The organism is Streptomyces agglomeratus (assembly GCF_001746415.1).
Lineage (GTDB): Bacteria > Actinomycetota > Actinomycetes > Streptomycetales > Streptomycetaceae > Streptomyces > Streptomyces agglomeratus.
The window spans coordinates 3,683,746-3,741,416 of sequence record NZ_MEHJ01000001.1 but is presented as its reverse complement, the minus strand read 5'-3'; the positions used below and the strand labels follow the sequence as shown (position 1 = coordinate 3,741,416).

The window sequence follows — 57,671 nt, the reverse complement described above, 5'->3', positions numbered from 1 at the left end:
CGGAAGGTGCTGGAGCGTCCGGGACGGGAAGGGCCGGAGCGTCCGGGCAGGGAGGGCCGAGCAGGGGTCGGCCACTGTGTGGGGGGTCGTGGTGGTGGCTGTGCTGTGTGTGGTGTTCGCCGGGGTGCTGGCTGCCGGGCAGGCGATCCTGGCCCGGCACCGGGCGGGTAGCGCGGCCGACCTGGCGGCGCTCGCGGCGGCGGGGCACTGGAGCCGGGGAGAGGCCGCCGCGTGCGACGAGGCGGCCGGGGTGGCCGCGGCTCAGGAGGTGCGCCTCGTGAGATGTTCCGTGCGCGGTGAGACCTCCGACGTCACCGCGGAGGCCCGCACAGGGCCGTACAGCGTGGCTGTGAGGGCCCGTGCGGGCCCCGCCGGTCCCGTGGGCGCAAGGCTCACTCCGGGGGCCTCTCAGCGGCATCGGGGGGCTCCGGTGTATCCGGCGCACCCGGCGTCTCCCCGGTATCCGCGACATCCGGGGCGGACTGGGCTCCCCTGAGGAGGACGGTCAGGAGGCGGACGGCGGCCCGCTTGTCCAGGGGGTCGTTGCCGTTGCCGCACTTGGGCGACTGGATGCAGGACGGGCAGCCCGTCTCGCACTCGCAGGAGGCGATCGCCTCACGGGTGGCCGTCAGCCACGCGCGGGCGGTGTGGAAGGCCCGCTCGGCGAAGCCCGCGCCGCCCGGGTGGCCGTCGTACACGAAGACCGTCGGCAGCAGGGTGTCCGGGTGGAGCGGCACCGAGACACCGCCGATGTCCCAGCGGTCGCAGGTGGCGAAGAGCGGGAGCATTCCGATCGACGCGTGCTCGGCGGCGTGCAGGGCGCCGCCCAGCTGCTCCGGGTCGACGCGCGCGGCGTCGAGCTGGTCCTCGGTGACCGTCCACCACACGGCGCGGGTGCGGAGCGTACGGGGAGGGAGGTCGAGTTTGGTCTCACCGAGCACTTCGCCGGTGATCAGCTTTCTGCGGAGGAAGGAGACGACCTGGTTGGTGACTTCGACGGAGCCGAAGCAGAGGCGGCCTTCGCCCCAGGGGATCTCGGTGTCCGTCTCCAGGACGGAGACGGCGGTGGTGTCCCGGGCGGTGGTGGAGTACGGCGGGTTCGCCTCCTCGACCAGGGCGACGGCGCCGTGCGGGTCCTCCAGGTCCAGATGCCGCACCAGGTACGTACGGCCCTGGTGGAGGTGGACCGCGCCGTCGTGGACGGACGCATGGGCGGCGGACGCGTCGACCGTGCCCAGCAGCCGGCCGGTCTCCGCCTCGACGATCTGGACGGGGCGGCCGCCCTCACCCCGGATGTCGGTGAGGTCGGCGGCCCGCTCACGGCGGGTCCAGTACCAGGACCTGCCCCGGCGGCGGAGCAGGTTGGCGGACTCCAGTTGAGGCATCAGCCCGGCGGCGGCCGGGCCGAAGAGCTCCATGTCGGCATCGGTGAGCGGGACCTCCGCGGCGGCGGCGCACAGATGGGGGGCGAGGACGTACGGATTGGCGGGGTCGAGGACGGTCGACTCCACCGGTTGGCGGAACAGGGCGGCGGGATGGTGGACGAGGTACGTGTCCAGCGGGTCGTCGCGGGCCACGAGCACCGCCAGGGCGCCCTCCCCGGACCGGCCGGCCCGGCCCGCCTGCTGCCAAAGGGAGGCGCGGGTGCCGGGGTACCCGGCGATGACGACCGCGTCCAGGCCCGACACGTCGACGCCGAGTTCCAGTGCCGTGGTCGCGGCGAGACCGAGGAGCTCGCCGGAGTGCAGGGCGCGTTCCAGGGCGCGGCGTTCCTCGGGCAGGTAGCCGCCCCGATAGGCGGCGACCCGGGCCGGAAGCGACCGGTCGACGGCGGCCAGGCGTTCCTGGGCGATGAGGGCGATCAGCTCGGCGCCGCGCCGGGAGCGTACGAAGGCGACCGAGCGGACCCCCTGCACGGTCAGGTCGGTGAGGAGGTCGGCGGTCTCGGCGGTCGCCGTCCGCCGAACGGGTGCGCCCTTTTCGCCGCGGAGTTCGGTGAGCGGCGGTTCCCAGAGGGCGAACACCAGTTCGCCGCGCGGTGACGCGTCGTCCGCCACCTCCCGCACGGGGAGGCCGGTCAGGCGGCCCGCGGACACGGCGGGTTCCGCGGAGGTGGCCGAGGCGAGCAGGAAGACGGGATTCGCGCCGTAGCGGGCGCACAGGCGGCGAAGCCGCCGGATCACCTGGGCGACGTGCGATCCGAAGACGCCGCGGTAGGTGTGGCACTCGTCGATGACGACGTAGCGCAGGGCGCGCAGGAAGGAGGCCCAGCGGGGGTGGGACGGGAGGACTCCCAGGTGAAGCATGTCCGGATTGGTGAGCACGTAGTTGGCGTACTGACGTACCCATTCGCGCTCTTCCACCGGCGTGTCGCCGTCGTACACCGCCGGCCTGACGGCGTTGCCCAGCGGCGCGGCGAGCGCCTTCACCGCGCGGCGCTGATCGGCCGCGAGCGCCTTGGTGGGGGCCAGGTACAGGGCCGTCGCGCCGCGTCCGTTCGGCGCCTCGGAGCCGTCGAGGAGGGTGCTGAGCACGGGGGCCAGATAGGCGAGCGACTTTCCGGACGCGGTACCGGTGGCGATGACCACGGAATCGCCGTCCAGGGCGTACTCCGCGGCCTGCGCCTGGTGGGTCCAGGGGTGCTCGATCCCGGCGGCCTGGATCGCCGCGATCACTTCGGCGCGGATGCGGTCGGGCCACACTGCATGAGAACCCGCACGTGGGGGCAAGTGCTCCGTATGAGTGATGCGCGAGGACCGGCTCTCGCCTGCGGTGAGCCGGTCGAGGACCGTACGCGGAGAGGGGCGCGGGCCCGCGTTCTCCGTAGGTCTGCTGGGACGGTGATTCTTGGCCATCGGCACCGAGTGTGTCACTGGCGTAGCGGACAATGGTTCCAAGGCATCGTGCATGCCTGCAGGTAAGTGATTGAATGCCATCGCGGCTGGCGTTCCGTCCTCTGGCTCCGCCGGGGAGACCTCAGGGGGGCGGCCGCTCGATAGCAAGGTGCTGGAGGATCCGTGGACCTGTCCCTGTCGACTCGCAACGTGTCTGGACCTGGTGGCGACCGTACGGTCGTCGAGGTCGGTGGCGAGATTGATGTGTATACCGCGCCAAAGCTGCGCGAGCAGTTGGTCGAGTTGGTGAACGACGGCAGTTACCACCTGGTCGTCGACATGGAGGGCGTGGATTTCCTCGACTCCACCGGACTCGGCGTGCTCGTGGGAGGGCTCAAGCGTGTCCGGGCCCATGAGGGCTCGCTGCGACTGGTCTGCAACCAGGAGCGCATTCTCAAGATCTTCCGAATCACCGGGCTGACCAAGGTGTTCCCCATTCACACCTCGGTCGACGAAGCCGTCAACGCCACCGACTGACGGCTTCCGGGAGACCGGAAGAAGGACAGGGGCGCCGGTCCGCAGGGTCGGGGCCTCTGAAAAGCACGCCCGTACGTCCGAGGGGGACCGCAGATGGCCACCGTTGAACTCCGCTTCAGCGCCCAGCCCGAGCACGTCAGGACGGCCCGCCTGGTGGCGGCCGCTGTGGCGCGCCGGGCCGGGGTGGACGAGGCGGTGCTGGACGAAGTCCGCCTCGCGGTCGGCGAAGCGTGCACCCGTGCGGTGGGACTCCACCGCAGCAACGGCATCTCGGCTCCGGTCCGGGTCGCACTGACCGAGGAGGAGAAGTCGTTCTCCATCGAGGTCGGGGACGAGGTGCCCGGTTCGGGTGGCGGTGCGGCCGGGTCGGTCCCCGGGGTGCGCAGCACCACGGAGCCCGGGTCGGAGTCCGAGTCCGTCGACTCCGACGCCGATTCCGACGGTGAGGACGAGATGGGTCTGGCGGTCATCAGTGGACTCGTCGACGACGTCGAAGTCGTCACAGGCGTGTCCGGTGGCACCATCCGTATGAGCTGGCCGACGACGCCGGCGACCGTTGTTCCCTGATCCACTCCTGATCCACCGCCGGTCCCCACGGACCGGATGTTTTACGTGAGGCCCTGCTGAGCAGGGCCTTTCGTATTTCTCGGATCATTCTCCGGATCATTCTCGGGATCTTTGGTGGAGATCATTCGGAAAGCATGAATGCGTCTGCCCCATTACCGATTCTGAGGGGTTTACGGAACTGGATCATTTGCTGAGTGGCAAGCGAAGGTCAATTCGGTTTGCGGCGCTCTGTTTTGATCAGGTTCCGCTCCCTACAATCCGTCCACATCTTGAGCGCTGAGCGTCAAGGAGGACGAATGGCGGGGCACTTCACAACGGATCAGCTGGATCACCCCTCTACTCTCGCGGCCGCGGTACTGACCGACGAGAACCGGATCATCGTGATCGTCGTCGCCGTAGTGGCACTGGCGGCCCTGGTCGTCGCCCAGCTGCTGGTACGTCAGGTACTGGCGGCCGGCGAAGGCACCGACAAGATGAAAGAGATCGCGGCGGCGGTGCAGGAAGGAGCGAATGCCTACCTTGCCCGGCAGTTGCGCACACTCGGCGTTTTCGCTGTCGTGGTGTTCTTTCTGCTCTTCCTGCTTCCGGCCGACAACTGGTCGCAGCGCGCCGGGCGTTCCGTGTTCTTCCTGGTCGGCGCGCTCTTCTCGGCGGCGACCGGTTACATCGGGATGAGGCTGGCCGTACGCAGTAATGTGCGAGTGGCGGCAGCCGCGCGTGAAGCCACTCCGGCGGAAGGCGAGCCGGAAAAGGATCTTACGGCTGTCTCGCACAAAGCGATGAAGATCGCTTTTCGTACGGGCGGTGTGGTCGGCATGTTCACGGTGGGCCTCGGCCTGCTCGGCGCCGCCTGCGTGGTCCTCGTCTACGCGGCCGACGCGCCCAAGGTCCTGGAGGGCTTCGGTCTCGGCGCCGCGCTCATCGCCATGTTCATGCGCGTCGGCGGTGGCATCTTCACCAAGGCCGCCGATGTGGGTGCCGACCTGGTCGGCAAGGTCGAGCAGGGCATCCCCGAGGACGACCCGCGCAACGCCGCGACCATCGCCGACAACGTGGGCGACAACGTCGGCGACTGCGCGGGCATGGCGGCCGACCTCTTCGAGTCGTACGCCGTGACGCTCGTCGCGGCGCTCATCCTCGGCAAGGCCGCCTTCGGCGACGCCGGACTGGCCTTCCCGCTGATCGTTCCGGCGATCGGCGTGGTCACCGCGATGATCGGCATCTTCGCGGTCGCCCCGCGGCGCGCCGACCGCAGCGGAATGACCGCCATCAACCGGGGCTTCTTCATCTCGGCGGCGGTCTCCCTCGTCCTCGTGGCGGTGGCGGTCTTCGTCTACCTGCCGTCCTCGTACGCCGACCTGGACGGTGTGACCGACTCCGTCGTCATGGCACACGACGGCGACCCGAGGGTGCTGGCGCTCGTCGCCGTCGCCATCGGCATCGTGCTCGCGGCCCTGATCCAGCAGCTCACCGGCTACTTCACCGAGACGAACCGGCGCCCTGTCAGGGACATCGGCAAGTCCTCGCTGACGGGCCCCGCCACCGTCGTACTCGCCGGTATCGCCATCGGCCTGGAGTCCGCCGTCTACACCGCGCTGCTCATCGGACTGGGCGTGTACGGCGCGTTCCTGCTCGGCGGTACGTCGGTCATGCTCGCGCTCTTCGCGGTCGCCCTCGCCGGCACCGGCCTGCTCACCACCGTCGGCGTGATCGTCGCCATGGACACCTTCGGCCCCGTCTCCGACAACGCCCAGGGCATCGCCGAGATGTCGGGCGACGTCGAGGGCGCCGGCGCGCAGGTCCTCACCGACCTCGACGCCGTCGGCAACACCACCAAGGCCATCACCAAGGGCATCGCCATCGCCACCGCGGTCCTCGCGGCGGCGGCCCTCTTCGGCTCGTACAAGGACGCCATCGCGACGGCCCGCGACGACGTCGGGGCCAAGGTGAGCGAGCTGGGCCTCCAGATGGACATCTCGCAGCCGAACAACCTGGTCGGCCTGATGCTGGGCGCCGCCGTCGTCTTCCTCTTCTCGGGGCTGGCGATCAACGCGGTGTCCAGGTCGGCGGGCGCGGTGGTCTTCGAGGTGCGGCGGCAGTTCCGCGAGCACCCCGGGATCATGGACTACACGGAGAAGCCGGAGTACGGCCGTGTGGTCGACATCTGCACCAAGGACGCGCTGCGTGAGCTGACCACACCGGGTCTCCTCGCCGTCCTGACCCCGATCGCGGTCGGTTTCTCGCTCGGCGTCGGCGCGCTCGGCGCGTTCCTCGCGGGCGCCATCGGCACCGGCACGCTGATGGCCGTCTTCCTCGCCAACTCCGGTGGGGCGTGGGACAACGCCAAGAAACTCGTCGAGGACGGCCATCACGGCGGCAAGGGAAGTGACGCCCACGCCGCGACCGTCATCGGTGACACGGTGGGCGACCCGTTCAAGGACACCGCCGGTCCCGCCATCAACCCGCTGCTGAAGGTGATGAACCTGGTGGCGCTGCTCATCGCCCCGGCGGTGGTGCAGTTCAGTTACGGCGACGACGCCAACGCCGGGGCGCGGGCCGTGGTGGCGACGCTCGCCATCCTGGTGATCGTCGGCGCTGTGTACGTCTCCAAGCGGCGCGGAATCGCCGTGGGTGACGAAGACAACTCCGGAGGCGCCTCCGGAGCGATTCCCCGGCCGGCGGATCCGCCGGTGTCGTCGAAGGTCGTCTCGTAGGAGAACTCGTCACACCTGCTCAGACGGCGGGCGGGCGGCGCGTTCTGACGCGGCGTCCGCCCGCCGCACCCGTTTCCGGGCCGGGAGCGGGCTGTCCCGGGAGGTGTTTCGTGAGGCGTCTCTCCCTTGGTGCAAATGGCTTCAATAGCCTATGAACCGGACGTACGGCATGAGGATGTCGCCCACTTGGCGTGTATGTTCCGGGGCCGAGAGCCTTGGAAGGGACCAATCCGGTGAACAAGAAGTTTGCGGCCGCGCTGTCCGGCGGCGCTGTACTGGTTATGGCGCTGTCCGGGTGCAGCGACGACGAGAGCGACAACGAGGTCGACGACTGGGCGAAGACGGTCTGCGACCAGGTGCAGCCCCAGTTGAAGAAGATCTCGGACGCCAACGCCTCCATCCAGAAGCAGACCGCGGACAACAGCAAGCCCGCCGACGTCCAGCGGACCGACTCCCAGGCCTTCCAGCAGATCTCGGACGCCTACAAGGCGATGGGCACCGCCGTGGACAAGGCGGGCGCACCGCCGGTCGAGGACGGCGAGACGACCCAGAAGGAAGCCGTCAAGGAGCTGAACGACTCCTCGGCGGCCTACGCCGACCTGCGCAAGCAGGTCGACGGGCTCGACACCAGCGACCAGGCGAAGTTCGCGGACGGCCTCAAGGGCGTCGCGGACGAGCTGAGCAAGATCAGCAAGAGCGGTGACCAGGCGCTCCAGAAGCTCCAGTCCGGCGAGGTGGGCAAGGCGATGGCCAAGCAGCCCGGCTGCCAGAAGCCTGGTGCGAGCAACACCGCCTCGCCCGACGCGAAGGCGTAGGCAGAGCGCTCGTACGGCCCTGCCGCGCGGCCCGGTATCCCCCGGAGGGGCCGGGCCGCGCGGTTTTTGTCAGTGCGAGCGGTGACAATGGCCGGGTGAGTACGACCAGCCTTCCCGCGCCCGAAAGCTCCGCCCGCCTGCGCGACGCGCTCCTCGCCGCCGACTTCACCGCCGACGGGCTGCTGGAGTTGCTCGGCGCGCCCGCGTACGCCGCGCTCGCCCGCAGCGAGACCGTGCCCGCGCTGCGGGCCACGCGCGGCGACAGCCCGCTCGAAACACTCGTACGGCTCTTCCTGCTCCAGGAGACCGTCCCGTCCTCGGCCGCCGGGGCCGCCCTGCCCCTGGAGCAGTGCCTGGCCGACGGCTGGCTGGTGCGCGACACGGTGGCCGGCGAGGACAGCGCGGGCGGCGGCGTACGGGCGACCGTGGACGTGCGGCCGTACGGCGGCGAGGAGGGCCAGGACTGGTTCATCGTCTCCGACCTCGGCCGCGCGGTCGGCGGGGCCGGTGGCGCGGGCACCCGGGACGAGGGCGTCGTCCTCGGGGTCGGCGGCGCGTCCACCACGCTCGCCGGGATCACGGTTCGTACGCCGGTCTCCAGAGCCCTCGACCTCGGCACCGGCTCCGGCATCCAGGCGCTGCACGCGGCGCAGCACGCCGTGCACGTCACCGCCACCGACCTCAACCCGCGCGCCCTGCACTTCACCCGGCTGACGCTGGGTCTGTCCGGGGCGCCCGAGGCCGATCTGCGCGAGGGCTCGCTCTACGAGCCGGTGGGTGACGAGACGTTCGACCTGATCGTGTCCAACCCGCCCTTCGTCATCTCGCCGGGTGCGCGGCTGACGTACCGCGACGGCGGGATGGGCGGGGACGATCTGTGCCGCACGCTCGTTCAGGGAGCGGGGGAGCGGCTGAACGACGGGGGGTACGCGCAGTTCCTCGCCAACTGGCAGCACGTGGAGGGCGAGGAGTGGCAGGAGCGGCTGCGCTCCTGGGTGCCGCGCGGATGCGACGCGTGGATCGTGCAGCGCGAGGTGCAGGACGTCACGCAGTACGCCGAACTGTGGCTGCGCGACAGCGGCGACCACCGCACCGACCCCGCGGAGTACGCCGCGCGCTACGACGCCTGGCTGGACGAGTTCGAGGCGCACAAGACCAAGGGCGTCGGCTTCGGGTGGATCACGCTGCGCAAGTCCGGCGCCGAGAACCCCTCGATCACCGTCGAGGAGTGGCCGCACCCGGTCGAACAGCCTCTCGGTCCGGTCGTACGGGCCCACTTCGAGCGCCAGGACTATCTGCGCACACACGACGACGCGGCGCTCCTCGCCGGCCACTTCAAGCTGGCCGACGAGGTCGTGCAGGAGCAGATCGGGCTGCCGGGCGCGGAGGACCCGGAGTACGTGGTGCTCCGGCAGAACCGAGGGATGCGGCGAGCGACGAAGGTCGACACGGTCGGCGCCGGCTTCGCCGGGGTGTCCGACGGGTCTCTCAGTGCGGGACGCATCCTCGACGCCATCGCGCAGCTGCTCGGCGAGGACCCGGTGCTGTTGCGCGACCGTACGCCCGAGGCGATCCGGCTGCTGGTCGAGCAGGCGTTCCTGGAGCCGCTGGACTGAGCGGCCGGACGGAGCCGCCGGACCGACCACAGGGGAGCGAGCCGCAGGACGGAGCCGCTGGACCGACCGCATGGGAGCGCCGCCGGGCCCAGCCGCACAGCGAGCGAACCGCTGGACCTAGCCGCCGGGTCGAGCCGCACAGGGCCGACCCGCCGGTGCGCGGGCGGCTCGCCCGGGGCGCCCCTGGCCCCCACGCGCCGTTCACCGGCCGTTCGCGCCCAGGTCGCCGCACGGTGATCCGGGGCTGCCAGCCTCACCGTCCGGGGAGCCAGGTCGGCCGACCGCGGCGATGTGAGGGGTGCGGGGATGGAGAGCGGGCCGGGAATCTTCGCCGGGGCGGCGTTCACGATATTCGGGGCCGGGCTGCTGTGGTGGACAGGGGCGCGTGCTTTGCACCGCGCGCCGGTGGCGTACGGAACGAGCCCCGTGATCTCCTTCGCGCTGGCCACGGCATTCGGAGCTGCCTTCGTCGTTCTCGGAGTGTGGTGTTTCGGCCGGATCTGATCGGAAGAGATCCACACGGCATCTCCACGAGGTCTTCAGAGGGGTCCCGCAGAGGCGGTCGGGCGGTCCGGGCGGCAGGAATGCCGGGAGTCGGGTTACCGTTCGAGTGGCCGTTGCGGGCTTTTGCCGTTTGACACGGGGACGGGTTGTACCGTCACACTCCGCAGCGTCACGTACGGACCACTGAGTGTCGACCGGAGAGAAGAGCCAAGTTGTCCCCGACCAGCGAGACCGCACACGGCGGCCGCCGACTCGTCATCGTCGAGTCGCCCGCCAAGGCGAAGACGATCAAGGGCTACCTCGGCCCTGGTTATGTCGTCGAGGCGAGCGTCGGGCACATCCGCGACCTCCCGAACGGCGCCGCCGAGGTGCCCGACAAGTACACGGGCGAGGTGCGCCGCCTCGGCGTCGACGTACAGAACGACTTCCAGCCGATCTACGTCGTCAATGCCGACAAGAAGTCCCAGGTCAGGAAGTTGAAGGACCTCCTCGCGGAGTCCGACGAACTCTTCCTCGCCACCGATGAGGACCGCGAGGGCGAAGCCATCGCGTGGCACCTCCTGGAAGTCCTGAAGCCCAAGGTCCCGGTCCACCGGATGGTCTTCCACGAGATCACCAAGGACGCGATCCGCGAGGCCGTGTCCAACCCGCGCGACCTCAACAAGCCCATGGTCGACGCGCAGGAGACCCGCCGCATCCTCGACCGTCTCTACGGCTACGAGGTCTCGCCGGTCCTGTGGAAGAAGGTCATGCCCCGGCTGTCCGCCGGCCGTGTCCAGTCCGTCGCCACACGTCTCGTCGTCGCCCGGGAACGCGAGCGCATCGCTTTTCGTTCTGCTGAGTACTGGGACCTGACCGGTACGTTCTCCACGGGACGCACCGGTGACGCCTCCGACCCGTCCTCTCTGGTCGCCCGCCTGACGACGGTCGACGGCAGGCGTATCGCCCAGGGCCGCGACTTCAGCTCCGTGGGACAACTCAAGAGTGATGTCCTTCACCTCGACGAGGCCAACGCCCGCGCCCTGGCCGACGCCCTCGCCGACTCGCCGTTCGCCGTCCGCTCGGTCGAGTCGAAGCCGTACCGCCGCTCGCCGTACGCCCCGTTCCGTACGACGACCCTCCAGCAGGAGGCATCGCGCAAGCTGGGCTTCGGCGCGAAGTCCACGATGCAGGTCGCCCAGAAGCTGTACGAGAACGGCTTCATCACCTACATGCGTACGGACTCCACGACGCTGTCCGACACCGCGGTCCAGGCGGCCCGCGCCCAGGTGACGCAGCTGTACGGCGCCGACTACCTGCCGGACAAGCCCCGCACGTACGCCGGCAAGGTCAAGAACGCCCAGGAGGCGCACGAGGCGATCCGCCCCTCCGGCGACCGTTTCCGCACCCCCGCCGAGACGGGCCTGAGCGGCGACCAGTTCCGGCTGTACGAGCTGATCTGGAAGCGCACCGTCGCTTCCCAGATGAAGGACGCCGTCGGAAACAGCGTGACGGTGAAGATCGGCGGCCGGGCGAGCGACGGCCGCGACGCCGAGTTCTCCGCCTCCGGCAAGACGATCACCTTCCACGGCTTCATGAAGGCGTACGTCGAAGGCGCCGACGACCCGAACGCCGAGCTCGACGACCGCGAGCGCCGGCTGCCGCAGGTCGCCCAGGGCGACGCGCTCACCTCCGAGGAGATCTCGGTCGACGGGCACGCGACGAAGCCGCCGGCCCGCTACACCGAGGCGTCGCTGGTCAAGGAGCTCGAAGAGCGCGAGATCGGCCGACCGTCGACGTACGCGTCGATCATCGGCACGATCCTCGACCGCGGGTACGTCTTCAAGAAGGGCACGGCGCTCGTGCCGTCCTTCCTGAGCTTCGCCGTGGTCAACCTGCTGGAGAAGCACTTCGGCCGGCTCGTCGACTACGACTTCACCGCCAAGATGGAGGACGACCTCGACCGCATCGCGCGCGGCGAGGCGCAGGCCGTGCCGTGGCTGCGGCGCTTCTACTTCGGTGAGGGCGACGCCGACGCCGGTGTCGCACCGGGCGGCGCGGCGGACGCGGGCAACGGCGACGGCGACCACCTCGGCGGTCTCAAGGAGCTCGTCACCGACCTCGGTGCGATCGACGCCCGTGAGATCTCGTCGTTCCCGGTCGGCGACGGCATCGTGCTGCGGGTGGGCCGCTACGGCCCGTACATCGAGCGCGGCGAGAAGGACAGCGAGAACCATCAGCGCGCCGACGTGCCGGACGACATGGCGCCGGACGAGCTGACCGTCGAGTACGCCGAGGAGCTGCTGGCCAAGCCGAGCGGCGACTTCGAGCTGGGCGCCGACCCGGAGACGGGCCGCCAGATCGTGGCGAAGGACGGCCGGTACGGCCCGTACGTCACGGAGATCCTTCCCGAGGGCACTCCGAAGACCGGCAAGAACGCGGTCAAGCCGCGCACGGCCTCGCTCTTCAAGTCCATGTCACTGGACACGGTGACGCTGGCGGACGCGCTGAAGCTGATGTCGCTGCCGCGCGTCGTGGGTACGGACGCCGAGGGCGTCGAGATCACCGCGCAGAACGGCCGGTACGGCCCGTACCTCAAGAAGGGCACGGACTCGCGCTCGCTGGAGACCGAGGACCAACTCTTCTCGATCACGCTCGAAGAGGCGCTGGCGATCTACGCCCAGCCCAAGCAGCGGGGCCGGGCGGCCGCCAAGCCGCCGCTCAAGGAGCTGGGTACCGACCCGGTCAGCGAGCGTCCGGTGGTCGTGAAGGACGGGCGCTTCGGCCCGTACGTCACGGACGGCGAGACGAACGCGACGCTGCGGACCGACGACAGCGTGGAGGACATCACCCCGGAGCGGGGTTATGAGCTCCTCGCGGAGAAGCGCGCCAAGGGCCCGGCGAAGAAGAAGACCGCCAAGAAGGCTCCGGCCAAGAAGGCCCCGGCGAAGAAGACGGCCGCCAAGAAGACGACGACGGCCAAGACCGCCGCGGCGAAGAAGACGGCTGCCAAGAAGACGGCCACGGCGAAGACGACCACCGCCGCGGCCCCGAAGAAGACCGCCGCGAAGAAGGCTCCGGCCAAGAAGGCGACGGCCTCCAACGCGTCGGCGTCGGCTTCCGAGGAGTAGGCACAGCGAGCGGTCACGGCTAGTGGTGACCGCTAGTGGTCACGGCTCGTGGTCACCACGAGTGGTCACAGAAGGTTCACAGCCCCGGCGCCCTTTCGGTGCCGGGGCTGTTCCCGTGTGAGGGGTCGGAGGGCCTGTGAGCAGACGTTTGTTCGGGCGGGGCCTCCAGGGACCGGCGGGGTCCGGATAGGCTGGGCGGATGACGCGAGCCGAGCAGCCAACGGTCGTGAGCCCCACCTCCGACGCACTAGCCGCAGACTCACGCGAGCGAGCCGTACGAGCCCTGCTGCGCATTCCCCCGCTCAAGCGGTTGTGGAGCGCACAGCTCGTCGGCAATACCGGCGACGCCCTCGCCCTTCTCGTGTTGCTGTTGCTGTCGCTTCAGGTGGCGATCTCGGAAGGGTCGTTCGGCGGTGGTTATCGCGGTGCGGCCTTCGCGGTCGCCGCCGTCCTCGGGGCTCGGATCCTTGCCACCTTCATCTTCGGAGCCCTGCTCCTGGGACCGGTTTCCACACTGACCGGGCCATCGGGGCCCCTCGACCGCCGCTGGACAATGATCGGCGCCGACGGGCTGAGGCTGGCCCTCCTCGTCGTCGCACCGCTGTGGATCGACTGGATTCCGGACAAGGCCCAGGCCGTACTCCTGATCACCGTCTTCGTCGCGGGTGTCGCCGAGCGCTTCTGGACGGTCGCCAAGGAGGGCGCCGCCCCCGCGCTGCTGCCCGCGCCGCCCCCGGAGGGCGCCACCGTCCGGCCGCTGCCCGACCACCTGGACGCGCTGCGCCGGCTTTCGCTGCGTACGAGCTTCGTCGCCCTGCCCGCGGCTGCCGCCGTGCTGCTGGGAGCGACACTGGTCGGCAATCTGCTCGGCTCCGGCATCGACTGGTTCTCGCAGCATCAGGCGGCCCTCGGGTCGTACGTAGCCGCCGGTCTCTTCGCCGCCTCCGTGTCCACCCTGTACTTCCTGGAGCTGCCCGGCAGCCAGACGCCCCGCGCGCGCTCCCCGCTGGAGGGCCTGCGCCGTCCGAAGACGGGTTCGGGCGTCGACAAGGGACGTACGGGCGCGATCCGGCTGCTCGTCGTGGCCTGCGCCTCGGTCGCCGGTGCGATCGCCGCCGCGGCGGCCGTCGCCGTCCTGCACGCGAAGGACCTCGGCGGCGGCCCCGTCACCTTCGCGCTGCTGTTCCTCACCCTGACGGGCGGAACGGTGATCGGCATCCGCGGCGCGCAGAAGGTGCTGCCCACGCTGTCGCGGCGGCGCCTGCTGTCGCTCGCGATCGCCGTCACCGGCGTCGCGCTGCTTGCCATGGGCCTGGTGCCCGACACGGCGACCGTCATCATGATCACTCTCCTCGCCGGTATCTCGGCGGGGGTCGCCGCCAACACCGGGCACACGCTGCTCGACCAGGAGACCGAGGACTACCGGCGGGCGCGCACCACGGAGCACCTCCACGCCGTCGTACGGGTCTACCTGGCCCTCGGCGCGGTCGTGGCCCCGGTGCTCGCCGCGGCGATCGGGCCGCACCGCCTGGCCAACGGCAGCTTCGTGTTCGCCCACGGCGGCGCGGCCTTCACGCTGATGCTGGTCGGCGCGCTGCTGCTGCCGCTGGCCGCGCTCGTACTCGCCAAGGCGGACGACCGCCAGGGCGTCCCGCTGCGCCGCGACCTGCGCGAGGCGCTGCGGGGCGGTGAGCCCGACCAGGCGCCCGCCGCGACCGGCTTCTTCATCGCGATGGAGGGCGGCGACGGCGCGGGCAAGTCGACCCAGGTCGAAGCGCTCGCCGAGTGGATCCGCAACAAGGGCCACGAGGTCGTCGTCACCCGCGAGCCGGGCGCCACACCGATCGGCAAGCGGCTGCGTTCGATCCTGCTGGACGTGTCGAGCGCGGGGCTGTCGAACCGAGCCGAGGCGCTGCTGTACGCCGCCGACCGCGCTGAGCACGTCGACTCCGTCGTACGTCCGGCGCTGGAACGCGGCGCTGTCGTCATCACCGACCGGTACGTCGACTCGTCCGTGGCCTACCAGGGCGCCGGGCGCGACCTCTCGCCGACGGAGATCGCCCGCATCTCGCGCTGGGCGACGGACGGGCTCGTACCGCATTTGACGGTTCTGCTCGACGTCTCGCCGGAGACCGCGCGCGAGCGGTTCACGGAGGCGCCGGACCGGCTGGAGTCCGAGCCGCCGGAGTTCCACGCGCGCGTGCGGCACGGCTTCCTGACGCTGGCGGCCGCCGATCCCGGGCGCTACCTGGTGGTGGACGCCGGTCAGGACCCGGAATCGGTCACCACGGTCGTACGCCACCGGCTGGACCGGATGCTGCCCCTCTCCGACGCCGAGATCAAGGCGCGGGAGGAGGCGCGGAAGGCCGCCGAGGAGGAGGCGCGGCGCAAGGCCGAGGAGGAGGCCGCGCGCAAGGCCGAGGAGGAGCGGCTGGAACGCGAGCGGCAGGAACAGCTCGCGAAGCTCCGCGCCGAGGAGGAGGAGCGCAAGCGCCGCGAGATCGAGGAGGCGCGGCAGCGCGAGGCCGAACGGCAGGCGGAGGAGGCTCGTCGCCGGGCCGAGGAGGCGCGCCGACTCGCGGAGGAGGAGCGGCAGCGCCGCGAGGCCGAGGAGAAGGCCCGGGCCGCCGAGCAGGAACGGCTGCGCAGGCAGGCCGCCGAGGAGGCCCGGCTGCGGGCGGAGGCGGAGGAACGCCGCCGCGAGAAGCAGCGCAGGGCCGAGGAGGCGCTGCTGCGGGCGGAGGAGGCGCGCAGGCTCGCGGAGTCGGCGGCGGCCGCATCGGCGGCGGCTTCGGCGGCCGCGGCTGCGGCGGAGCCCGAGCCGGCCCCGGACCGGGCCCCGGCCTCCGACGCCGATCTCACTGTGCCCACGCCGGTCGTGCGTCCGGACGAGGTGACGCAGACGGTGGAGAGGCCGCGTATCGACATGCGCAAGGAGGAGCCGCCGGCTCCGGAACGTCCCGCGGACGAGACGACGGTGATGCCGCGGGTGCGGGACGCGGGGACGGGGGCCGCGGCGGGCGACGACACGACCGTGCTGCGGCCGGTGCGGGACGCCGAGCGGGACGTGGCTCCTGCGGAGGAGACGGCTGTGCTGCGGCCGGTACGGGACGCCGAGCGGGGCGTGGCTCCTGCGGAGGAGACGGCTGTGCTGCCGCCCGTACGGGACGAGCCGTCGGACCGGGTGCCGCCGGGCTTCTTCCGGGACGAGCGGACCGAGTCGGGTGACGCGGGTCAGGCGGGCGACGGCGGCAACGACCGTACGCGCGAGCTGCCGTGGCTGGACCCGGAAGCCGCGCACTCCACCTCGGGCCAGAACGCGCGAGCGGCACGCCGGCGGTCCGACTGGGCGGAGGAGACACCGCTCGACGATCTCCCGTCGCTGGCGGACGAGCTGCTGGGCGGCCGCGACGCGGACGACACCAACGGCGAGGCCGACGGCAGGCGGGGCCGGGGCGGACGCCGGTAGGCAAAGACGGTGCCTGGGGAGGGCCGGGGCCGGAGCGAACGCTCCGGCCCCGGCCCGGCTCGGTACCGGCCGCAGCGCGGCGGGCGGTGACGGGGCGGCATGGCCCCGGCTCGCCACCACCTGGGCGGCGCGGGGCACGGGAGTGCGGCCGGGCCGCTCGGCCCGGAGGGGCTTGTTCCCCCACCCGACGGGCTGATGGACCTGGGGAGGCACCCCGGCCCCGACCGGCACCTCAGGTCACCCGGTTCACCGGGCGGCTGTGGGCCACGGGTCGGGAATGTCAGTGGGGTCGACCACAATGGGGACGGTCGGGAGCCAAGGGTTCAAGAACACAAGCAGCGCAAGCAGCACAAGCAATACAAGCAACGCAAGCAGCACAAGCAACATGCGACGTGGGAACGCAGACCTACGCAGCGCAAGCGCACGGTGAAGGCGGTAGCACCATGGCCGTATGGGACGACCTGGTCGGGCAGGGGCGGGTTCAGGCACAGCTGGCCGCCGCCGCCCGGGACGCCGACGCGCTCGTGACCGCGGTCGCGGACCGGTCCGGGGCCACGCTCGCCCCCGCCGCCTCCAAGATGACCCACGCCTGGCTCTTCACCGGGCCGCCGGGGTCCGGAAGGTCCACCGCCGCCCGGGCGTTCGCCGCCGCGTTGCAGTGCGTCAGCCCGGACCGGGCCCTCGGCGGAGCTCCCGGCTGCGGGTTCTGTGACGGTTGTCATACGAGTCTGGTCGGCACGCACGCCGATGTGGAGATCGTCCGTACCGACCAGCTCTCCATCGGCGTCAAGGACACCCGCGAGCTCGTCCGGCGGGCCCAGCTCTCCCCGGCGGGCGGGCGCTGGCAGGTCATCGTCCTGGAGGACGCCGACCGCCTCACCGAAGGCGCGGGCAACGTACTGCTGAAGGCCATCGAGGAGCCCGCTCCCCGCACGGTCTGGCTGCTGTGCGCGCCGTCGCTGGAGGACGTGCTCCCGACCATCCGTTCGCGCTGCCGCCACCTCACCCTCAGCACCCCTTCCGTCGAGGCCGTCGCCGACGTGCTCGTACGGCGCGACGGAATCGACCCCGCGACCGCGGCGACCGCCGCCCGCGCCACGCAGGGCCACATCGGCCGGGCCCGCCGGCTCGCCACCGACGAGCGTGCGCGGGCTCGCCGCGCCGTCGTCCTCAAGCTGCCGCTGCGCGTGGCGGACATCGGTGGCTGCCTCAAGGCGGCCCAGGAGCTGGTCGACGCGGCCGGCGAGGACGCCAAGCAGGTCGCCGAGGAGATCGACGTCAAGGAGACGGACGACCTGAAGGCGGCCCTCGGGGCGGCGTCCGGCGGCCGGATGCCGCGCGGCACGGCGGGCGCGATGAAGGAGCTGGCCGACCGCCAGAAGCGCCGCTCGACCCGTACCCAGCGCGACAGCCTCGACCTCGCGCTCACCGACCTCACCGGCTTCTACCGCGACGTACTCGCTCTCCAGCTCGGCTCCCGGGTCGCCCTGGCCAACGAGGACGTACGGGACTCCCTCGACCGCATCGCGCAGAGTTCGACGCCCGAGTGCACCCTGCGCCGGATAGAGGCGATCATCGCCTGCCGGCAGGCCCTGGACCGCAATGTCGCACCGCTGCTCGCGGTGGAGGCCATGACGGTGGCCCTGCGCGCCGGCTGAACGGGCCGTTCAGCAGCCGGGCCGGTCGTCCGCCGGCGAGCGCCGGTCCGCCGGTTCACCCGAGGGGCCGGTCCTCGGTGTCACGGTTGACCGGATCACTCGTACGAGCCGGTCTCCGCACGATCCGTCATCGCCGCACTACGCTCCGGGCATGGACACCAGGCACCTGATCCGGATCTCCGCCACCGCCCTCGCGACAGCCGGGCTGCTCATCTCCGGCTGCTCGTCGGGAGGTACGTCGCCAAGTGCCTCGGCGTCCGCGGCGCAGCCGGCGGTCCCGGCCGCCCTCAAGACGTACTACGCGCAGAAGCTCAGCTGGCGCGAGTGCGGTGCCCCCGGCTTCCAGTGCGCCACGATGAAGGCCCCGCTCGACTACAAGAAGCCGGAGAGGGCCGACATCAAGCTGGCCGTTTCGCGGATGAAGGCCACCGGCCCCGGTAAGCGTCTCGGTTCCCTGCTGGTCAATCCGGGCGGTCCGGGCGGCTCCGCGGTCGGATACCTCCAGGCGTACGCCGCGATCGGGTACCCGGCGCCGGTCCGCGCGCGCTACGACATGGTGGCGGTCGACCCGCGCGGGGTGTCCCGCAGCGAGCCCGTGCAGTGCCTGACGGGCAAGGAGATGGACGCGTACACGCAGGTCGACCAGACCCCCGACGACCGGGGCGAGACCGGAAAGCTGGTCACCGCGTTCAAGGGCTTCGCGGCCGGCTGCGAGAAGCGCTCGGCCGCGATCCTGCCGCACGTCTCGACGGTCGAGGCGGCCCGCGACATGGACATCCTGCGGGCGGTGCTGGGCGACAGGAAGCTGAGCTACGTCGGGGCCTCGTACGGCACGTTCCTGGGGGCGACGTACGCCGAACTCTTCCCCGGCCGCTCCGGCCGTCTCGTGCTCGACGGCGCGATGGACCCGTCCCTGCCGTCCCGCGAGATGAGCCGCGACCAGACGGCCGGCTTCGAAACCGCCTTCCAGGCGTTCGCCGCGGACTGCGTCAAGCGCAAGGACTGCCCGCTGGGCACCGGTACGCCGAACCAGGCGGGCAAGCGTCTCAAGGCATTCTTCGACCAGCTCGACGCCAAGCCCGTCCGCACCGGCCAGAGCCGCCGCCTCGGCGAGTCCCTCGCGACCACCGGCGTGATCGCGGCGATGTACGACGAGTCCGCCTGGACGGAGCTGCGCGGCGGCCTCACCCGCGCGATGGGCGGCGACGGCGCGGCCCTGCTGGCGCTGGCCGACACGTACTACGAGCGCTCCGACGACGGCAGTTACCAGAACCTGATGTACGCGAACGCCGCCGTGAACTGCCTGGACCTCCCCCCGGCCTTCACCGGCCCCGACGACGTCCGCACACAGCTCCCGGACTTCGAGAAGGCGTCCCCGGTCTTCGGCGAGGGCCTCGCCTGGGCCTCGCTGAACTGCGGCTACTGGCCGACGAAGGCCACCGGCGCCCCGCACCGCATCGAGGCGAAGGGCGCCGCGCCCATCGTCGTGGTCGGCACCACCCGCGACCCGGCGACCCCGTACAAGTGGGCCCTGTCCCTGGCCGGCCAGCTGGACTCCGGCACGCTACTGACGTACGACGGCGACGGCCACACCGCGTACGGCCGCGGCAGCGACTGCATCGACACGGCGATCAACACCTACCTCCTGGAGGGCACGCCTCCGAAGCCCGGCAAGAAGTGCACCTGACCTGCGCGAACGCCCGTTCCGAAGGGCTGTGCGGAGCACCCCTCGAAACTGTGTAGACTTGTGCCCGCTGCTGATCGCACCATGGTGTCGGCAGCGGCGCCGCCTTAGCTCAGTTGGCCAGAGCAACGCACTCGTAATGCGTAGGTCTCGGGTTCGAATCCCGAAGGCGGCTCTGTAGAAGCCTCAGGCCTCACTCGCCGTGACCTGGGGCTTTTGCTATTCCCGGGAGCGGCTGTCCGCGCGTGATGTCTGGAAACAGCCCCCGCGGCCGTCTGCTTGCGCCAGAATCGGCGGGGCTCGACGAACCCATGGGTCCCGGACGCTCCGAGGACGCCTTCCGCCGGACGCCCAGGGCCGGCGGGCGGGGGTGGGGGCGCGCTGTGCGGTTGCCGGTCGGGGGGAAGGAACTGCTGTGGAAAGCGCTGCCGAGAGCGCGGCACAAGGGGACCCGCAGGTGCCCGGCGGGGCCGCCGGGCCGGTTCTGGTGGACGACCGCGTCCCCTACCTCGCCCGGCTGGCCGAGGAAAGCCGGAAGGCGCTGCTGGCAGCGGGCACGGAGCTGCGCTATCCGGCGCGCGCCGTCGTACTCCGCAAGGGAGAGCCCTCCACCCACGTCCTGCTGGTTCTCGACGGCTGGCTGAAGGTGACCGACGGCTCCCAGAACGGTCATGAGGCCCTGCTCGCGCTGCGTGGGCCGGGAGACATCGTGGGCGAGAGCGCGGCGCTCCACGGTACGTCTCGTTCCGCGTCCCTGACGGCGCTGGAGCCGGTCAGGGCGGTGGTCGTCGCGGCGGAGCGCTTCACGGCCTTCCTCGATGCCCAGCCGGTGGCGGCGCGCAAGCTCATGGCCCTGATCACCGACCGGATGCGCGCCGGTGACCGCAAACGTCTCGAACTCGGCGCGTGCGGAGTGAAGGAGCGGCTGGCCCGGCTGCTGCTGGAGCTGGCCGAGTGGCACGGCGAGCGGGTGCCGGAGGGAATTCTCGTACGGGTGCCGCTGACCCAGCAGGAGTTGGCCGGATCGGTCGGCGCGTCGCGGGAGGCGGTCACGCGCCTCCTGAGCGAACTGCGGGAGCGGGGGGTCGTGACGACACGGCGGCGGTCCCTCGTCGTGGTGCGGCCGGAGGTTCTGCGGCGCATCGGCGGTTCTGCGTAATCCGTCACTTTCCGCGTGTGGCAACGGTCCTCCCCGAGCGAGCCGCGCCGGTGAACCCTGAGTGACAGACCCGCCGGCGCGGTGCACGAACCGCACGGCAGGTGGCCGGCCCCGAGCCCGGCAGCCCCTGACGCCGACCGCACGGCCGGCCCGGCGCACACCCGAGGAGAAGCGATGGCGGAACCGACCAACAAGACCATTCTGCTCATGGACATCGAGGGGTCGGGAGGCCGGCTCGACAACGAACAGGCCGTCATCCGCCGCATGTTGTACGCCGTCCTGCGCGAGACCCTTTCGGCGGCCTCCGTCGAACCGACCGAATATCGCAGTGAGGACAGGGGCGACGGCGTCTTCGTCCTCATCGAACCCTCGGTGCCCAAGCCGGCCCTCGTCCGCGCCCTGCTGACGACGACCCCGATGCGCCTGGTCAGCAACAACCGGCTGGCCGCCGCGGGCACCCAGGTCAGGCTCCGGCTCGTGGTCCACACCGGCGAGGTGGCGCTGGACGAGTTCGGGGCGGTGGGTGCCGATCTCGTGCACGCCTTCCGGCTGCTGGACGCACCGGAACTGCGGGACGCCCTGCGGGCGACGCCCGAGCCGAGCGTTCTGTGCGTGTCGGATGCCGTCTACCAGGGCGTGGTGCGTCACGCCCACCACGGGATCAGGCCCGAGTACTTCCATCCGCTCGCCGTCGGCAGCAAGGAAGGCGCCGTCCTGACCGGCTGGTACCACGCCACCGTCGTGCGCGACGACGGACGTTCCGGGGAGCCTGCTTCGGCTCCGGCCGCCGCGCCGTCGCCCGCCGCGGCCGCGCCGTCGGCTCCTGAGCGGGGTGACGCCACGGAGGCGGGCCCCGGCCCGGTCCTGCACACGAGGACCGGCAACTTCTTCTTCGGGTCGGCGCGGATCCAGGGGGACGCCGTCGCGGGCGACAAGTACGCCGGCGACGGTCCCGCCGGGCGGAGCGGACACCGTTCTTCGGAAGGGGCGGAACGTTGAGCGACGCGAGGGACGAGCGGCAGCGCGACCGGGACAAGGACAACCACAACGACGAGGCGCGCCTCGGTGAGGGCAGGAACAGGGGCGGCGGGGACAAGGACAAGGACAAGGACCACGACGAGGGCAGGGGCATGGACCCCGGGCGGGGTGGCGACGACCCGAAACAGGCGGCCCCCTCTCCACAGGACGAGCCCGCGCCGGAAGCCTGGGAGGCGGTCGAGCAGCTTTTCGCCCTCGCACCCCACTTACGGGCCGGCCGCGCCAACGTCATGGGCGACACCCGGGTGTCCGGCGACGTCGTCGCCGGGGACAAGCACATGCACCTGCACGGCGTCGACGGACCCGCCCGGCTGCGCCCGGTCGGTCCCGTACCCGCCGCGGACCTGGAGCGCGTCGCGCTGACCTTTGCGCCGAACCGGCGCTACGACGAACTCTGCGCCGACCTCGCCGACCAGCGCGTCCTCGTCCTGCGGGGCCGCCGGGGCACGGGCCGCAGGACCGCCGCGCTGCGGATGATGACGCAGGTCGCCAAGGACGCCGACGTGATCGCGCTGGATCCCGGTACGGAACCTGCCGAGTTCGCCGACCATGTCAGGCCGGGCAGGGCGCACTTCGTGATGGATCCGCTCACCAGTGAGGACGGTCCGCTGCGGGACGTCCACCTGCACGCCGTCCGCCGGCGCCTCGCGGACTCGAACGGGCTCTTCGTCGTCGTGGCGTCCCCCGGAACCGTCCTGGACGGCCCCGTCGCGTACGACTGGGAACCGCCCGGGCCGGCCGACGTCGTCCACGCACACCTGGCCCATCTGATGCGCCCGGCGGACTCGCCGGACTCGTCCGGTCCGGCCGACCCCGCAGGGATACGGCGGCTGCTGGAACTGGACGAAACCGTCCGGTACTTGAGCGCGAGCCCGATGCCGCAGGAAGCCGCCGGTTTCGCCCGGCTGCTCGCGGCGTACGCCGAGGGCCGGTGCGGAGCCGAGGAGCTCTCCGGGTACGGTCGCACGTCCGCCGAGGCCGTGGTCGACGCCTGGTTCGGCGGTGGCGCGGTCGAGCTGCGGGACAAGGCGTTCCTGATCTCGCTGGCGGCATTCGACGGTTCGCCCTATCCGCTGGTCGCGGACCTCGGTGACCGCCTCTACGGACATCTGCGGGCCGCCGAGGAGCCGGACCGTCCGGCGGGCTGCTCCGCCTTCGGCACATCCCGGTCGGAGCGCCTCGCCCTGGCCCGGGCGCGGGAGTTCGAGGACGAGACCGTCACACCGTGGGGTGTGGTGGCCGAGCGGGTCGTCGCCTTCGAGAACAGCCACATCTGGAGCGCTGTGCTGCGCCACGTCTGGACCAGCCACCCCGCTGCCAGGGGCCCGGTGCTGGAGTGGCTGGACGCGCTCGTGGCGGACCAGCGGGCGCTGGTCCGGCTGCGGGGGGCGGTGACGGCCGGAGTGCTGGCGGGAAGCGATTTCGGGTACGCCTTCGACCGCTTCCTCGGCCGCTGGGCTTCCTCGCCCGCGCTGATGGAACGGCAGCTCGCCGCCTGGGCGCTCTACACCGCGGCGGAACACGGTATGGACACCGTGGTCAGGCGGCTGCTGAGCAACTGGAGCGGGCACAGCGACCAGGGGCGCCGGTGGACAGTAGCGCGTACGTACGCCCTGCTCGGCGGTCCCACCGCGGCCACGGCGCTGCGCGACATCGGGCGGATGGCGACGTCCGCGACGGTGCCCGACGCCGCGCTCGGCGCGGCGCTGGAGCAGACCCTGGAGGCCCTGCTCCAGGGCCCGGCGGCCACCACCGTCCTGGAGCGGCTGGGGCAGTGGCAGGACCCCCGCGGTCCATTGCGGGAGCTGGCCGTCAAGGGGTTCCTGCGCGGCACGGCGCGGCGGCGCGCCGAGCCCGGCGCCGGTACGGCCTGGCCCCGTCTCCTGTGGCTGGCGGACCGGGACCCTCTCGCGCGGCGGTACGTGGTCGTGCTGTGGCGGGAGCTGTTCGGGGACCGCACCGTACGCGACGAGGCCCGGCGTGCGTTCGCACGCTGGGTGCGGGCCGCCGAGACGGCGTCCAGCCGGGCAGCCGCCCACGGGGCGGCGTTCCCCGGTGCGCGGGCCGCCGGGCACGGGCCGGTGTTCGGCGCCGCCGGCCCCGAAGGGGTGTCGGACGTCGAGGAGGCGCTGAGCAGGCTGCTGCCCGAGCTGGTCGTGACCGCCAACGACCGGGACCGGATGGACTACCTGCTGCGGCGGCTCTGCGACGACGGCGGACAGCCCGGCCCGGCGGCCGGACGGCTGCGGGACGCCCTGCACGGCGGCGCCCCCCGCAGCGGGCCTCCGTCACCGCGCGCGGCCTTCTGAAGCCCTGGACCACGAACCGGCCGGTGCGGCACAAAGCAGCCACCCGGCCCCTCACCCGCACAGCAGGAGAAGGAAATGTCGACGATCATCAACGATCCCGTACGCGAGGTACGGACCCTGCACCGCTTCGAGTACGTCCGCAACCGGCCGCCGACGTACGCCGAGCGCGCCCTCGTCTTCCTCACGTCGGCCGGGCAGCCGCAGACGTATCTGCCCTATCAGCAGCCCACCCGCGGGGAGTTGGTGAGCAAGAACTTCCGCACGCTGTACGAGGTGGAGATGGGCATACAGCACATGTCCCTGGAACACCGGCTGCCCAGTGAGGGAGACGCCTCCTTCTTCACCGCGGAGACCGACCTGACCTGGCGGGTCACCGACCCCGCCGCGATCGTGAAGAGGCAGGTCCGCGATGTGCGCGCGCTGATCGAACCCCGCCTGCTGACCCGCATGCGCCGCGAGAGCCGCCGTTACGCCATCGAGAGCAGCGCCGCGGCCGAGGCCGCGGTGATGGAGGCGCTCGCGGCCGAACCGCTGGCCGCCGCCGAGGGCCTGGAGATCCGGTGCGAGCTGCGGCTCAGCCTCGACGAGGAGGCGATGAGCCAGCTCTCCTCGCTGCGCACCATCGACTACACCAAGACGCGGACGCGCAGCGAGCACGAGCTGACCCGCCTGCTCACCCACAACGAGCAAGAGGTGATGGAGGAGCGAAGCAGCTTCTACGCGACGCTGCTGGGGCAGGGCGAGATGGGCCGCTGGGGTGCCCACCTGGCGCAGAACCCGGGCGACATCCCGCTCGCCATCTCGGCCATCCGTGACGACGAGCGGGAGGCGAGCGGGAACCAGATCCGCATCATCGAGAAGCTGCTCGACTCCGGCGTGGTCGAGGACCACATGGTGGAGGAGACCGCCAGGGCCGCACTGGAGGGAGTGAAGGCGCGGCTCGTCGACGCGGGCCAGGGCCGTACGCGCAAACAGCCCGTCTACCGGGAGCAGCTGGAGCGGGGACAGGCCGGCCAGGACTCCGTACGGGACTCGTCGGAGGAACGCGAGTGAACACGCCCCCCGAGGTACTGCGGACCGTCGTTTCCTTCCTCGTGCTCGGCGGTGCCTTCTACGTTCTGCTCCGGTGGGTGGCGGCTCCCCTGCTGACGCAGGTGGGCACCGGAGTGGAGTACGCGCTGAACGTGGTGGCCGTGGGCCTGCTGCTCCCGGAGTACTGCTGGACCCGGGCCCAGCGGCGGGTCACGGGACGGGCCGCCGCCTTCGCCTACACGTACGGGGACGCGGTGTGCGCCCTGACGGGAGCCGGACATCGGTGCGCGGGCACGGTGCTCACCGCCCTGCACGAAGCGGCCGCGCGGCTGGGCCACCGCGGTTCGCTGTGGATCGGCACGCTCGCCGCCGCCGCGCTGGTGGTCCCGCGCCTGCTGTGACCACGGGCGGCGCGTGCGCGACGACCGGACGAGTCCGACCGGAACACCAAGGGGGTACCCGACATGACGGACGCTACGGGCACGGCTTCTCCTTCCCCGGCCGGTGCTGCGGCTGGTTCCCCGGCCGGTGCTGCGGCTGGTGCTGCGGCTGGTTCCCCGGCCGGTGCTGCGGCTGGTTCCCCGGCCGGGCCCCCCACCCTTCCTGCCGTCCCTCAGGACACGAAGGGGGTCCGCACCGCCGAGCGGTTGCTGGCCGAGTTACGGGTCGAGATCGGCCGGGCCGACACCAAGGCGTCCGTGCTCATCGGTGCGATAGGGGTGTGCGCGGGGGCCCTGCTGAGCGGAGCGCGGGAGGTCACCCCGGCCGGCGGCCCCGGCTGGACGCTCGGCGGGCTCGGCGGAGTCGGCGGGCTGGCCTGGGCGCTGGCGGTGGGCTTCCTGCTCTTCGCCACAGTCCCTCGCTACCGGGCGAGCCCCTGGCGGACGGGCCTGCCCCTGACGTACTTCCTCGACATCCGCCGCGCCGCGCGCTCGGGAGCGCTCACCGACGCGCTGCGCGGGACCGAGGACGACGAGCTGGCGGGCCTGGTGATCGCGCTCGGTGACGCGAGCGCCATCGTCGCCGCCAAGCACCGGTGGATCAGGGTGGGTCTCGGCTGCTTCGCGCTCGGAGCGGGTGTGCTGGTGGCGGCGGTGCTGGCGGGCGGCTGAGAAACGCCGGTGGGTTCCGTACGCCGTGCGATCCGCTGGTTCGGCGCGGGGTGGGCGGGTACCCGGCGGGGCGCTGTCACAGGCGTTGGTACGTGCGGTCACGTGGACCCGGGGCGCAGTTTCCCCTTCTGCGGTCCGGGTCATAGCTGTGACGTTGCCCCCACACCCTTGGAGACCAGATGAGTGAGAAGAACCCGGTGAAAGCGGCAGCGGAGAAGGCCGTCGAGGTGCTGCGCGGCGACGGTGGTCCGCCGGACGGCATTCCGGGCAGGCCGGGTGCCGAGGCGCCGCCGGTCGACGAGCCGACCGCCGCCCGGGGCCCGCTGCCTCCCAAGCCCGACCAGAGCGGTCCGGAGACGGTCAGCCCGACCGGCAGGCCCACCGGGGCCGCGCAGGCCGACATGGCACAGGGTGGCGAGTACCTGACCACGGCTCAGGGCGCCCGCCTCTACGACACCGATCACTCCCTGAAGGCCGGTGCCCGCGGGCCGGTTCTGCTTCAGGACCATCATCTGCGCGAGAAGATCACCCACTTCGACCACGAACGCATCCCGGAGCGGGTCGTCCACGCGCGCGGTGCGGCGGCGCACGGGGTCTTCAAGGGCTACGGCACCGCGGCGAAGGTCACGAAGGCGGCCTTCCTGGCGAAGGACGTCGAGACGCCGGTGTTCACGCGGTTCTCGACGGTCCTCGGCTCGCGCGGTTCTTCGGACACCGTGCGGGACACGCGTGGTTTCGCGACGAAGTTCTACACGGCCGAGGGCACCTTCGACCTGGTCGGCAACAACATCCCGGTCTTCTTCATCCAGGACGCGGTCAAGTTCCCCGACATCATCCACGCCGGCAAGCCCCACCCGGATCGTGAGATCCCGCAGGCGCAGAGCGCGCACGACACGTTCTGGGACTTCGTCACCCTGCACACCGAGGCGACCCACCACACTCTGTGGAACATGTCCGACCGGGGCATTCCGCGCTCGTACCGGATGATGGAGGGCTTCGGCGTCCACACCTTCCGGCTGGTCAACGCCGAGGGTGCGACGACACTGGTGAAGTTCCACTGGAAGCCCAGGCTCGGCGTCCACTCGCTGGTGTGGGAAGAGGCGCAGCTCGTCAACGGCATGGACCCCGACTTCCACCGCCGTGACCTGGCCGACGCGATCGAAGCCGGCGCGTACCCGCAGTGGGAGCTCGGCATCCAGACCTTCCCCGACACCCCGGACCAGACGTTCGAGGGCATCGACCTGCTCGATCCGACGAACATCGTCCCGGAGGAACTGGCCCCCGTACGGCCGGTCGGGCTGCTGACGCTCAACGCCAACCCGTCGAACTTCTTCGCCGAGACCGAGCAGGTCGCCTTCCACCCCGGGCATCTCGTGCCGGGCATCGACATCACGGACGACCCGCTGCTCAGCGGCCGGCTCTTCTCGTACCTCGACACCCAGATCAGCCGGCTCGGCGGGCCCAACTTCGCCCAGATCCCGATCAACCGCACGCACGCGCCGGTCAACGACATGCACCGCGACGGCATGCACCAGACGGCCGTGCACACCGGCGTGGCTCCGTACCGTCCCAACTCCCTCGACGGCGGCTGCCCGTTCCTGGCGGGTGCGGACACCGGGGCTTACATCGAGGTGCCCAGGGAGGTCCCGGCGGCGAAGAAGGTGCGCGAGGCGCCTGCCTCCTTCTCGGACCACTTCAGCCAGCCGCGGCTGTTCTGGCTCAGCATGTCGCCCGTCGAGCGCGAGCACATCATCGCGGCGTACACCTTCGAACTCGGGAAGTGTTACGAGCAGTCCATCAAGGAGCGCGGGCTGAAGGTGCTCGCCAACATCGACCCCGAACTGTGCGAGCAGGTCGCCATGGGCCTCGGCCTTCCGGCGCCGGCGGCCACCGTTTCGCTGACCACCCCGGCTCCGAGCCCCGCCCTGTCCCAGCTCGGGCAGACCTGGCCGCTGGACGGCCGCGTCGTCGGGATCCTCGTCGACGCCGACGGCGACCTGGACGGTGTGCGGTCGGTACGGGAGGCCGTCCTGGACGCCGGGATGGTCCCGCTGGTGATCGCACCGGCGGGCGGCAAGCTCGAAGGCGGCGGCGAGCCGGTCGCCGTCCAGCGCACGTACGTCACCGCGCGCTCGGTCGAGTACGACGCCATTCTGGTGGCGGGTGTGCCGGGCATCGGAAGTGACGCGTACGCCGCGCGGGACGCGAAGGCCGCCGAGGCGGTCGCGCCGGCCGGTGCGGCGACCGATCCGCGGGTGCAGCTGCTGCTGCTGGAGGCGTTCCGGCACGGCAAGGCCATCGGGGGCTGGGCGGGCGCCGAAAGGGTCCTGGAATCCGCGGGGATTCCCGTCGGAACGCCGGGTGTGGTGACCGGTGACAGCGGCACGGGCACGCTGGAGCAGGTCAAGCAGCTCCTGGGGCAGCACCGGGTGTGGGAGCGGTTTCCGATCGGGGTCTGAGCCGGGGTATGCCGGTCCGGCGCTCCGGTTCCGGCCCGCATGACCGGTCCGGCCCGCATGACCGGTTTCCGGGTTTCCGGCCGTCTCACGGGTTGCTGACCCGCCTCACCGGCGCGGCCGACGACGGTCGCGCCGGTGAGGCGTTTTGAGGAGCGTTTTCGAGGCGCTTCGAGGCGCTTCGGGGCGTTTCGGTGGGGCGCTTTCGGTGGGGTGCCGCGCAGGCGTTTTGGTGGGGCCGGTGAGGGCTGTGGTTCTCTTGGCGTCCACCGGGAGAGCGGGGGCAGGGCGTGGGGTGGCCGGACGTTGCCGGGGACACGGCGCTGACCATCAAGGTGCCCGAGGCCGATCCGCTCGTCCGGGCCGGATTCCCCGCCCATGTCACCGTGCTCTACCCCTTCCTGCACGAGAGCCGGATCGACGGCCGGGTCCATCACGAGCTGCGGGCACTGTTCCGCTCGTACGACGCCTTCGACCTGACGTTCGCCGAGTTCGCCCGCTATCCGGGCGTCCTCTACCTGGCCCCACGGCCGGCCGGTCCGATACGGGCGCTCACCAGGGAACTCACCGGGCGCTGGCCCGAAGCGGTTCCGTACCGCGGCTTGTTCGGTGAGGGGCTGGACCCGCACCTGACGGTCGCCAACCACGAGGGTCCCGAGACCTGGGAGCGCGCGTACGACGCCCTGGAGACGGAGTGCGCGTCCGCCCTGCCGGTCACCTCCCGGATCGCGGCGGTGCACCTGATCGTCCGGGACGGCGACCGCTGGCGCGACCGAACGGCGTATCCGTTGGGGGGAGTAGGAGAAGTCGGAGAAGCAGGAGAAGTGGGGGAGCAGGGGGGCGGCGGGGTGCGGGCGGGGGTTACGCCGGGCTGTCCTCCAGGACCACGGACCGGGTGAGGTTGCGGGGCTTGTCCGGGTCGTAGCCGCGGGACTCCGCCAGCGCGACCGCGAGGCGCTGGGCGCGGATCAGGTCGGCCAGCGGGTCGAGGCCGCCGTCGGCCGCGCTCCCGGACCCGGCGGCCAGCGTGCCGCCGACGCGCGCGATGTCCTCGGCCAGGCCGTCCGGCAGCGCGCCGAACACCCATGCCACGCGGCCGGGGCCGGTGATGCTGATGGGACCGTGGCGGTACTCCATGGCCGGGTACGCCTCGGTCCAGGCGCCCGCCGCCTCACGCATCTTGAGTCCGGCTTCCAGCGCGAGCCCGTACGTCCAGCCGGTGCCGAGGAAGGTGAACTGCTCGGCGCCGAGCACCTCGGCGGCCAGTGGCACGGTGACCGCGCGCTCGGCGTCCTTGATCGCCTCGGAGAGTGGACGTACACCGGTCGGAAGAGCGTCTTCCGCCTCCAGGTGGGCGCGCAGCAGGGCGAGCACGGTGGTGGCGAAGCGGGTCTGGACGACCGACTCCTCGTCCGCGAAGTCCAGTACGGCGACGGCGTCCGCCGCCCGCATCACCGGCGTCGCCGGGTCGGCGGTGATCGCGCCGGTGGGTACGGCGGACCGCAGGCGGTGGAGTACGTCCAGTACCTCGGTGGTGGTCCCGGAGCGGGTGATGGCCAGGACGCGGTCGTAGCCGGAGCGGTACGGGAACTCCGAGGCGGCGAAGGCGTCGGTCTCGCCGTGGCCGCCGCTTTCGCGCAGTGCGGCGTACGCCTGGGCCATGAACCACGAGGTGCCGCAGCCGACCACGGCCACGCGCTCGCCGCGGCGCGGGAGGGCGGCCGTGTGGGCGGAGAGCGTGCCGGCCGCCTGGGACCATGTGGCAGGTTGGGAGGCGATCTCGGCGGCGGTGCGGGAGGCGGAGGAATCCGCGGTGGTCTCCGTGGGCATCGTGGTCATTGGATGACTCCATATGATTGAAGCTGCTCGAAGGGTGGGCGTTCCAAGCAGATTCGAGCGCTGGCCCGCCGTGTGGCGAAGTATCCACCAAGCTGAACTCGCCGTCCATGCAGACCACGTTGTGAAGGAGTCCGGCCGCATGTCGAAACATGAGCGGTGGAGCGCGCTGCTGGAGCTGCTGGCCGCCGAGGGAAGGCTCGACGTGGAGGAGGCCGCGACCACGCTGGAGGTCTCGGCCGCGACGATCCGCAGGGACCTCGACGAGCTGGCTGAGCAGCAGATGCTCGTACGGACGCGGGGCGGGGCGATCGCGCACGGCGTGTCGTACGAGCTGCCCCTGCGCTACAAGTCCTCGCGCCACGCGTCCGAGAAGCAGCGGATCGCGGCCGCGGCGGCGGATCTGGTCGCGGACGGGGACGTGGTGGGCCTCAACGGCGGTACGACCACGACCGAGGTGGCGCGGGCACTGGCGCTGCGGGCCTCCGCGCCCGGCTCGGGTGGCGGTGCCGGTGCCGGTGGCGGTCCCGGTCCCGGTGGCGGCCCGGTGCTGACCGTGGTCACCAACGCGCTGAACATCGCGGGTGAGCTGACGGTCCGGCCGCAGATCAAGCTCGTGGTCACGGGCGGGGTGGCACGGCCGCAGACCTACGAACTGGTCGGTCCGCTGACCATGGGCGTACTCAACGAGGTCGTGCTGGACGTCGTCATACTCGGCGTCGACGGGCTGGATCCACAACTGGGCGTCATGGCGCACCAGGAGGACGAGGCGAGCATCAGCCGGCTGTTCGCGGAGCGTTCGCACCGGGTGATCGTGGTGACGGACTCCTCGAAGATGGGCAAGCGGGCGTTCGCGCGGATCTGCGGTCTGGACCGTATCGACGTGGTCGTGACCGACTCGGCGATCTCGGCGGAGGCGGCGGGTCGGCTCACGGACGCCGGGATCAAGGTGATCACCGTCTGAGGCCGGCCCGTGGGTGCGTGCGGCGCTGTCTCCCTCTCGGGGGGAACAGCGCCGCAGGCATTCATTCCTGCCCGGTCACGGCGCGATCGCCATGGCGAAGATGTGGATGTTGGCGTTCGCGGGCAGGACCACGAACTCCACCGTCTTCGCCGGGTCCAGCGCCACCGAGTGGGCGAAGACGCTGTACTTCACCGTGGCGTTGCCGTACCCGTCCTGCCGGTTCCGGCCGTCCGTCGACTTGACCAGCGTCGCGCCGTGCGCCGTCACGGGGTCGAACGACCAATTGGGGAAGCCGAACGTCCCCGTACTGGAGGACCCGTCGGTGTAGTACACGGTGGCGTTGCCCGTCGCCGCGCTGGTGACGCCCGAGCCGAGGAACACCAGCTTGTCGCCCTTGCCGCCCAGCGTGACCGCCTGGCCCCCGCTCGCCACGTTGTCCTTCGTCCCCGCAGGCACGTCCGGCCAGGTCAGCTCGGCGCCGAGGGCGCTGACCCTTGCCCCTCGCGTCAGGCCCACCGCGGCGAGCTTCTGCGCGGAGAAGCTGTTGCCCTCACCGTCGTAGTCGCCGGCCCCGGTCGCGGACTCGTCGGTGATCGCCACATTGTTGTACGCCGCCGCCAGGTTCGCCTGCGGGCTCCCGGACCGCTCGGTGCGGATGCCGGTGGCCGTGCCCTCGCCGTCTCCGCCCTGGTACGTCGCGGTCGCCCGGAACGTACGGATCACGAATCCGGACCGCTTCTCCGGGACCTGGATGCGGAACGTCGTCTCGGCCGACGCGCCCGTCGCGAGGGATCCGTCGACGGCGCGTACCGCCGGCTGGACCGCCCAGCCGGCCGGACCGGCGAACGACACCTTCAGTGAACGCAGGCGCTGCGGACCGGCGTTCTTCACGGACACCTTCACCGTCGAGACGACCGGGCCGTCCAGGTCCACGGGCGAGATGCTCACCTCGGTCCTGGCCGCCGCAGGGGCCTGCGGTTCGGCCGCGCCGGCCTGCGCCGGGACGAGTAGGAGGGCGATCGCCGCCGTCAGCGAACCGATCAGTCGAGCCGGTCTCATGCCTGATCCTGCGCCAGATTTCATGCCGGGTCTCATTCCTCTTCCTGTCGCTCGGGTTCGGGGGGCCGGGTCGGGTTCGCGCTCAGATTCAGGTCCGGAAGCTGCGCGTCCGGGAGCTCAGGAAACGGGGGGCATCTCCGTCATGCGCGAGTCGAGACCCGAGCGCAGATTGACCCAGCCACCGCGCGTGAAGTCCGGTATCGCGACCGGACGCCCCTTGTTCGCCAGGGACATGACGCTCAGCGGGACCGGCGAACACCAGGCCGCCGAGTCGTACACGTCGATGTCGGGTACCAGTCCCGCCCGCATCGTCTGCACCGTGCGCCACTGGAGTACGTAATCCATGCCGCCGTGCCCGCCGTTGTTCGCGGCGTCGTCGCCGATCTTCTTCCACAGCCAGTGGTCGAACTCCTTGCGGTACGTGTCGAAGTCCCGCCAGGAGTGGCCGCCGTGGTCCGGCTCGACGTAGATGCGGCCGCCGGTCGTCGACGTACCCGCGTAGTCCTCGAAGATCCCGCGCGTGCCCGCGATGGAGTTGATGCGGCTGTAGGGGCGGGGCGAACTCACGTCGTGCTCGGCCCGGATGGTCCGGCCCTTCGCCGTCTCGATCGCGCAGGTCACGAGGTCGCCGTTGACGTACGTCTCGTTCCACGACGGGTGCGACCGGGGGACGAAGCGCTCGCGGTAGTCGGCGAGGCCCTTCGGCGCGGTCGCGGTGGCCTTCAGTGTCGTCATGCGGTCGCCGCGGTTGATGTCCATGGCCGCCGCGATGGGGGCGAGGCCGTGCATGGCGTAGAAGGACGCGGTGCTGCGGGTGTGCCAGAGGCGGCGCCAGGAGTCCGTGTAGTACGTGTTGGAGAAGAGCAGCGCGCGCAGGTCGTGCAGGTAGCCGCCGTGGCCGTTGGTGATGTCGCCGAACAGGCCCTCGTGCGCGGCCTTGAGCATGGCCAGTTCGTTGCGGCCGTAGTTGCAGTTCTCGGACAGCATCAGGTTCTTGCGGGTGCGCTCCGAGGTGTCCACCAGGTCCCACAGCTCGCGCAGTTCGGTCGCGATGGGCAGCTCGACGACGACGTGCTTGTCCGCCAGCAGCGCGGCCTTGCCCTGTTCGTAGTGGAACTCCCACGGTGTCGCGATGTACACGAGATCGACGTCGTCGCGCTTGAGCATCTCCGTGTACGAGTCGGCCGAGCCGCCGAACTCCGCCGGGCGCGGCTTGCCCTTCGCGACCAGCTGGTCGGCGGTGCGCTTGGCGCGGTCGGCGCGGATGTCGCAGACGGCGGTCACGACGCAGCCGGGGACCACGGACCAGCCCGTGGTCATCCCGGAACCCCGGTTGCCGAGGCCGATCACACCGACGCGGACGGTCTTGTACGCCTCGAAGGGCACGTTGATCATCGACTTCTGGCCCGGCTTGCGGGCGGGCGTCGCACCGGAGGCGGTCGAATCGGCGGCGGCCGGCGCGGTACCGGCGGGCGCCGCCGCCGCGCTGCCGGCCGATCCGATCCCGGCCGCGAGCGACGCTCCGGTAGCCAGCGTCCCTCCCAAGAGCAAGCGACGGGAGACTGCGGGGATTTCGGGCATACGAGACGCTCCTCGATACGTGACCGGCATCACTTCAGTGGCGGGGTCGACTCTGGCGGGATTGCCAGTTACATGTCAATAGGTGTTCGCAGGAACCCTGTTCCGAACAAAATCAAGCATCGGAGGCCCCGGAAGGCGTCGGCCGACGGTGTACCCAGGTACACCCGCACCCGGTGTGTACGGCCATCGGCACGGCGCGTGCCCGTCCGTAGCGTCATTTCCGACGGCACAGCACGTGCCGGCACGAGGGAGTGATGAGAATGTTCCGCCGCACACAGCAGGCGACGCGCACCCCGAGGGCTACGCGCACCCCGAGGGCGACGCGCACCCCGAGGGCGGCCGACGCCCTGCGGCTCGTATCGGTCAGCAAGGTCCACGGGACGGCGGACAGCGCGGTGACCGCGCTGGACCGGGTGACGCTGAGCCTGGTCGCCGGGACCTTTACCGCCGTCATGGGGCCCTCAGGATCCGGGAAGTCGACCCTCCTCCAGTGCGCGGCGGGGCTCGACCGGCCGGACACGGGACAGGTCGTGGTCGACGGCGAGGAGATGACCGGCGGCACCGAGGCGGAGCTGACGAAGTTCCGGCGGCAGCGGATCGGTTTCGTCTTCCAGCAGTACAACCTGCTGCCCACCCTCACCGTCGAGCAGAACACCGTTCTTCCGCTGAAGCTCGCCGGCCGACGCGTCGACCGCGACCGGGCGCGCGGGGTCCTCACCCAGGTCGGCCTCGGCGACCGGCTCGGCCACCGCCCGGACCAGCTGTCCGGGGGGTGCCTCTATGGGTTTCGTCAACCCTGTCGTGCCGGGTTTGAGTTAATTCGTCGGGGTGGGGTTCATGCGGCGAGGGCGGCGGTCCTGGGCTCGCGAGGTTCGTAGAAGGTGCCGTCGCGGAGCATGGCGAACAGGACGCTGATGCGTTGGCGGGCGAGGCGGAGGAGGGCCTGGGTGTGGGTCTTTCCGCGGGCTCGCTGGCGGTCGTAGTAGTTGCGGGAGGCGGGATCGGCGTTCATGCAGGCGAAGGCGGAGAGGAACATGGCGCGTTTGAGCTGCCGGTTTCCGCCTCGGGGCGCGTGTTCGCCGTGGATCGAGGTCCCCGACGACTTCGTGGCCGGGGCGAGGCCGGCGTAGGAGGCGAGGTGGGCGGCGGAGGGGAAGCTGGTGCCGTCGCCGACGGTGACCAGCAGGACTGCGGCGGTCCTGACGCCGACGCCGGGCATCGAGGTCAGGACCGGGGAAAGAGGGTGTGCCTCCAGCAGGGCGTTGATCTGGGCTTCCAGGGCCCGGCGCTGTTCGTGGACGGCCGCGAGGGAGCGGGCCAGGGACGGGATCACGATGTCGAGGGTGCCGGTCCCGGGCACGACCACGGTCTGTTCGTCGAGGGCGTCGAAGACGTCGTCGATCAGCCGGGCTGCCATGCGCGGGGCCTTGGGCCGGATGACCTCGACGAGTCTGCGGCGGCCGGCCTTGCGCAGCGCGGCCGGGGAACCGTGACGCTCCAGGAGCCAGGTGACGGCCTGGTGGTCGAGGCGGGGGCCCAGGACGCGCTCCAGGCTGGGGTGGAACTGGGTGAGCAGGCCGCGTATCCGGTTGGACGTGCGGGTGGCCTCGGCGGCGAGGTCCTGGTCGAAGCCGACGAGCACGGTCAGCTCGGCGGTGATCTCGTCGGTGAGTTCGAGCGAGCGCAGGGTGTGCGGCATGGTGCGGGCCGCGTCCGCGATGACCGCGGCGTCCTTCGCGTCGGTCTTGGCCTCACCCGGGTAGAGATCGGCGATCCGTCGCATCGCCAGTCCGGGCAGGTAGGCGACCTTGCAGCCGGCGTCGCGGGCAACCGTGAGCGGGAGGGCGCCGATGGAAGCGGGCTGGTCCACGATCACCAGCACGGTGCCGAACTTCGCGATCAGTTTGTCGAAAACCGCTCGCAGTTTCGGCTCACTGTTGGGCATGGCCTTGTCGAAGACCTTCTTGCCGACCGGGGTGAGCCCGTACCCGTGGTGGGCGCTCTTGCCGACGTCCATGCCAAGGAAGACGCCCACGTTGCCGGTGTCGAACATCTCACCCCTCCAAGGGAGTTGACTCTGCCTGGCCTCGGCTTCGGTGTCGTACGCGCGCATCCACGTTATGCAGACCTGCCGCCCGCGAGCTGTCCGGCATTGCGCCGGACCGGGTGGTGGCCGGACCTCTCATCAGCGTCTCCGACGGCACCTCCCAGGCCCGGTGACACCACCCCCCAGGTCATCCGTTCGACAGGGGGACACAGTCATGCCGGGCCCGGAGGCCAGCGGCCCTCTTGCAGGACCGCGAAGAACATAACGGGGGCAGCGTCAGCGCGTCGCCATCGCCCGCGCGCTGGTCACCGAACCGAGCGTGGTGTTCGCGGACGAGCCGACCGGCGCGCTCGACACGCGCAGCGCACGCGACGTACTGCGGCTGCTTCAGGAAGCGGTACGGGTGCACGGCCGCACGGTGGTGATGGTGACGCACGACCCGGTGGCCGCCTCGTACGCGGACACCGTGCTCTTCCTCGCGGACGGCCGGCTGGCGGGTCACCTGAGCGCGCCGACGGTGGACGCGGTCGCGGAGCGGCTCGCGCACCTGGGCGACCGGGTGCCGGGTGACGCCTGCGCCACGGGCACCGGCCGCGACGGTCTCGGCGGCCGTGACGGTCTCGGCGGCCACGACGGTCTCGACGTTCCGGCGGGGGTGTGAGCGCGATGTTCACACTGGCCATGAGCTCGGTCCGGCAGCGCCCCGGGCGCTTTGTCGCGACGCTGCTGTCCGCCTTCCTGGGGGCCGTGATCATCATGACGTTCAACTCGCTCCACGACACGGCCGGGGCGCGCGGAGTCGACGACGTCAGCGCCGAGTCGATGTCCACGGCCGCCACCGTGGTCGGCGGCTACGGATCGCTGCTGGTGTTCTTCGCCGTCGCTTCGACGCTCACCGTGAACGTACGGCAGCGGGGCGGGGAGATCGGTCTGCTGCGCAGCACCGGTGCCACCCCGGCGCAGATCAAGCGGATGGTCGTCGGGGAAGCGGCCGTGGTCGGGCTCGTGGGAGCGCTGCTGGCGATCGCGCCCGCGATGCTCGCGGGGCGGGGGCTGCTCGCGATGTTCCAGGAGAGCGGGCAGGTCGCGGGGAGCGTGCGGTACGCCTTCGGCCCCATCGCCCTCGTCTCGGGTCTCGGCATCGCTCTACTGGCCTCCGTGGGCGCCGCGTTCCTCGCGGTCCGCCGGGCCACCGGAACCGGGAACCGGGTACGCCGGTCCGGCGGCCGGGGGCGGAAGTCGGCCGGGTACGGCGCACTCGTCGCCGGTACCGGATCCGCACTCACCACCTTCGCCATGGACGGCACCGACCCCATGGCGATGGCACCGGCGGCGTACGGCGCGATTCTGCTGGCCGCCGGCTTCGCGGTGTTCTCGCCCGTACTCCTGGGGACCGTGCTGGGCCGGCTGAGCAGGCCGATCGAGGCGCTCGCCGGGGCCGGCGGCTACCTGGCGGTCCACACGATGCGCCGCCGCGTGGCCGAACTGTCGGGCGTACTCATGCCGTTGATCCTCTTCACCGGCATGGCGACCGCGACGCTCTACATACAGGCCGTCGAGACCGACGCGATCAAGGCGTCCGGTCTCACGAAGTCGGTGGAGGACAAGAACCTGGAGACGCTGAACCTGGTGGTCGTCGGCATCATCGTGGTGTTCTCCTGCGTCATGCTGGTCAACAGCCTGTACGCCGCGACGTCCTACCGGCGCGGCGAGTTCGGCCGGCAGCGCCTCACCGGGGCCACTCCGGGCCAGGTGCTGGCGATGGTCGGCTGCGAGGGGGGCGTGCTGACCGTGACCGGAGTGTTCCTCGGTTCGGCGGCCGGGCTCGCCGGGATCGTCCCGTTCACCTCCGTCCGTACGGGCGGGATCCTCCCCGGTCAGGGGCTCGGTATCTGGTTCGGCATCGTGGCGGTCGCCTCGGCGGCGACGCTCGTCACCAGCCTGGGGACGGCCTGCCGGGCCCTGCGCACACCGGCGGTGGCCGCGGTGGCCGTGGCGGCTTGACCGGGGGCCCCGGCGGTGGCCCTCGGCGCGTGCCGGAGAGGCGGTGACCCGCCGCGAGTCCCGAACCAGCACCGGTCTCCGCGCGTGCCGGGCCGGCGGTGGTCTCAGGCCGGGGCCGGTGTGGCCGGGGTGAGCACCACGAAGTCCGCGCCCGACGGGTCGACGCAGACGGCGAGCCGGCCGACGCCCTCGGCGTCCTCCGGTCCCATCTGCACGCTGCCGCCGCTCGCGCCGACCTTGGCCACCGTGGCGTCGCAGTCCTCGACCGCGAACACCGGGTGCCAGTACGGCTTGCCACCGGTCAGCGCGAGTGCTTCGGACGGCAGCTGCATGAGACCGCCGTGCATCCGCTCCGGGGGCTGGCCGGCCGGCGTGATCATCGAATACGTACCCTCGCCGCCCGGCAGCGCCATGTCCTGGGTCTCCCAGCCGAAGAGGCTGCCGTAGAACTCCTTCGCGGCTGCCGCGTCGGTGGTGTAAAGCTCCGTCCAGCAGAGGGTCCCCGGCTCGTCCGCCGCCTCCATCCCCTTGGTGTTGCCCGCCTGCCAGACGGCGAACTGACCCCCCTGGGGGTCGGTGTACTGGGCCATCCGGCCTTCGCCGTCGGCGTCCATCGGAGGGACCCGTACCGTGCCGCCCGACCGCTCGACGGCCCCGGTGGTGGCGTCGGCGTCGGGGGTGCAGAAGTAGATCATCCAGGCGGAGCGCGCGCCTTCCTCGGTGAGCCGCCCAATGCCGGCGACGGCCTTGCCGTTCCTCTTCAGTACGCCGTAGTCGCCGGCGTCCGGTGCGTCCGGGCCGTAACTCTGGAACTCCCAGTCGAACACCGCTTTGTAGAACTCGGCCGTGGCGGGGACGTCAGGGGCGCCGAGGTCGATCCAACAGGGGGAGCCGGGCACGAAGTCAGTGGTGATCATCACGTTGCCTTTCGTCGCGCATCCTCATGGATCCAGCCGCAGGAATCCGGCACTCACAGCCGCGGGAATCCAGCACGCGTGAGTGCGGCCCGATGAGTACGGCCCGATGAGTGCGGCCTCATGAATCCAGCCTGTCATCCACCACTGACAACCGCCCGTCGGCCGGCCCGGCGCCTCCTCAGGGCCGGGCGGCGGCGGAGAAGCGCAGCGCGAAGTGGTTGACGGTGTAGGGCACGGGGCCGCCGGAGCGCAGCCGGACCGGGCCGTGCAGGCGCACGTCGTGACCCTCCAGGAGCGCGGCGACGAGCGTCGAGGTCACGAGCAGGACGAGGTCCTCGCCGGGGCACACGCCGGGTCCCGCGCTGAACGGCACGAACTCGGGGCCGGTGTGCGCCGTGCCGTCCAGCCAGATCTCCGGTACGAAGCGGTCACCGTACGGGGCGGAGCCGTCCCGGTGGAAGTAGGGGGCGTACACCAGAAACGTCGTTCCCCCGGGCAGAGTTCCCTCGCCCCAGCGCGTCCGGCGGGTGCTCTCACGCAGCAGGAACGGCGTCGTCGGCCACAGCCGCACGGATTCCATGACACAGGCGCGGGTGTAGGGCAGCACCTGCGGCCGAGCCAGGTCCGGTACGGCCAGCTCGTTGCGTACCTGCTGCTCCTGCGCCGGGTGGGTGGCCAGCAGGGCCAGCGTCCGCGCGGCCGCGACGCCCGCCGCGTCGAACGCGAACAGCCAGTGCGGAACCTGGCCCGCCGGATCGACGCCCGGTTTGGCCGGCGTCCTGTCGAGTGCCTCGGCGAGGCTGCCCGGTTCGGCCCGGTCCAGGTGGGCGCGCAGCTCGCGCTCGAAGCGCGCACGCGGGCGGGCGGTGGCGCGCGGGGGGACGAGTGAGGCCCAGTTGCCGAAGCCGCGCAGCCGTGCGAGGCGGTCGGTGAGCGCGGTGTCGTCGCGCGCGGAGTCACCGAGGACGACCCGCCGTACGATCCGCCACCAGGTGGCGGCGAAGGCGTCCCAGTCCAGCGGCGCGGGGCCGGTGAGCAGTCGCCCGGCCTCCTCGCGGACGGTACGTACGAACTGCGGGGCGAGGTGGTGGAGGTGCCGCCCGGTTTCCAGGACGTCCTCGTTGAAGGCCCGGCGCTCCTCGCGTTCCTGGCCCGCCGAGACGAGTACGCCGTGCGGCTGGAAGTGGCCGAGTGCGCCTCGTTTGAGGCGGCCGGCCGGGGTGAACGGCTCCGGCGTCTCGTCCAGGACGCGCTGCGCGTCCTCGACGGAGAGCGGGAGAACGAGGTCCCGGCCCGCCAGGCGCAGGTGGAGCGGGCCGGGACCGTACCGCCGGTGCAGCTCGTTCAGGAGCCGCACCGCGTGGCGGTCGGCGTCGAGGCGGGCGGTGAGCGCCACGCCCCGTCGGCGGCGTACGACGACACCGCCGGCGAGTGGGGGAAGGCCCACCCGCACGGCCACGCGGGCGGCGTCGCGGGCGGACGCGCGGGCCGGGGTCGAGGCGCGGAGCGCGGCGCGCTCGCCGTCCTGCCCGCCCTCGGCGCTGTACCGCCTGCCGACGGTCACCCGCCAGGGCCTCCGCTGCCAAACGAACCCCCGGACTTCTCGTCCCACCGGGGCGGTTCCTCAGGGTTCCCGGAGGCGGGCCTGCCGGAGCTGTTGCCCGTGTTTCTGAGCTCGTGCGGGAGGAGCCGTCCGCCTTCCGGAGGCACGACTTCGTCGGGTTCCCGGCGCTCTCTGACCTCGGGCGGGCCGGAGCCGTCCGGCCGGTGCGGCTGCTCCTGGGGCGTCGGAGGAGCCGGCTCACGGTTCCTGATACGGATGCCCCACCACACGGCGGCGATCAGAGCGGCCGCGATGGCGAGCCCCGCGACGAACGGCGCAATGCCGATGACCAGGTCACTCGCGGCCGTGGGGTCCGTGAGGCCTGCGATCTCACTGGTTCTCGTGCTCTGGAATGCGCTCATGCGCGGCGGGTACCCATCGGCGCCCGAGTCATGAGCCGCCGTACAGGTGAAACATTCGGGCGGGGCCCTCGCGTCGGTCGGGTGAGCGCGCACGCCACACGGCCGCCGGGCAGGGGGACGGCCTCGCCCGGCGGCTGTCGCCGCTCACTTCGCGTCGGCGTAGCACTCCACGACCGCCGTCGTGAACGGGAAGCGCACCGGCGTCTCACCGAAGGCGATCCGCCCGGCCAGGTCACCGGCCGCGCGGATCGCCTCCGCGACGGTCCGCGCCTCCTCGGCGGGGCAGTGCACGATCACCTCGTCGTGCTGGAAGAACACCAGCTCCGCCCGGAGCCCCGCGGCCTTCAGACTCTGCCGCAGCGCCGCCATCATCAGCAGTGCCCAGTCGGCCGCGCTTCCCTGCACCACGAAGTTGCGGGTGAAGCGGCCCCGGGCGCGGGCGTTCGTCGACGCGTACCCCGGCGTGAACTCCCCCTCCCGCACCGCCGCCGATGGCCGGTCGTCGTCCTGCGGGATGCCCGCCTCCCCGTCGTCGCCGGACCCCACGGCCGGCGGGCAGGTCCGCCCCAACCATGTCCGTACGAGCCGCATCTCCTCACCCGCGCGCGCCGCGTCGTCCACGTACGCGACGGCACGCGGGAAACGTCTTCGCAGCGCCGCGAGGTTCTTCAGGCCGTCCCCGGAGGTCTGCCCGTACACCGCCCCGAGCACGGCGAGCTTGGCCATGTCGCGGTCACCGGCGAACGCCCGGTCCGACACCGCCTTGTAGAGGTCGCCGGGCTGTCCCGCCACCTCCATCAGTCCGGGGTCGCGCGAGATCGCGGCCAGGACGCGCGGCTCCATCTGATCCGCGTCGGCGACCACGAGCCGCCAGCCGTCGTCGGCGATCACCGCGCGCCGGATCACCTTCGGGATCTGGAGCGCGCCGCCGCCGTTGGTGACCCACCGGCCGGTGATCGTCCCGCCGGGCAGGTACTGGGGTCTGAACCGTCCCCCGCGCACCCAGTCCTGGAGCCAGCCCCAGCCGTGCGCCGTATGGATGCGGTACAGCTTCTTGTACGCGATCAGTGGCTCCACCGCCGGATGGTCGACCTCGGCCAGCTCCCACCGCCGCGTGGATTTCACCTTGATCCCGGCCTGCGCGAAGGCCCTGATCACGTCGGCGGGCAGCTCGGGCCGTACGCGCCTGCCGAAAGCCGCCGAGATCTCGTCCGTCAGCTCCGCCATACGGCGCGGGTCGCCCCCTCCCGCATACCGCTCGCCGAGCAGCTCGTCCAGCACCGCCCGGTGCACGTCCGCCCGCCACGGCAGGCCCGTGCCGTTCATCTCGGCGGCCACCAGCATCCCGGCCGACTCGGCGGCCGTCAGCAGCCGCATCCGGTCGGGATGCTCCGCCGCCTCGTGCCTGCGCTGCTGATCGGCGTACACCTCCAGCAGGTCCTCGAACGGCACCGGGACCGGCTGCGGTTCGAAGAGCGACGACTGCGAGCCGGGTTCGGCGGCGCGCTGCGGCGGGTCGGGCGGTACGGGCCGGTCGTGCAGCCGCGCCCAGGCCGCCGCCGCCGAACGGGGCTCGCCGTGGCGCCCCTCGTGGCCGAGGAGCAGCGACTCCGCGTCCTCGATGTCGTAACACCGCTCGACGCGCACGCCCGCGCCGAGCAGCCGGGGGTAGATCTCGGCGGTGGACCGCCACACCCACCGGCCGACCTCGGGCCTGGAACCGACCGCCGCCACGAGGTCGGGCTCCGCGCGCACGTCACCGGACGGCCGCCCGTCCCGCCCCAGCGGCACGAGCAGCGCCCCACCCCCGTCCGTCGCGGCGACGGCCCAGCGATCGCTCATGAGTGCGAGTCTGGCACCCGGCACTGACAACGCCGTGGCCGCTGCGCACCGTGTCCGCCGGACGGCCCGCGCCGCCCCCCCCGAAACCGAACGCCCTCCGCGCCGAGTCCCGCACCGGACGGGCCCAGCCCTCCCTCGACCGATGCCCCTGCGGCCGCTGAGCCGACTCCTTGACGTAGCGCCGCCCTCCACCCCGCCCCCACGGACCCGCGTGACACCATCGACGACATGGAGCAGGTGGAGAAGGCCGTAGCCGCGGCGGTGTACGCCGCGGACGACGCGGGCCTCGACCTCGGCGCCTCACTGATCGCCGCCGCGCCCTGGCCGGAAGCGGGGCGCGAGATCCTCCGGCGCGGCGAGGAGTTCGTACGCCGCTCCTGGGAGCGCGGCTGGCAGCCCGCCGACCTGGTCCGCATCGTCCGCCGCGACCTCGACGACCGCCACGTGCGCCTGGCCACCGACCTGATCGCCGCGGAGAACCGCAGGTACGCCAGAATGGCCCCCCGCTGGGAGGCACAGCTGCGCGAACTTGAGGCGACCGGACCGTGGTGGGGCAGCGACGAGCGTTACGCCGACGAGCTGGCCGCCCGCGAGAGGACGGACCGCTTCTCGCTCGCCACCACGCTCCTCGAACTCTTCCGGCTGCTCATCAGGCTCCCGGCGATCGAGCCGGTGGGCCCGCCACCGGGCGAGAACGTGCACGTACACCCGCACGCCCCCACCCCCGACGAGCCGCGCATGCTCACCCGCATCCGGGCGCTGCTGGCCAAGGCGGAGGCGACGGACTTCCCGGACGAGGCGGAGGCCCTCACCGCCAAGGCGCAGGAGCTGATGGCGCGCCACAGCATCGACGCCGCGCTGCTGGCGGCCCAGGGGCAGACCGGCGACGCGCCGACGGCGTGCCGGATCGGCGTCGACGCCCCGTACGAGACGGCCAAGGCGATCCTCCTCGACGCCGCCGCCTCGGCGAACCGCTGCCGCGCGGTGTGGAACAGCGGACTCAACTTCTCCATGGTCGTCGGCTTCGAACCCGACCTGGAAGCCGTCGAGCTGCTCTACACCTCGCTGCTCGTGCAGGGCACGGCGGCCATGACCCGGGCGGAGGCGGCGCAGCGCGCGTCCGGCCGCAAGCGAACGAAGGCGTTCCGCCAGGCGTTCCTCACGGCGTACGCGAGCCGGGTGGGCCAGCGGCTGTCGGAGACCACGCAACACGTGACGGAGGAGACGGACGGCTCGCTCCTGCCGGTGCTGGCGGCGCGGGACGTGGCCGTGGAGGACAGAGCGGAGCGGATGTTCCCGCAGACGACGTCGACGCGGGTACGGGGCGTGAACGACCACGCGGGCTGGGAACACGGCACGGCCGCCGCCGACCGCGCCCGCGTGCATCCCCGCCCGGGCGTAACGGGCTGACGCACCACGACGGTGGTGCCCGGGACGTGCCCTACATCCCCGGCGGCACCCCCGCACCCCCGCACCCCGGCCCTGGACAGGCCGGAGAACCCGTCGCGGGTCCTGGACGACGAAGGGCCGCGGCCCCCTGGGGGAACCGCGGCCCGGCGTAGTCACGTACCGGCGGACGGGTGCCGACGGCAGACCGGAACCGGCGGACCGTCAGGACCCCGGCAGCTTCGGCATGTCCGAAGGAATCCCCTCCGGCAGCTTGTCCCCGGCGGCGGACTTCTTGAAGGAGTCCTCGATCCCGCTGCCCCATTTCACCGTGATCGAGTCGCCGCCGGCACCGCGCGTGACCACCCCGGTCGTACGGTCGGTGTTGCCGTCGCCGCACTTCAGCTTCAGCGTCACCTTGTCCGCCTTCGCCGCCGTGCCGGCGCACACGTGCTCACCGGCCACGGCCGCGTCGGAACCCTGGATGATCAGCGCGACGATCTTGCCGTCGGTCGTGGCGATCCAGGACCCGGCGACGTCGTCCGCCGACGTCTCCTGATCCGCGCTGGGCCCCGTGCTGCTCTGCCCGGCGCCGCGGCTGGCACTCCCGCCGGCGCCCTTGTCCCTGCCCTTGTCCCCGCCGGTGCCGCCGCCGCTGTCGCCGCTGCAACCGGTCAGGACGAGAGCGGCAGCGACGGCCGCCGCCGCGAAGGTGGTACGTACGTACTCACGCACTCCGGACTCCCCAGTTTCGGTAGGTCAGAACGCGCCAAGCTACCAGGAGGACTTGCGCACTCCGGGGAGGAAACCGGCATGTGCCTGCTCCCGCATCCGCACTCTGGAGAGCCCGAACTTCCTGAGGTGACCGCGGGGCCGCCCGTCCACGCCGTCCCGGTTGCGTACGCGCGTCGCGCTCGCGTCGCGGGGCTGGCGGCGCAGTTCCTCCTGCGCGGCGGCCCGCTCGCTCTCACCCGTGCCGGGCCTGCGGAGGATCTCCTTCAGCTCCGCCCGCCGCACGGCGTACCGCTCGACGACGGCCTTGCGCCGCTCGTTGCGGGCGATCTTGCTCTTTTTCGCCATCAGACCTTCACTCCCCGCGCGCGGATGCGGGCCACGGCCGCCTCGACGCCGATCACGTCGACGGTCTTGATCGCCCGGGCGCTGAGCACGAGCCGGACATGGCGGCCCTCGCTCGCCAGCCAGTAGCGCTTGCGCTGGATGTTCGGGTCGAAGCGGCGCGAGGTGCGCCGGTGCGAGTGGGAGATGTTGTTGCCGAATCCCGGCTGGGCGCCGGTCAGCTGGCAGTGGGCGGACAAGGTCGAATCACTCCTCTTTGAAAATGGGAACCATTTCCATATACTAACCACATGGCACGCAACGAAGTCCGCCCGATCATCAAGCTCAGGTCCACGGCGGGGACCGGCTACACGTACGTGACCCGCAAAAACCGCCGGAACGACCCCGACCGCATGACGCTCCGCAAGTTCGACCCGATTGCCCGCAGGCACGTCGACTTCCGCGAAGAGCGCTGACCGGGACCGCGAGTCGCACCGCAGGTCACATCCGAAGCCGCAGCAGAAGCCGGCACACAAGCCACAGCAGAAGGGGGCATCACTCCATGAAGCCCGGAATCCACCCGTCGTACGGCCCCGTCGTCTTCCGCGACAAGGCCGGCGGCTTCGCCTTCCTCACCCGCTCCACCATGACCAGCGACAAGACGCTGGAGTGGGAGGACGGCCGCACGTACCCCGTCGTCGACGTCGAGATCTCCTCGCAGAGCCACCCCTTCTACACGGGCACGGCGCGGGTCCTGGACACGGCGGGCCGCGTGGAGCGCTTCGAGCGCCGCTACGGAGCGAAGTAGTGGCCGCGAAGGGAAAGCTGCCCGTCGTCATCGTCGGCGGGCTGCACTCCGATGCCCGCAAGGAGGTCGTGGAGCAGCTCCTGCGCCGGGTTCCCGGCAGCGTGGCCGTGCACCACGACCTCTCCACCGCGGCCGAAGGGACGGTACGCCGTACCGTCCGCGACACCCTCGGCGAAAGCGCGTCCGGCGACGCGCCCCTGGTCAACGACTGCGCGTGCTGCGCGCTGCGCGAAGATCTCGTGCCGGAGCTGGAGCGGCTGGCCGGCAGCGGGCTCACCCGCCTCGCGGTCGTCGAACTGTGGGACTCGGTCGAGCCCAGGGCGATGGCCGAGGTCGTCGTCGCGCACGGCGGGGACGTACTCGACCTGACCGCCGTCATGACGGCGGTCGACCCGGCGCTGCTCCTGCCGTACCTCGGCTGCGGCGACGACCTGGCGGAGGCCGGACTGGCCGCGGCGGCGACGGATCAGCGGACGGTCGCGGACACCTGGGCACGCCAGCTGGAGTACGCCCCGGTCCTCGCGGTGGTGGACAGTGAGGAGGCGGACGAGCAGGACGAGGCGCTGCTCGCCCAGCTGCACCCGACGGCCCGCAGGATCCGGGCGGCCTCGGGCGAGCTGGCCGAGGCGGCATTCGCGGGCTTCGACATCGAGGCGGCGGCGGCCCGTCAGCACCCGGCCTGCGCGCTCCTTCCGCAGGACGCGGACGACAAGGGCGTCGGCACGCTGGTCTGGCACCGGAACCGCCCCTTCCATCCGGAACGGCTGTACGCGGCGCTGGAGGACCTGACCTGCGCGGCCGCCCGCAGCCGGGGCCGCTTCTGGCTCGCGGACCGCCCGGACACGCTGATGGCCTGGGACGCGGCGGGCGGCGCGCTGTGCGTGGAGAGCGCGGGGCCGTGGCTGGCGTCGCTGCCGGACGCGGCGTGGGAGATGGTCCCGCCCGTACGCAGGGCCGCGGCCGCGCTCGACTGGCACCCCGAGCACGGGGACTGCTGCCAGCACCTCGTCTTCACCTCGCCGGGACTCGACCGGGGCGGGCTCGAAGAGCTCCTCGAATCCTGCTTGTTGACCGATGCCGAATACGCGGCGGGGCGCGATGCGTGGAAGCGCCTGCCGTCCGCATTTGATTCTCTTCTGGAGGCATGATGTCCCGCCTGTCCCGGGGTAAAGACCCGCGTAAGGCCCTCAAGTCCCGTCCCAATCCGCTGGACGAGGCGAAGATTACGTACATTGACTACAAGGACACCGATCTCCTGCGTAAATTCATTTCGGATCGCGGGAAGATCCGCAGCCGTCGTGTGACAAGGGTCTCGGCGCAGCAGCAGCGACAGCTGACCCGCGCCGTCAAGAACGCCAGGGAGATGGCCCTGTTGCCGTACTCCTCGCGCTGATCCGGAGTTCTGTAACCGAGGGGGCACCCCGCGTGCACGTGCATCTGCCCATGCATCAGCAAGTGAACAAAGCTATGATCCGGGGCAGTTGACATCTGCACTTTCCGGGAGCGACCTGTGCACCACGCGTACAACGGCATGGCGGCCACAGAGCTCCACGGGGTGGTCTGGCAGAAGAGCAGGCACAGCAACTCGCAGGGGTCCTGTGTGGAGTTTGCCAAATTGCCGGGCGGGAATGTGGCAGTCCGCAATTCGCGGCACCCCGAGGGGCCCGCCCTGGTCTACACGCCCGCCGAGATCGAGGCGATGCTGCTCGGTATCAAGGACGGCGAGTTCGACCACCTGACAGCCGGCGGCTGACCGGATCACGCAGGCCGGGTCCATACCGACCGGATCAGGCAGACCGGGTCCATACCGACCGGTTCAGGCAGGCCGGGTCCAGGCCGACCGGATCAGGCCGACCGGAACAGCGCCGACCGAAGGAAACGGTCCGCCGCCTTGCCGTGCGTCGGTCCCCCGCTACGCACTGCCACTCCCGCCAACGGCTACTACCACTACTACTGCTGCTCGGCCCCGATCCGGAACAGCGCCCATACGACCTTGCCGTGCAGGGTCCCGGCGAGCGGGTGCCATCCCCAGCTGTCGCTGAACGAATCCACCAGAAACAAGCCACGTCCGGACTCGGCGGAGAAGTCGTCGGCCTCCCGTGTCACCGGGCTCTCGTGGCTGGGGTCGCGCACCGCGCACACCAGACGCGAGGTCCAGCGCATCAGATGGAGCCGTACGGGAGGGTCCTGTTCCGCCGTGCGCGGGGTGTCGGACGGGAGCGCGTGCCGCAGCGCGTTTGTGACGAGCTCGGAGACGACCAGTGCCACGTCGTCGAAGCACTCGCCGAGCTCCCACTGGGCCAGCGTCGACTTGGTGAACTGGCGGGCGCCGCGAACGGCTTCGTACCGGGGAGGCAGCGCGCAGGAGGCCGAGCTGGAGACCGCGGCAGGGTCGATGGGTGGAAGGCCCTGTCTTAACGGCTCGAACGGCTCGAGCACGGTCGATCCATTCGTCCCCATGCGAGGCACTCCCGGGATTCGCGGTCGTTGCGATACAGCGGTAGCGATGCGGCGGTAGTACGGCGACAGCACGAAAGAGCATGCAGGTGCGCGCGGACCATGGTTCCGAATGCGTACGGCAGATGCAAGGGCAGATGCACGTGCACGCGCCGGACCTGTCCGACCCCGTGCCGTTTCTTGCGCATTTCTCCCGGGCACCTCTTTTGGTGTCTTGTACAGCTCTTGCCATTTCCGTAATCGGATGAGTACGGGCTGAAGCGTTTTAATGGCAGACTGCGGCTCTCGGGCACCTGGGGGAGGTCGCTCCGCTGATGAACTGTCGGACTGGGGAGGGCTGGAGAGGTGACCGCAGGCGAGTCGAGCGGCTCCGTGGTGCGGCGCATTCTGCTGGGATCCCAGCTCAGGCGGCTGCGTGAGTCGCGTGGGGTCACCCGCGAAGCGGCCGGCTACTCGATCCGAGCATCCGAATCGAAGATCAGCCGCATGGAGTTGGGACGGGTGAGCTTCAAGGCCAGGGACGTCGCGGACCTGCTGACCCTCTACGGCGTCACGGACCAGGCGGAGCGCGAGTCGCTGCTGAGCCTGGCCCGGGAGGCCAACGTGGCGGGCTGGTGGCACAGTTACGGAGATGTGCTGCCCGGCTGGTTCCAGACGTACATCGGACTGGAGGGTGCCGCCTCCCTCATCCGGATCTACGAAGTCCAGTTCGTGCACGGGCTGTTGCAGACCGAGAGCTACGCGCACGCCGTCGTCTCCCGCGGCATGCCGCACGCGAGCGCGGCCGAGATCGACCGCCGGGTGGCACTGCGCCTGGAGCGTCAGAAGGTCCTCGTGTCCGAGCGCGCGCCGCACTTCCACGCCGTGCTTGACGAGGCCGCGCTGCGCCGTCCGTACGGCGACCGGGCCGTCATGCGCGGGCAGTTGCAGCACCTCATAGAGGTCTCCGAGCAGCCGAACATCACGCTCCAGGTCATGCCGTTCAGCTTCGGCGGGCACGCGGGCGAGAGCGGCGCGTTCACGATGTTGCAATTCCCCGAGTCGGATCTCTCGGACCTCGTCTACCTGGAGCAGCTCACCAGCGCGCTCTACCTCGACAAGCGCGAGGAGGTCGCCCAGTACCAGCGGGTGATGGAGCGGCTACAGAAGGACAGCCCGAGCGCGGCGGAGACCAGGGATGTGCTCCGTGGTCTACTCCAACTCTCGTAACCGGCCAGTAGAATGACGTTTTATCAGGAGTCTGCACCTGCACACCTTGCAGTAAGGGATCGCATGTCCTTCTTCACCGACCTGGCCCACCAGTACATCGACGGCGAGTGGCGGACCGGCAGCGGCTCGTGGGACATCATCGACTTCAACCCGTACAACGGGGAGAAGCTCGCCGCGATCACGGTCGCCTCGGTGGACGAGGTCGACGAGGCGTATCTGGCGGCGGAGCGCGCGCAGCCGGCCTGGGCCGCGGCGAGCGCGTACCGCAGGAGGGACGTCCTCGAACGCGCCCTTCGGATCACGCAGGACCGCGAGGACGAGATCACCGAGGCGATCATCGACGAGCTCGGCGGTACGCGGCTGAAGGCGTCGTACGAGGTCCATCTCGCCAAGGAGTTCCTGCGCGAGGCGACGCAGACCGCCGTGCGGGGCGAGGGGCGCATCCTGCCGTCGCCCGTGGAGGGCAAGGAGAACCGCGTCTACCGGCTGCCGGTCGGTGTCGTCGGCGTCATCAGCCCCTTCAACTTCCCCTTCCTGGTGACGCTCAAGTCGGTCGCTCCGGCGCTCGCGCTGGGCAACGCGGTCGTGATCAAGCCGAACCAGAACACGCCGGTCGTCGGCGGCGGCCTGATAGCCAAGATCTTCGAGGACGCGGGGCTGCCCGCAGGACTGCTGAACGTGCTGGTCACCGACATCGCGGAGGTCGGTGACGCGCTAATAGAGCACCGGGTGCCGAAGGTGATCTCCTTCGCCGGCTCGGACAAGGTGGGGCGGCACGTCGCCGCCGTCGCCGCGAGCCACTTCAAGCGCGCGGTGCTCGAACTGAGCGGCAACAGCGCGCTGGTCGTCCTGGACGACGCGGACATCGACTACGCCGTCGACGCGGCGGTCTTCAGCCGTTTCGTGTACCAGGGGCAGGTCTGCATGGCCGCCAACCGGGTCCTGGTGGACCGGTCGGTCGAGGCGGAGTTCACGGAGAAGTTCGTCGCGAAGGTACGGACGCTGGTGACCGGCGACCCGGCCGACCCCCGTACCCACATCGGCCCCGTCATCAACACGTTCCAGGCGGACTCCCTGACGGGCCTCGTCGAGCAGGCGCTCGCCGAGGGCGCGACCGCGCTCGTACGGGGCGCCACGCGAGGCAATCTCGTCGAGCCGACCGTACTGAGCGGGCTGTCGGCCGACTCCACGATCCTGACGCAGGAGATCTTCGGCCCGGTGGTGCTGCTGATCCCCTTCGACGGCGAGGAAGAGGCCGTACGGATGGCCAACGACAGCCAGTACGGGCTGAGCGGGGCGGTCCACACGGGGAACCTGGAGCGCGGCGTGCGGTTCGCGAAGCGCGTCGAGACCGGGATGATCCACGTCAACGACTCGACCGTCCAGGACGAACCGCAGGTGGCCTTCGGCGGCGAGAAGCTGTCGGGGATGGGGCGGCTCAACGGGGACTCGGCGGTGGAGGCATTCACCACCCAGAAGTGGATCTCGGTGCAGCACGGACGGACGAAGTTCCCGTTCTGAGTCGGCACGGGCGGACGAAGTTTCCGTTCTGAGTCGGCCGTCGCGTCGCGGACAGAAGCTGTCCGCAAGGGCTCATACCGTGGTTCTTGTCAGTCCGGCGACGACAAGAGGTGGAGATCATGGTCGTACACGTGAACGCAGAGGCCCCCGGCGACGAGCGCGGCGCCCTCCTGGCCTTCCTGGACGCCGAGCGCGGCGGTATCCGCAGGGCGCTGATCGGCCTCACCGACGAGCAGGCGGCCACCACGCCCAGCGCGAGCGAACTGTCGCTGTCCGGGCTCCTCAAGCACGCTGCCGAGGTCGAGCAGAGCTGGCTCGCGCGGGCGCAGCAGGTGGCGCCGGAGGTGGAGCGTACGGAGGAGAACTGGCACGAGTGCTTCCGGCTCGTCGGGGACGAGACGGTCGAGGACCGGCTGGCGTACTGGGAGAAGGTCGCGCGGCAGACCGAGGAGTTCATCCGGTCCGTGCCGAGCCTGGACGACACCTTCCCGCTCCCGGACGAGCCGTGGTTCCCGGACTCGGAGCGCGTGTCGATGCGCTGGCTGCTGCTGCGGCTGATCACCGAGATGTCCCGGCACTCCGGCCACGCCGACATCATCCGCGAGAGCCTGGACGGAAAGACCGCCTTCGAGCTGGTGGCCCTGGAACGCGGCGAGACCTGGGGCTGAGCTGTAGGCAGCCGCGACAGGTGCCGGTTCTGCCGTCGTCCGCACCCGCTACTCTCTGATCAAAGTTGAGTAGAAGGGTGCGGCGATGTCAGCGATCCGGCTGCTGGTCCTCGGCGCCGTCCGTCAGCACGGGCGCGCGCACGGCTACCAGGTGCGCAACGACCTGGAGTACTGGGGCGCCCACGAGTGGTCCAACGCCAAGCCGGGGTCGATCTACCACGCGCTCAAGCAGATGGCCAAGCAGGGGCTGCTGCACGCTCACGAGATCGCGCCGAGCACGGCCGGCGGCCCGCCGAGGACCGAGTACGAGGTCACGGACGAGGGCACGCGGGAGTACTTCGGTCTGCTCCGCGAGGCGCTGACGACGTACGACCAGAAGATGGACGTGCTGTCGGCCGGGATCGGCTTCATCGTCGACCTGGAGCGGGCCGAGGCCGTCGAGCTGCTCAGGAAGCGCGTGCGGGGGCTGGAGAAGTGGCGGTCGGCCGTCACCGAGTACTACACGCCGGAGGAAGGGCCTGAGTCGCTCGGTCACATCGGCGAAATCATGAACATGTGGGTCCACTCGGCGGACGCGGGGGCCGAGTGGACGCGCGGTCTGATCGCCCGGATCGAGGGCGGCGCGTACACCTTCGCGGGCGAGGGTGAGCCCTTCGTGGGGGTGCTGGCGGACGGCCAGGAAAACCCCTTCGCCAGCGGCTAATCAAGTTTGACGAATGGGCCGGGCGGGTTTAGCTTTGGGTATGTAGTCAAGTTTGACTACTTTGTTTCCGGAGGAGATGGATGGCATTGGCTGACGCTCGCGGGCACGCTCACGGTCGCGGTCACGATTACGCCGACGCGGCGATCGTGGTCGAAGGGGCGCAGAAGCGCTATGGGGAGAAGCGGGCGCTGGACGGGCTCGACCTGGTGGTGCGGCGCGGCACGGTACACGGCCTACTGGGGCCCAACGGCGCGGGAAAGACCACGATCGTCCGGATCCTCGCGACGCTCCTGCGGCACGACGCGGGGCGGGTGGAGGTGGCGGGCTTCGACGTACGGTCGCGGGCCGGCGAGGTGCGGCGGCGGATCGGGCTGCTCGGGCAGCACGCGGCGGTGGACGAGGAGCTGGGCGGGCGGCAGAACCTGGAGATGTTCGGCCGGCTGTACCACCTGGGGGCGCGCCGGGCGGGCGCGCGGGCCGACGAGCTCCTGGAGCGGTTCGGGCTCGCGGACGCGGGGCGCAAGGCGGTCGGGAAGTACAGCGGAGGCATGCGGCGGCGGCTCGACCTGGCGGCCTCGCTCATCACCGAACCGCAGGTGCTGTTCCTGGACGAGCCGACGACCGGGCTCGACCCGCGCGGGCGCGCGGAGGTGTGGGGCGCGGTGCGGTCGCTGGTCGGAGGAGGTACGACCGTACTGCTCACGACGCAGTACCTGGAGGAGGCCGATCAGCTGGCCGACCGGATCACGGTCGTAGACCGGGGCCGGGCGGTGGCCGAGGGCACGCCGGACGAGCTGAAGGGCAAGGTCGGCGGAGACCGGATCGACGTCGTGCTGCACGACGCACAGCAACTGGGCGCGGCCGCCGCGCTGATGGGGCCTGACGCGGAGACGGACGCGGACCGGAGGTGGATCAGCGCGCCGGTGGCGGACCGGATGGCGGCACTGACCGGGACCGTACGGGCGCTGGAGGCGGCCGGGATCGAGGCGCAGGACATCGCGCTGCGCAGGCCGACGCTCGACGAGGTCTTCCTGCACCTCACGAGGGAGACCGGCGGCGCGGGTGAGCCCGGCACGACGAAGGGGATCAGCGGGACGAAGGGGGCAGCGGCATGAGCGCGGGCACGATCGGATGGGCGGTCGCCGATTCCTGGACCATGACGCGGCGTGAACTCGCCCACTGGGGACGGCAGCCGGTGCAGGTGGTCGTCGGCTTGGTGTTCCCGGTGATGCTGCTGCTGATGTTCGGGTTCCTGATCGGCGGCGGCAAGGGGGTGCCGGGGAACTACGTCGACTTCCTGATGCCCGGCATGCTGGCGCTGACCATGGTCTTCGGCCTGGAAGCGACGATGCTCGCGGTCACCCAGGATCTCAACAAGGGGGTCATCGACCGGTTCCGCTCGATGCCGATGACCTCGGGGGCGGTGCTGGTGGGGCGCGCGGTCGCGGACATGCTCCAGTCGGCCGCCGGCCTGGCGGTCATGATCGCGGTCGGTCACGCGATCGGCTGGCGCTGGCACGGCGGGCCACTCGGATTCCTTGGCGCCGTCGGGCTGTTGCTGCTGCTTCGCTTCGCGATGCTGTGGATCGGCATCCAGCTGGCGATGGTCGCGGGCAAACCGGAGATGGTCCAGGCGGTGCAGATCCTGGTCTGGCCGGTCGGCTTCCTGTCCAACGCCTTCGCGACGCCGCACTCCATGCCGGACTGGCTCGGCGTGATTGTCCAGTGGAACCCGCTGTCGGCGACGGCCACGGCGGCACGGGACCTCTTCGGCAACCCGGCGGTGGCCGGAAACTCCTGGCCAGCTGAACACGCGGGGCTGCTGGCGGTGGTGTGGCCGGTGGTGCTGGTAGCGGTGTTTCTTCCGCTGGCGGTACGGCGGTTCGGACGGCTGAGCCACTGATACAGCCACGGACATGAACCGGTCAACGAGCCGGTCAACGAGCCGGCCAACGAGACAGCTGACGAGACAGCCGATGAGACAGCCACGGAAACCGATGGCCTGAGAAGGGGAACCCGGTCGCGGTCAGCGGTGTACCAGAAGGAGAAGCGGCCCCGCCGGGGACGGCGGGGCCGCGGAAACGGGACCGCAGGCCGCGAGACGGGGGACTTCTCATGCGCAAGCCATTCACGCCGCTCGGGGCGGCGGGGGCCGTCCTCGTCGCGCTGATGCTGCTGCTGGGGTGCGGTGGCGGAGGCGCGGCGAAGCCACCGGGGCCGTCGAAGCCGGCGGCGGGGCCGGTGCCGGAGTCGGTTCCTGTGCCTGTGCCTGTGCCGAGGATTCCGTCCGGGCGTGAGCTGCCCGGATCGGCGCACATGGTGGGGTTCGCGGCGGACGGCAGCGGCTTCGCGCTGCTCGCCAAGTGCGTGCAGGACACGGGGCAGCCGGAGAACGGGTTCTGCCGCCAGTACGTGGGGGTGCGGGACAAGGGTGCTCGGAGCTGGCGCCTGCGCGAGGCGCCCTTGGCGGACCCTTCCGGTACGGACGGAGTGTCGGCGGACCTGAGGGTGCTCGGCTCGGGGAGGGCGTGGGTGCACGAGAGCGTGGGGGACCACCGGTTCCGCACGTGGTTCACGGCGGACGGCGGGCGCTCCTGGCAGGCGCGTGGGGTGAGACCCGAGGGGGTTGTGCGGTCGATCGCGAAGGGCGCCGCGCTGTCGACGCTGTGCGGGTACCCGACCGTTCCCGACGGAGAGGCGTGCGCGAAGGACCAGCTCCTGGTGATGTCCCCCGACGACGGCAGGCTGCGCGTGCTGGGGCAGCGTCCCCCGCTTGCCGGGCTGTTGAGTCCGGCGGCCTACGCCGAGCCCGACGGCTCGTGGTGGGTCTCCGGGAAGCACCCGGTGACCGGAGGACCGGCCGTGGCGGTGTCGCGTGACGCCGGCCGGACGTGGCAGGCGAGCGTGCTCGACAGCCCGGCGAAGAAGCCCGGCTGGGACGTGCGGGTCTCGGTCGGCGACGGCGTGGTCTACGCGGCGGAGACGGGAGAACTGCCGGCCGGTGAAGCGGTGAAGAATCCGTTGCGGGCCGTCCACCGCAGCAGGGACGGCGGCCGCACGTGGGAGCGGACATGGACCACGGGCGCGGTCCGCGAACCACGCTCACTGACGGGCGTACTGGTCCCCGGGGCAGGCGACACGCTGCTGCTGGGCGCGGAGAGGGGTCACTACACCAGCGTCGACGGCGGCCGCACGTTCGACGTCACGTCCTCCGACCCCGCGACGGGCCACGCCTCGACGATCCCCCTGGGCCGGCTGGTGTCCGGCGACCCCTGCACGTACCGGATATCCGCCGACGGCGTGCGCTGGAGCACCTTCACGCTGGGCACCTGCGACGACTGACACCTGCGGCGACGGACACCTGCGACGACGGACACGGCCGGTCAGTGGTGGAACGACGTCGCGGCGGACGCGTCCCGGGTCGTGGGGTGGGACTGTGCCCGCAGCTCGGGGAGCACCTCCTCGAGGCTTTCCACCAGCAGCGCCGCCAGATCCGCCGAGAACCCGTTGCGGCAGACGATCCGCAGGACGGCCAGATCCTGCCGGTTCTCGGGAAAGGTGTACGCCGGAACCAGCCACCCCCGCTCCCGCAGCCGCCGCGACACGTCGAAGACGTCGAAGCCGCGTACGTCGTCGGCGGTGGTGAAGGCGAACACCGGCAGCTCATCGCCCCGCGACAGGAGGCGGAAGTCGCCCATGGCCTCGACCCGTTCCGCGAGCCCCCGCGCCACGTCCCTCGACGCCTGCTGCACAGCCCGGTATCCGTCCCTGCCGAGCCGGAGGAAGGTGTAGTACTGCGCGACCACCTGCGCACCGGGCCGGGAGAAGTTGAGGGCGAAGGTCGGCATGTCGCCGCCCAGGTAGTTGACCCGGAAGACCAGTTCCTCCGGGAGTTCGGCGGGCGAGCGCCACAGCGCCCAGCCGACTCCCGGATAGACCAGGCCGTACTTGTGCCCCGAGGTGTTGATGGAGGCGACCCTCGGCAGCCGGAAGTCCCAGACCAGATCGGAGTCGAGGAAGGGAGCGACCATCGCGCCGGAGGCCCCGTCCACATGCACCGGGACATCGAGACCCGTGCGCTCCTGGAGGTCGTCCAGAGCGGCGCAGATCTCGGCCACCGGTTCGTACGAGCCGTCAAAGGTGGAGCCCAGTACGGCGACCGCCCCGATGGTGTTCTCGTCGCAGAGGGCGGCGGCGGCCTGCGGATCGAGGTGGAACCGGTCGCCCTCCATCGGGACTTGGCGCGCCTCGACCTCCCAGAAAGTGCAGAACTTCTCCCAGCACACCTGGACGTTCACGCCCATCACCAGGTTCGGCCGGGCCGCGCCCGGGTACCGGTCGGAGTTTCTGAGGGCCCACCGGCGCTTGAGCGCCATCCCGGCGAGCATGCAGGCCTCGCTGGAGCCGGTGGTCGAGCACCCCACGGCCGCCGTGGGGTCCGGGGCGTTCCACAGGTCGGCCAGCATGGCCACGCAGCGCCGCTCCAGCTCGGCGGTGCGCGGATACTCGTCCTTGTCGATCATGTTCTTGTCCCGGCACTCGGCCATCAGTGCACCCGCCTGCGGTTCCATCCAGGTGGTCACGAAGGTGGCGAGGTTGAGCCGGGAGTTGCCGTCGAGCATCAGCTCGTCGTGCACGAGCTGGTACGCCGTCGCGGGCGCCATGGGTCCCTCGGGCAGGCGGTGCCGCGGCGGGGCCGCCTCCATGTCGCCGACCGGGTCGGCGGCGCCGTAGAAGGGGTTCAGGGCGAGCCTGCGGTGCGGCTCGCTGTCAGGGCCCGTACCGCCTCGGTGAAGTGCCATGGGCTCACCATAAAGGTCAATAGCTGCACATAAGGGGCGTAACGCTTCGCGGAATGGGGCTTGCACCTCACGTGGCGTGAGGGCCGAGGCTGAGTGCGTACCGAGAAGAAGAAGGAGCGGAAGCGATGAGCTACTCCGTGGGACAGGTCGCCGGATTCGCCGGAGTGACGGTGCGCACGCTGCACCACTACGACGAGATCGGACTGCTCTCCCCGAGCGGCCGCAGCCACGC

The 57,671-nt window shown here is 71.2% G+C and carries 49 protein-coding genes, 1 tRNA gene and 2 pseudogenes (2 of these 52 only partly in view); 38 read left to right on the top strand and 14 right to left on the bottom strand.

The annotated features are described in order from the left end of the window. Positions 1-496: the 3' portion of an Rv3654c family TadE-like protein gene (locus AS594_RS41090; RefSeq protein ID WP_069932786.1), read on the top strand. The gene continues 35 nt to the left of window position 1, outside the view; 496 of the gene's 531 nt are visible here — the last part of the coding sequence; the start codon falls outside the window, past its left edge; the stop codon is at positions 494-496. Here the strand turns inward: AS594_RS41090 and AS594_RS16120 are convergent. Then, positions 393-2,936 (bottom strand): DEAD/DEAH box helicase, encoded by a 2,544-nt coding sequence (locus tag AS594_RS16120; protein WP_079148187.1) that lies wholly within the window; start codon positions 2,934-2,936, stop codon positions 393-395. The two genes, AS594_RS41090 and AS594_RS16120, sit on opposite strands and share 104 nt — an antisense overlap. 81 nt (positions 2,937-3,017) lie before the next feature. Here AS594_RS16120 and AS594_RS16115 point away from each other — a divergent pair, with 81 nt between their 5' ends. The 19 genes from AS594_RS16115 (at position 3,018) to AS594_RS16025 (ending at position 29,513) form a co-directional block, all read left to right on the top strand. Next, positions 3,018-3,371, top strand: a complete 354-nt coding sequence (locus tag AS594_RS16115) for an STAS domain-containing protein (protein ID WP_028810414.1) — start codon at positions 3,018-3,020, stop codon at positions 3,369-3,371. A 93-nt stretch (positions 3,372-3,464) separates the two neighbouring features. Beyond that, a complete protein-coding gene (locus AS594_RS16110) occupies positions 3,465-3,938 on the top strand; it encodes an ATP-binding protein (protein WP_069927693.1) in 474 nt (157 codons plus the stop codon). 296 nt (positions 3,939-4,234) lie between these two features. Next, positions 4,235-6,652 carry a sodium-translocating pyrophosphatase gene (locus tag AS594_RS16105; RefSeq protein ID WP_069927692.1) on the top strand — a complete coding sequence of 806 codons (2,418 nt, stop codon included), beginning with the start codon at positions 4,235-4,237 and terminating at the stop codon, positions 6,650-6,652. Between the two features lie 233 nt (positions 6,653-6,885). Next, on the top strand, positions 6,886-7,467 hold the full coding sequence (locus tag AS594_RS16100; RefSeq protein ID WP_069927691.1) for a small secreted protein: 582 nt from the start codon (positions 6,886-6,888) through the stop codon (positions 7,465-7,467). 95 nt (positions 7,468-7,562) lie between these two features. Further along, complete coding sequence (locus tag AS594_RS16095; protein WP_069927690.1) at positions 7,563-9,083, top strand: DUF7059 domain-containing protein; 1,521 nt, start codon at positions 7,563-7,565, stop codon at positions 9,081-9,083. A 306-nt stretch (positions 9,084-9,389) separates the two neighbouring features. Next, positions 9,390-9,587: a hypothetical protein gene (locus AS594_RS16090; protein ID WP_069927689.1), complete on the top strand. Its 198-nt coding sequence runs from the start codon at positions 9,390-9,392 to the stop codon at positions 9,585-9,587. Between the two features lie 212 nt (positions 9,588-9,799). Then, entirely contained in the window at positions 9,800-12,697 is a 2,898-nt protein-coding gene (topA, locus tag AS594_RS16085) for a type I DNA topoisomerase (protein ID WP_069927688.1), read from the top strand. 199 nt (positions 12,698-12,896) lie between these two features. Then, entirely contained in the window at positions 12,897-16,166 is a 3,270-nt protein-coding gene (gene tmk / locus AS594_RS16080; RefSeq protein ID WP_069932788.1) for a dTMP kinase, read from the top strand. 443 nt (positions 16,167-16,609) lie between these two features. Beyond that, positions 16,610-17,824, top strand: coding sequence for a DNA polymerase III subunit delta' (locus AS594_RS16075; protein ID WP_069927686.1), 1,215 nt, complete (start codon positions 16,610-16,612; stop codon positions 17,822-17,824). A gap of 151 nt (positions 17,825-17,975) precedes the next feature. After that, positions 17,976-19,511, top strand: a complete 1,536-nt coding sequence (locus AS594_RS16070; RefSeq protein WP_069927685.1) for an alpha/beta hydrolase — start codon at positions 17,976-17,978, stop codon at positions 19,509-19,511. A gap of 98 nt (positions 19,512-19,609) precedes the next feature. After that, positions 19,610-19,683: transfer RNA gene (locus AS594_RS16065), tRNA-Thr, on the top strand. Between the two features lie 282 nt (positions 19,684-19,965). After that, positions 19,966-20,667: a Crp/Fnr family transcriptional regulator gene (locus AS594_RS16060; RefSeq protein WP_069930547.1), complete on the top strand. Its 702-nt coding sequence runs from the start codon at positions 19,966-19,968 to the stop codon at positions 20,665-20,667. 174 nt (positions 20,668-20,841) lie between these two features. Continuing rightward, complete coding sequence (locus AS594_RS16055; protein ID WP_069927684.1) at positions 20,842-21,666, top strand: hypothetical protein; 825 nt, start codon at positions 20,842-20,844, stop codon at positions 21,664-21,666. Beyond that, a complete protein-coding gene (locus AS594_RS16050; protein ID WP_069927683.1) occupies positions 21,663-24,014 on the top strand; it encodes a hypothetical protein in 2,352 nt (783 codons plus the stop codon). The genes AS594_RS16055 and AS594_RS16050 overlap by 4 nt, the downstream gene beginning before the upstream one ends. A 75-nt stretch (positions 24,015-24,089) precedes the next feature. Beyond that, the gene (locus tag AS594_RS16045) at positions 24,090-25,067 is read left to right on the top strand and encodes a hypothetical protein (RefSeq protein WP_069927682.1); all 978 of its coding nucleotides are present in this window, start codon (positions 24,090-24,092) and stop codon (positions 25,065-25,067) included. Beyond that, positions 25,064-25,447 (top strand): hypothetical protein, encoded by a 384-nt coding sequence (locus AS594_RS16040; RefSeq protein WP_069927681.1) that lies wholly within the window; start codon positions 25,064-25,066, stop codon positions 25,445-25,447. Before AS594_RS16045 ends, AS594_RS16040 begins: the two co-directional genes overlap by 4 nt. A gap of 63 nt (positions 25,448-25,510) precedes the next feature. Then, the gene (locus AS594_RS16035; protein ID WP_240509024.1) at positions 25,511-26,158 is read left to right on the top strand and encodes a Pycsar system effector family protein; all 648 of its coding nucleotides are present in this window, start codon (positions 25,511-25,513) and stop codon (positions 26,156-26,158) included. A 179-nt stretch (positions 26,159-26,337) separates the two neighbouring features. Next, a complete protein-coding gene (locus AS594_RS16030; RefSeq protein WP_069932790.1) occupies positions 26,338-28,617 on the top strand; it encodes a catalase in 2,280 nt (759 codons plus the stop codon). 287 nt (positions 28,618-28,904) lie between these two features. Further along, the gene (locus tag AS594_RS16025; protein ID WP_240509023.1) at positions 28,905-29,513 is read left to right on the top strand and encodes a 2'-5' RNA ligase family protein; all 609 of its coding nucleotides are present in this window, start codon (positions 28,905-28,907) and stop codon (positions 29,511-29,513) included. Here AS594_RS16025 and AS594_RS16020 read toward each other — a convergent pair. Further along, a complete protein-coding gene (locus tag AS594_RS16020) occupies positions 29,476-30,453 on the bottom strand; it encodes an SIS domain-containing protein (RefSeq protein WP_240509022.1) in 978 nt (325 codons plus the stop codon). The genes AS594_RS16025 and AS594_RS16020 overlap by 38 nt on opposite strands. 139 nt (positions 30,454-30,592) lie before the next feature. On the opposite strand from AS594_RS16020, the gene AS594_RS16015 reads away from it, so the two are divergent. Continuing rightward, entirely contained in the window at positions 30,593-31,414 is an 822-nt protein-coding gene (locus tag AS594_RS16015) for a DeoR/GlpR family DNA-binding transcription regulator (RefSeq protein WP_069932792.1), read from the top strand. 75 nt (positions 31,415-31,489) lie between these two features. On the opposite strand, the gene AS594_RS16010 is transcribed toward AS594_RS16015, so the two are convergent. Further along, positions 31,490-32,473 (bottom strand): NEW3 domain-containing protein, encoded by a 984-nt coding sequence (locus AS594_RS16010; RefSeq protein WP_069932793.1) that lies wholly within the window; start codon positions 32,471-32,473, stop codon positions 31,490-31,492. Positions 32,474-32,590: 117 nt separating this feature from the next. Beyond that, positions 32,591-34,054, bottom strand: a complete 1,464-nt coding sequence (locus AS594_RS16005) for a Gfo/Idh/MocA family protein (protein WP_069932794.1) — start codon at positions 34,052-34,054, stop codon at positions 32,591-32,593. 254 nt (positions 34,055-34,308) lie between these two features. Between AS594_RS16005 and AS594_RS16000 the strand changes: the two are divergent. Then, positions 34,309-34,827: pseudogene (locus tag AS594_RS16000) on the top strand (ABC transporter ATP-binding protein); the annotation flags it as partial. A gap of 62 nt (positions 34,828-34,889) precedes the next feature. Here the strand turns inward: AS594_RS16000 and AS594_RS15995 are convergent. Then, entirely contained in the window at positions 34,890-36,107 is a 1,218-nt protein-coding gene (locus AS594_RS15995; RefSeq protein ID WP_069931975.1) for an IS110 family RNA-guided transposase, read from the bottom strand. A 262-nt stretch (positions 36,108-36,369) separates the two neighbouring features. Between AS594_RS15995 and AS594_RS15990 the strand changes: the two are divergent. After that, positions 36,370-36,762, top strand: a pseudogene (locus tag AS594_RS15990) (ATP-binding cassette domain-containing protein); the annotation flags it as partial. A 5-nt stretch (positions 36,763-36,767) separates the two neighbouring features. Continuing rightward, positions 36,768-38,105: an ABC transporter permease gene (locus AS594_RS15985; RefSeq protein WP_069932795.1), complete on the top strand. Its 1,338-nt coding sequence runs from the start codon at positions 36,768-36,770 to the stop codon at positions 38,103-38,105. A gap of 104 nt (positions 38,106-38,209) precedes the next feature. Here AS594_RS15985 and AS594_RS15980 read toward each other — a convergent pair whose 3' ends face one another. The 4 genes from AS594_RS15980 to AS594_RS15965 all read right to left on the bottom strand — a co-directional run bounded on the left by AS594_RS15980 (position 38,210) and on the right by AS594_RS15965 (position 42,829). Further along, positions 38,210-39,022, bottom strand: coding sequence for a VOC family protein (locus AS594_RS15980; RefSeq protein WP_069932796.1), 813 nt, complete (start codon positions 39,020-39,022; stop codon positions 38,210-38,212). Between the two features lie 178 nt (positions 39,023-39,200). Beyond that, a complete protein-coding gene (locus tag AS594_RS15975) occupies positions 39,201-40,586 on the bottom strand; it encodes a cytochrome P450 (protein WP_079148188.1) in 1,386 nt (461 codons plus the stop codon). Continuing rightward, on the bottom strand, positions 40,583-40,987 hold the full coding sequence (locus tag AS594_RS15970; protein WP_069927674.1) for a DUF6479 family protein: 405 nt from the start codon (positions 40,985-40,987) through the stop codon (positions 40,583-40,585). The genes AS594_RS15975 and AS594_RS15970 overlap by 4 nt, the downstream gene beginning before the upstream one ends. Before the next feature lie 144 nt (positions 40,988-41,131). Then, on the bottom strand, positions 41,132-42,829 hold the full coding sequence (locus AS594_RS15965; RefSeq protein WP_069935135.1) for a bifunctional 3'-5' exonuclease/DNA polymerase: 1,698 nt from the start codon (positions 42,827-42,829) through the stop codon (positions 41,132-41,134). A gap of 228 nt (positions 42,830-43,057) precedes the next feature. Between AS594_RS15965 and AS594_RS15960 the strand changes: the two genes are divergently transcribed. Then, complete coding sequence (locus AS594_RS15960) at positions 43,058-44,239, top strand: DUF2786 domain-containing protein (protein WP_069935134.1); 1,182 nt, start codon at positions 43,058-43,060, stop codon at positions 44,237-44,239. Between the two features lie 201 nt (positions 44,240-44,440). On the opposite strand, the gene AS594_RS15955 is transcribed toward AS594_RS15960, so the two are convergent. The 3 genes from AS594_RS15955 to rpmB are packed head-to-tail and all read right to left on the bottom strand — an operon-like array spanning position 44,441 to position 45,531. Then, on the bottom strand, positions 44,441-44,950 hold the full coding sequence (locus AS594_RS15955) for a hypothetical protein (protein WP_069932799.1): 510 nt from the start codon (positions 44,948-44,950) through the stop codon (positions 44,441-44,443). A 39-nt stretch (positions 44,951-44,989) separates the two neighbouring features. Then, a complete protein-coding gene (gene rpsN, locus AS594_RS15950) occupies positions 44,990-45,295 on the bottom strand; it encodes a 30S ribosomal protein S14 (protein ID WP_069927671.1) in 306 nt (101 codons plus the stop codon). Next, positions 45,295-45,531, bottom strand: a complete 237-nt coding sequence (rpmB, locus tag AS594_RS15945) for a 50S ribosomal protein L28 (RefSeq protein ID WP_069927670.1) — start codon at positions 45,529-45,531, stop codon at positions 45,295-45,297. Before rpmB ends, rpsN begins: the two co-directional genes overlap by 1 nt. A gap of 51 nt (positions 45,532-45,582) precedes the next feature. On the opposite strand from rpmB, the gene rpmG reads away from it, so the two are divergent. The 5 genes from rpmG (at position 45,583) to AS594_RS15920 (ending at position 47,832) form a co-directional block, all read left to right on the top strand. Continuing rightward, complete coding sequence (rpmG, locus tag AS594_RS15940; RefSeq protein ID WP_069927669.1) at positions 45,583-45,747, top strand: 50S ribosomal protein L33; 165 nt, start codon at positions 45,583-45,585, stop codon at positions 45,745-45,747. Between the two features lie 86 nt (positions 45,748-45,833). Continuing rightward, positions 45,834-46,079 carry a type B 50S ribosomal protein L31 gene (locus tag AS594_RS15935; RefSeq protein ID WP_069927668.1) on the top strand — a complete coding sequence of 82 codons (246 nt, stop codon included), beginning with the start codon at positions 45,834-45,836 and terminating at the stop codon, positions 46,077-46,079. Beyond that, a complete protein-coding gene (locus AS594_RS15930) occupies positions 46,079-47,227 on the top strand; it encodes a CobW family GTP-binding protein (protein WP_069932800.1) in 1,149 nt (382 codons plus the stop codon). The genes AS594_RS15935 and AS594_RS15930 overlap by 1 nt, the downstream gene beginning before the upstream one ends. An 8-nt stretch (positions 47,228-47,235) precedes the next feature. Next, the gene (gene rpsR, locus AS594_RS15925) at positions 47,236-47,472 is read left to right on the top strand and encodes a 30S ribosomal protein S18 (protein WP_069930542.1); all 237 of its coding nucleotides are present in this window, start codon (positions 47,236-47,238) and stop codon (positions 47,470-47,472) included. 117 nt (positions 47,473-47,589) lie between these two features. Next, positions 47,590-47,832: a DUF397 domain-containing protein gene (locus AS594_RS15920; protein ID WP_069927667.1), complete on the top strand. Its 243-nt coding sequence runs from the start codon at positions 47,590-47,592 to the stop codon at positions 47,830-47,832. 197 nt (positions 47,833-48,029) lie between these two features. Here AS594_RS15920 and AS594_RS15915 read toward each other — a convergent pair whose 3' ends face one another. Further along, positions 48,030-48,539 (bottom strand): ATP-binding protein, encoded by a 510-nt coding sequence (locus AS594_RS15915; RefSeq protein ID WP_069932801.1) that lies wholly within the window; start codon positions 48,537-48,539, stop codon positions 48,030-48,032. 342 nt (positions 48,540-48,881) lie between these two features. On the opposite strand from AS594_RS15915, the gene AS594_RS15910 reads away from it, so the two are divergent. The 7 genes from AS594_RS15910 to AS594_RS15880 all read left to right on the top strand — a co-directional run bounded on the left by AS594_RS15910 (position 48,882) and on the right by AS594_RS15880 (position 55,979). Then, on the top strand, positions 48,882-49,745 hold the full coding sequence (locus AS594_RS15910; protein ID WP_069927665.1) for a helix-turn-helix domain-containing protein: 864 nt from the start codon (positions 48,882-48,884) through the stop codon (positions 49,743-49,745). A 63-nt stretch (positions 49,746-49,808) separates the two neighbouring features. After that, positions 49,809-51,266: an aldehyde dehydrogenase family protein gene (locus tag AS594_RS15905; RefSeq protein ID WP_069927664.1), complete on the top strand. Its 1,458-nt coding sequence runs from the start codon at positions 49,809-49,811 to the stop codon at positions 51,264-51,266. 119 nt (positions 51,267-51,385) lie between these two features. Continuing rightward, complete coding sequence (locus tag AS594_RS15900; RefSeq protein WP_069930541.1) at positions 51,386-51,934, top strand: DinB family protein; 549 nt, start codon at positions 51,386-51,388, stop codon at positions 51,932-51,934. An 85-nt stretch (positions 51,935-52,019) separates the two neighbouring features. Further along, positions 52,020-52,637: a PadR family transcriptional regulator gene (locus AS594_RS15895; RefSeq protein WP_069927663.1), complete on the top strand. Its 618-nt coding sequence runs from the start codon at positions 52,020-52,022 to the stop codon at positions 52,635-52,637. 86 nt (positions 52,638-52,723) lie between these two features. Beyond that, positions 52,724-53,752, top strand: a complete 1,029-nt coding sequence (locus AS594_RS15890; RefSeq protein ID WP_240509021.1) for an ATP-binding cassette domain-containing protein — start codon at positions 52,724-52,726, stop codon at positions 53,750-53,752. Beyond that, positions 53,749-54,540 carry an ABC transporter permease gene (locus AS594_RS15885; RefSeq protein WP_069932803.1) on the top strand — a complete coding sequence of 264 codons (792 nt, stop codon included), beginning with the start codon at positions 53,749-53,751 and terminating at the stop codon, positions 54,538-54,540. The genes AS594_RS15890 and AS594_RS15885 overlap by 4 nt, the downstream gene beginning before the upstream one ends. A 212-nt stretch (positions 54,541-54,752) precedes the next feature. Beyond that, the gene (locus tag AS594_RS15880; RefSeq protein WP_240509020.1) at positions 54,753-55,979 is read left to right on the top strand and encodes a WD40/YVTN/BNR-like repeat-containing protein; all 1,227 of its coding nucleotides are present in this window, start codon (positions 54,753-54,755) and stop codon (positions 55,977-55,979) included. A gap of 41 nt (positions 55,980-56,020) precedes the next feature. Here AS594_RS15880 and gad read toward each other — a convergent pair whose 3' ends face one another. Further along, a complete protein-coding gene (gene gad, locus AS594_RS15875; protein WP_069932804.1) occupies positions 56,021-57,439 on the bottom strand; it encodes a glutamate decarboxylase in 1,419 nt (472 codons plus the stop codon). A gap of 125 nt (positions 57,440-57,564) precedes the next feature. Here gad and AS594_RS15870 point away from each other — a divergent pair, with 125 nt between their 5' ends. Continuing rightward, positions 57,565-57,671, top strand: the 5' portion of a protein-coding gene (locus tag AS594_RS15870) for a MerR family transcriptional regulator (protein ID WP_069932805.1). 652 nt of this gene lie beyond the right edge of the window; only the first 107 of its 759 coding nucleotides appear in the window; its start codon is at positions 57,565-57,567; its stop codon lies beyond the right edge, outside the window.

Coding starts and splice junctions, on each gene's coding strand:
- tmk (WP_069932788.1), top strand. CDS start 12,897: ATGACGCGAGCCGAGCAGCCAACGGTCGTGAGCCCCACCTCCGACGCA.
- AS594_RS16110 (WP_069927693.1), top strand. CDS start 3,465: ATGGCCACCGTTGAACTCCGCTTCAGCGCCCAGCCCGAGCACGTCAGG.
- AS594_RS15895 (WP_069927663.1), top strand. CDS start 52,020: ATGTCAGCGATCCGGCTGCTGGTCCTCGGCGCCGTCCGTCAGCACGGG.
- AS594_RS16090 (WP_069927689.1), top strand. CDS start 9,390: ATGGAGAGCGGGCCGGGAATCTTCGCCGGGGCGGCGTTCACGATATTC.
- gad (WP_069932804.1), bottom strand. CDS start 57,439: ATGGCACTTCACCGAGGCGGTACGGGCCCTGACAGCGAGCCGCACCGC.
- AS594_RS15880 (WP_240509020.1), top strand. CDS start 54,753: ATGCGCAAGCCATTCACGCCGCTCGGGGCGGCGGGGGCCGTCCTCGTC.
- AS594_RS16045 (WP_069927682.1), top strand. CDS start 24,090: ATGTCGACGATCATCAACGATCCCGTACGCGAGGTACGGACCCTGCAC.
- rpsN (WP_069927671.1), bottom strand. CDS start 45,295: ATGGCGAAAAAGAGCAAGATCGCCCGCAACGAGCGGCGCAAGGCCGTC.
- AS594_RS16030 (WP_069932790.1), top strand. CDS start 26,338: ATGAGTGAGAAGAACCCGGTGAAAGCGGCAGCGGAGAAGGCCGTCGAG.
- AS594_RS16055 (WP_069927684.1), top strand. CDS start 20,842: ATGGCGGAACCGACCAACAAGACCATTCTGCTCATGGACATCGAGGGG.
- AS594_RS16120 (WP_079148187.1), bottom strand. CDS start 2,936: ATGGCATTCAATCACTTACCTGCAGGCATGCACGATGCCTTGGAACCA.
- AS594_RS15985 (WP_069932795.1), top strand. CDS start 36,768: ATGTTCACACTGGCCATGAGCTCGGTCCGGCAGCGCCCCGGGCGCTTT.
- rpmG (WP_069927669.1), top strand. CDS start 45,583: ATGGCACGCAACGAAGTCCGCCCGATCATCAAGCTCAGGTCCACGGCG.
- AS594_RS16010 (WP_069932793.1), bottom strand. CDS start 32,473: ATGAGACCGGCTCGACTGATCGGTTCGCTGACGGCGGCGATCGCCCTC.
- AS594_RS15915 (WP_069932801.1), bottom strand. CDS start 48,539: ATGGGGACGAATGGATCGACCGTGCTCGAGCCGTTCGAGCCGTTAAGA.
- AS594_RS15970 (WP_069927674.1), bottom strand. CDS start 40,987: ATGAGCGCATTCCAGAGCACGAGAACCAGTGAGATCGCAGGCCTCACG.
- AS594_RS16070 (WP_069927685.1), top strand. CDS start 17,976: ATGGACACCAGGCACCTGATCCGGATCTCCGCCACCGCCCTCGCGACA.
- AS594_RS15900 (WP_069930541.1), top strand. CDS start 51,386: ATGGTCGTACACGTGAACGCAGAGGCCCCCGGCGACGAGCGCGGCGCC.
- AS594_RS15980 (WP_069932796.1), bottom strand. CDS start 39,022: ATGATCACCACTGACTTCGTGCCCGGCTCCCCCTGTTGGATCGACCTC.
- AS594_RS16075 (WP_069927686.1), top strand. CDS start 16,610: ATGGCCGTATGGGACGACCTGGTCGGGCAGGGGCGGGTTCAGGCACAG.
- AS594_RS16105 (WP_069927692.1), top strand. CDS start 4,235: ATGGCGGGGCACTTCACAACGGATCAGCTGGATCACCCCTCTACTCTC.
- AS594_RS16035 (WP_240509024.1), top strand. CDS start 25,511: ATGACGGACGCTACGGGCACGGCTTCTCCTTCCCCGGCCGGTGCTGCG.
- AS594_RS15935 (WP_069927668.1), top strand. CDS start 45,834: ATGAAGCCCGGAATCCACCCGTCGTACGGCCCCGTCGTCTTCCGCGAC.
- AS594_RS16020 (WP_240509022.1), bottom strand. CDS start 30,453: ATGACCACGATGCCCACGGAGACCACCGCGGATTCCTCCGCCTCCCGC.
- AS594_RS15905 (WP_069927664.1), top strand. CDS start 49,809: ATGTCCTTCTTCACCGACCTGGCCCACCAGTACATCGACGGCGAGTGG.
- AS594_RS15965 (WP_069935135.1), bottom strand. CDS start 42,829: ATGAGCGATCGCTGGGCCGTCGCCGCGACGGACGGGGGTGGGGCGCTG.
- AS594_RS16005 (WP_069932794.1), bottom strand. CDS start 34,054: ATGCCCGAAATCCCCGCAGTCTCCCGTCGCTTGCTCTTGGGAGGGACG.
- AS594_RS16015 (WP_069932792.1), top strand. CDS start 30,593: ATGTCGAAACATGAGCGGTGGAGCGCGCTGCTGGAGCTGCTGGCCGCC.
- AS594_RS15995 (WP_069931975.1), bottom strand. CDS start 36,107: ATGTTCGACACCGGCAACGTGGGCGTCTTCCTTGGCATGGACGTCGGC.
- AS594_RS15885 (WP_069932803.1), top strand. CDS start 53,749: ATGAGCGCGGGCACGATCGGATGGGCGGTCGCCGATTCCTGGACCATG.
- AS594_RS15960 (WP_069935134.1), top strand. CDS start 43,058: ATGGAGCAGGTGGAGAAGGCCGTAGCCGCGGCGGTGTACGCCGCGGAC.